Annotated in this window: 49 protein-coding genes and 1 tRNA gene (2 of these 50 running past the window's edge); 30 read left to right on the plus strand and 20 right to left on the minus strand. The window is 70.6% G+C overall.

Features of this window, described 5'->3' with window-relative positions:
- The 5 genes from pepN to ACWD5F_RS26080 all read left to right on the plus strand — a co-directional run.
- Window positions 1-1,991, plus strand: partial view of an aminopeptidase N gene (gene pepN / locus ACWD5F_RS26060; protein WP_451257805.1) — the 3' portion only. It extends 496 nt beyond the left edge of the window; 1,991 of the gene's 2,487 nt are visible here — the last part of the coding sequence; the start codon falls outside the window, past its left edge; the stop codon is at window positions 1,989-1,991.
- Between the two features lie 180 nt (window positions 1,992-2,171).
- Window positions 2,172-3,554 carry a pyridoxal phosphate-dependent decarboxylase family protein gene (locus ACWD5F_RS26065; protein WP_451257807.1) on the plus strand — a complete coding sequence of 461 codons (1,383 nt, stop codon included), beginning with the start codon at window positions 2,172-2,174 and terminating at the stop codon, window positions 3,552-3,554.
- Window positions 3,551-4,972 (plus strand): lysine N(6)-hydroxylase/L-ornithine N(5)-oxygenase family protein, encoded by a 1,422-nt coding sequence (locus ACWD5F_RS26070; RefSeq protein WP_451257809.1) that lies wholly within the window; start codon window positions 3,551-3,553, stop codon window positions 4,970-4,972. The genes ACWD5F_RS26065 and ACWD5F_RS26070 overlap by 4 nt, the downstream gene beginning before the upstream one ends.
- Window positions 4,973-5,092: 120 nt before the next feature.
- The gene (locus ACWD5F_RS26075) at window positions 5,093-6,241 is read left to right on the plus strand and encodes a GDSL-type esterase/lipase family protein (protein WP_451257812.1); all 1,149 of its coding nucleotides are present in this window, start codon (window positions 5,093-5,095) and stop codon (window positions 6,239-6,241) included.
- 213 nt (window positions 6,242-6,454) lie between these two features.
- Window positions 6,455-7,459 (plus strand): chitinase, encoded by a 1,005-nt coding sequence (locus ACWD5F_RS26080; protein WP_451257814.1) that lies wholly within the window; start codon window positions 6,455-6,457, stop codon window positions 7,457-7,459.
- Window positions 7,460-7,519: 60 nt separating this feature from the next.
- Here ACWD5F_RS26080 and ACWD5F_RS26085 read toward each other — a convergent pair whose 3' ends face one another.
- Complete coding sequence (locus tag ACWD5F_RS26085) at window positions 7,520-9,328, minus strand: bifunctional metallophosphatase/5'-nucleotidase (protein ID WP_451257816.1); 1,809 nt, start codon at window positions 9,326-9,328, stop codon at window positions 7,520-7,522.
- Between the two features lie 149 nt (window positions 9,329-9,477).
- Between ACWD5F_RS26085 and ACWD5F_RS26090 the strand changes: the two genes are divergently transcribed.
- A complete protein-coding gene (locus ACWD5F_RS26090; protein ID WP_451257818.1) occupies window positions 9,478-10,206 on the plus strand; it encodes an SIMPL domain-containing protein in 729 nt (242 codons plus the stop codon).
- A gap of 141 nt (window positions 10,207-10,347) precedes the next feature.
- Window positions 10,348-11,784: a pyruvate kinase gene (gene pyk / locus ACWD5F_RS26095; RefSeq protein WP_451257820.1), complete on the plus strand. Its 1,437-nt coding sequence runs from the start codon at window positions 10,348-10,350 to the stop codon at window positions 11,782-11,784.
- A 113-nt stretch (window positions 11,785-11,897) separates the two neighbouring features.
- Here pyk and ACWD5F_RS26100 read toward each other — a convergent pair.
- Window positions 11,898-11,980: transfer RNA gene (locus tag ACWD5F_RS26100), tRNA-Leu, on the minus strand.
- A 94-nt stretch (window positions 11,981-12,074) separates the two neighbouring features.
- Here ACWD5F_RS26100 and ACWD5F_RS26105 point away from each other — a divergent pair.
- On the plus strand, window positions 12,075-12,728 hold the full coding sequence (locus ACWD5F_RS26105) for an ANTAR domain-containing response regulator (protein WP_451257822.1): 654 nt from the start codon (window positions 12,075-12,077) through the stop codon (window positions 12,726-12,728).
- 86 nt (window positions 12,729-12,814) lie between these two features.
- On the opposite strand, the gene ACWD5F_RS26110 is transcribed toward ACWD5F_RS26105, so the two are convergent.
- From ACWD5F_RS26110 to ACWD5F_RS26145, 8 genes are all read right to left on the minus strand, one after another.
- Complete coding sequence (locus ACWD5F_RS26110) at window positions 12,815-13,531, minus strand: ABC transporter ATP-binding protein (RefSeq protein WP_401727280.1); 717 nt, start codon at window positions 13,529-13,531, stop codon at window positions 12,815-12,817.
- Window positions 13,528-14,391, minus strand: coding sequence for an ABC transporter ATP-binding protein (locus tag ACWD5F_RS26115; protein ID WP_401727279.1), 864 nt, complete (start codon window positions 14,389-14,391; stop codon window positions 13,528-13,530). Before ACWD5F_RS26115 ends, ACWD5F_RS26110 begins: the two co-directional genes overlap by 4 nt.
- 5 nt (window positions 14,392-14,396) lie before the next feature.
- Entirely contained in the window at window positions 14,397-16,196 is a 1,800-nt protein-coding gene (locus ACWD5F_RS26120; protein ID WP_451257825.1) for a branched-chain amino acid ABC transporter permease, read from the minus strand.
- Entirely contained in the window at window positions 16,193-17,122 is a 930-nt protein-coding gene (locus ACWD5F_RS26125; RefSeq protein WP_451257827.1) for a branched-chain amino acid ABC transporter permease, read from the minus strand. Before ACWD5F_RS26125 ends, ACWD5F_RS26120 begins: the two co-directional genes overlap by 4 nt.
- A gap of 147 nt (window positions 17,123-17,269) precedes the next feature.
- Entirely contained in the window at window positions 17,270-18,487 is a 1,218-nt protein-coding gene (locus ACWD5F_RS26130) for a branched-chain amino acid ABC transporter substrate-binding protein (protein WP_451258278.1), read from the minus strand.
- Window positions 18,488-18,711: 224 nt separating this feature from the next.
- Complete coding sequence (locus ACWD5F_RS26135; protein WP_451257829.1) at window positions 18,712-19,434, minus strand: hypothetical protein; 723 nt, start codon at window positions 19,432-19,434, stop codon at window positions 18,712-18,714.
- A 75-nt stretch (window positions 19,435-19,509) separates the two neighbouring features.
- Window positions 19,510-19,998: a PaaI family thioesterase gene (locus tag ACWD5F_RS26140; RefSeq protein WP_401727275.1), complete on the minus strand. Its 489-nt coding sequence runs from the start codon at window positions 19,996-19,998 to the stop codon at window positions 19,510-19,512.
- A 59-nt stretch (window positions 19,999-20,057) separates the two neighbouring features.
- Window positions 20,058-22,337 carry an FdhF/YdeP family oxidoreductase gene (locus ACWD5F_RS26145; protein ID WP_451257832.1) on the minus strand — a complete coding sequence of 760 codons (2,280 nt, stop codon included), beginning with the start codon at window positions 22,335-22,337 and terminating at the stop codon, window positions 20,058-20,060.
- Window positions 22,338-22,525: 188 nt separating this feature from the next.
- Between ACWD5F_RS26145 and polA the strand changes: the two genes are divergently transcribed.
- Both polA and ACWD5F_RS26155 read left to right on the plus strand, forming a co-directional pair.
- Entirely contained in the window at window positions 22,526-25,252 is a 2,727-nt protein-coding gene (polA, locus tag ACWD5F_RS26150; RefSeq protein ID WP_451257834.1) for a DNA polymerase I, read from the plus strand.
- A gap of 311 nt (window positions 25,253-25,563) precedes the next feature.
- Entirely contained in the window at window positions 25,564-25,845 is a 282-nt protein-coding gene (locus ACWD5F_RS26155; protein ID WP_451257836.1) for a hypothetical protein, read from the plus strand.
- On the opposite strand, the gene ACWD5F_RS26160 is transcribed toward ACWD5F_RS26155, so the two are convergent.
- On the minus strand, window positions 25,802-26,671 hold the full coding sequence (locus ACWD5F_RS26160) for a DUF4184 family protein (RefSeq protein ID WP_451257838.1): 870 nt from the start codon (window positions 26,669-26,671) through the stop codon (window positions 25,802-25,804). The genes ACWD5F_RS26155 and ACWD5F_RS26160 overlap by 44 nt on opposite strands.
- A 316-nt stretch (window positions 26,672-26,987) precedes the next feature.
- On the opposite strand from ACWD5F_RS26160, the gene ACWD5F_RS26165 reads away from it, so the two are divergent.
- The 3 genes from ACWD5F_RS26165 (at window position 26,988) to ACWD5F_RS26175 (ending at window position 30,028) form a co-directional block, all read left to right on the plus strand.
- Entirely contained in the window at window positions 26,988-28,715 is a 1,728-nt protein-coding gene (locus tag ACWD5F_RS26165) for a lytic transglycosylase domain-containing protein (RefSeq protein WP_451257840.1), read from the plus strand.
- Between the two features lie 164 nt (window positions 28,716-28,879).
- A complete protein-coding gene (locus ACWD5F_RS26170) occupies window positions 28,880-29,014 on the plus strand; it encodes an SPW_0924 family protein (RefSeq protein WP_124004370.1) in 135 nt (44 codons plus the stop codon).
- A gap of 21 nt (window positions 29,015-29,035) precedes the next feature.
- Complete coding sequence (locus ACWD5F_RS26175) at window positions 29,036-30,028, plus strand: DUF3068 domain-containing protein (protein ID WP_451257842.1); 993 nt, start codon at window positions 29,036-29,038, stop codon at window positions 30,026-30,028.
- On the opposite strand, the gene hrpB is transcribed toward ACWD5F_RS26175, so the two are convergent.
- Window positions 30,018-32,531 carry an ATP-dependent helicase HrpB gene (gene hrpB / locus ACWD5F_RS26180; protein WP_451257844.1) on the minus strand — a complete coding sequence of 838 codons (2,514 nt, stop codon included), beginning with the start codon at window positions 32,529-32,531 and terminating at the stop codon, window positions 30,018-30,020. The two genes, ACWD5F_RS26175 and hrpB, sit on opposite strands and share 11 nt — an antisense overlap.
- Before the next feature lie 4 nt (window positions 32,532-32,535).
- Window positions 32,536-33,528 (minus strand): class I SAM-dependent methyltransferase, encoded by a 993-nt coding sequence (locus ACWD5F_RS26185; RefSeq protein ID WP_451257846.1) that lies wholly within the window; start codon window positions 33,526-33,528, stop codon window positions 32,536-32,538.
- A gap of 242 nt (window positions 33,529-33,770) precedes the next feature.
- Here ACWD5F_RS26185 and rpsA point away from each other — a divergent pair, with 242 nt between their 5' ends.
- The 5 genes from rpsA (at window position 33,771) to ACWD5F_RS26210 (ending at window position 39,344) form a co-directional block, all read left to right on the plus strand.
- A complete protein-coding gene (gene rpsA / locus ACWD5F_RS26190; protein ID WP_451257848.1) occupies window positions 33,771-35,282 on the plus strand; it encodes a 30S ribosomal protein S1 in 1,512 nt (503 codons plus the stop codon).
- 321 nt (window positions 35,283-35,603) lie between these two features.
- Window positions 35,604-37,130 carry a flavin monoamine oxidase family protein gene (locus tag ACWD5F_RS26195; RefSeq protein WP_451257850.1) on the plus strand — a complete coding sequence of 509 codons (1,527 nt, stop codon included), beginning with the start codon at window positions 35,604-35,606 and terminating at the stop codon, window positions 37,128-37,130.
- Between the two features lie 138 nt (window positions 37,131-37,268).
- Window positions 37,269-38,207 (plus strand): PAC2 family protein, encoded by a 939-nt coding sequence (locus ACWD5F_RS26200; RefSeq protein WP_401727263.1) that lies wholly within the window; start codon window positions 37,269-37,271, stop codon window positions 38,205-38,207.
- 76 nt (window positions 38,208-38,283) lie between these two features.
- Window positions 38,284-38,913, plus strand: coding sequence for a dephospho-CoA kinase (gene coaE / locus ACWD5F_RS26205; RefSeq protein ID WP_451257852.1), 630 nt, complete (start codon window positions 38,284-38,286; stop codon window positions 38,911-38,913).
- Between the two features lie 50 nt (window positions 38,914-38,963).
- Window positions 38,964-39,344: a tetratricopeptide repeat protein gene (locus ACWD5F_RS26210; protein WP_124004377.1), complete on the plus strand. Its 381-nt coding sequence runs from the start codon at window positions 38,964-38,966 to the stop codon at window positions 39,342-39,344.
- A gap of 40 nt (window positions 39,345-39,384) precedes the next feature.
- On the opposite strand, the gene ACWD5F_RS26215 is transcribed toward ACWD5F_RS26210, so the two are convergent.
- A complete protein-coding gene (locus ACWD5F_RS26215) occupies window positions 39,385-39,651 on the minus strand; it encodes a DUF6343 family protein (RefSeq protein WP_401727261.1) in 267 nt (88 codons plus the stop codon).
- 125 nt (window positions 39,652-39,776) lie between these two features.
- Between ACWD5F_RS26215 and ACWD5F_RS26220 the strand changes: the two genes are divergently transcribed.
- Both ACWD5F_RS26220 and ACWD5F_RS26225 read left to right on the plus strand, forming a co-directional pair.
- Window positions 39,777-40,676: an acyltransferase domain-containing protein gene (locus ACWD5F_RS26220; protein WP_451257855.1), complete on the plus strand. Its 900-nt coding sequence runs from the start codon at window positions 39,777-39,779 to the stop codon at window positions 40,674-40,676.
- Between the two features lie 124 nt (window positions 40,677-40,800).
- Window positions 40,801-41,262 (plus strand): DoxX family protein, encoded by a 462-nt coding sequence (locus ACWD5F_RS26225; RefSeq protein WP_451257857.1) that lies wholly within the window; start codon window positions 40,801-40,803, stop codon window positions 41,260-41,262.
- An 81-nt stretch (window positions 41,263-41,343) separates the two neighbouring features.
- Here ACWD5F_RS26225 and ACWD5F_RS26230 read toward each other — a convergent pair whose 3' ends face one another.
- Window positions 41,344-41,988 carry an RNA-binding S4 domain-containing protein gene (locus ACWD5F_RS26230; RefSeq protein ID WP_451257859.1) on the minus strand — a complete coding sequence of 215 codons (645 nt, stop codon included), beginning with the start codon at window positions 41,986-41,988 and terminating at the stop codon, window positions 41,344-41,346.
- Window positions 41,989-42,224: 236 nt separating this feature from the next.
- Here ACWD5F_RS26230 and ACWD5F_RS26235 point away from each other — a divergent pair, with 236 nt between their 5' ends.
- From ACWD5F_RS26235 to ACWD5F_RS26245, 3 genes are read left to right on the plus strand one after another with little or no spacing between them, the layout of a single operon-like run.
- Window positions 42,225-43,571: a M20/M25/M40 family metallo-hydrolase gene (locus tag ACWD5F_RS26235; protein ID WP_451257861.1), complete on the plus strand. Its 1,347-nt coding sequence runs from the start codon at window positions 42,225-42,227 to the stop codon at window positions 43,569-43,571.
- On the plus strand, window positions 43,568-45,085 hold the full coding sequence (locus tag ACWD5F_RS26240) for a YfcC family protein (protein WP_451257863.1): 1,518 nt from the start codon (window positions 43,568-43,570) through the stop codon (window positions 45,083-45,085). Before ACWD5F_RS26235 ends, ACWD5F_RS26240 begins: the two co-directional genes overlap by 4 nt.
- A 24-nt stretch (window positions 45,086-45,109) precedes the next feature.
- Window positions 45,110-45,814, plus strand: coding sequence for a uracil-DNA glycosylase (locus ACWD5F_RS26245; protein WP_451257865.1), 705 nt, complete (start codon window positions 45,110-45,112; stop codon window positions 45,812-45,814).
- Here the strand turns inward: ACWD5F_RS26245 and ACWD5F_RS26250 are convergent.
- Complete coding sequence (locus ACWD5F_RS26250) at window positions 45,811-46,521, minus strand: hypothetical protein (protein ID WP_451257867.1); 711 nt, start codon at window positions 46,519-46,521, stop codon at window positions 45,811-45,813. The genes ACWD5F_RS26245 and ACWD5F_RS26250 overlap by 4 nt on opposite strands.
- Before the next feature lie 45 nt (window positions 46,522-46,566).
- Window positions 46,567-47,226, minus strand: a complete 660-nt coding sequence (locus ACWD5F_RS26255) for a GntR family transcriptional regulator (RefSeq protein ID WP_451257869.1) — start codon at window positions 47,224-47,226, stop codon at window positions 46,567-46,569.
- A gap of 194 nt (window positions 47,227-47,420) precedes the next feature.
- Between ACWD5F_RS26255 and ACWD5F_RS26260 the strand changes: the two genes are divergently transcribed.
- The 4 genes from ACWD5F_RS26260 (at window position 47,421) to ACWD5F_RS26275 (ending at window position 51,803) form a co-directional block, all read left to right on the plus strand.
- A complete protein-coding gene (locus tag ACWD5F_RS26260) occupies window positions 47,421-48,896 on the plus strand; it encodes an NCS1 family nucleobase:cation symporter-1 (protein ID WP_451257871.1) in 1,476 nt (491 codons plus the stop codon).
- 5 nt (window positions 48,897-48,901) lie between these two features.
- Complete coding sequence (locus tag ACWD5F_RS26265; RefSeq protein ID WP_451257873.1) at window positions 48,902-49,621, plus strand: aspartate/glutamate racemase family protein; 720 nt, start codon at window positions 48,902-48,904, stop codon at window positions 49,619-49,621.
- A 31-nt stretch (window positions 49,622-49,652) separates the two neighbouring features.
- Complete coding sequence (locus ACWD5F_RS26270) at window positions 49,653-50,666, plus strand: MBL fold metallo-hydrolase (RefSeq protein WP_451257875.1); 1,014 nt, start codon at window positions 49,653-49,655, stop codon at window positions 50,664-50,666.
- A 180-nt stretch (window positions 50,667-50,846) separates the two neighbouring features.
- Window positions 50,847-51,803, plus strand: a complete 957-nt coding sequence (locus ACWD5F_RS26275) for a glycoside hydrolase family 6 protein (protein WP_451258280.1) — start codon at window positions 50,847-50,849, stop codon at window positions 51,801-51,803.
- Between the two features lie 18 nt (window positions 51,804-51,821).
- On the opposite strand, the gene ACWD5F_RS26280 is transcribed toward ACWD5F_RS26275, so the two are convergent.
- The gene (locus ACWD5F_RS26280; protein WP_451257877.1) at window positions 51,822-52,286 is read right to left on the minus strand and encodes a GNAT family N-acetyltransferase; all 465 of its coding nucleotides are present in this window, start codon (window positions 52,284-52,286) and stop codon (window positions 51,822-51,824) included.
- Window positions 52,287-52,405: 119 nt separating this feature from the next.
- On the opposite strand from ACWD5F_RS26280, the gene ACWD5F_RS26285 reads away from it, so the two are divergent.
- From ACWD5F_RS26285 to ACWD5F_RS26295, 3 genes are all read left to right on the plus strand, one after another.
- Window positions 52,406-53,218, plus strand: a complete 813-nt coding sequence (locus ACWD5F_RS26285) for a nucleotidyltransferase domain-containing protein (protein ID WP_451257879.1) — start codon at window positions 52,406-52,408, stop codon at window positions 53,216-53,218.
- A gap of 48 nt (window positions 53,219-53,266) precedes the next feature.
- Entirely contained in the window at window positions 53,267-53,998 is a 732-nt protein-coding gene (locus ACWD5F_RS26290) for a DUF7873 family protein (RefSeq protein WP_451257881.1), read from the plus strand.
- 487 nt (window positions 53,999-54,485) lie between these two features.
- A complete protein-coding gene (locus ACWD5F_RS26295) occupies window positions 54,486-56,345 on the plus strand; it encodes an FUSC family protein (protein WP_451257883.1) in 1,860 nt (619 codons plus the stop codon).
- A 51-nt stretch (window positions 56,346-56,396) separates the two neighbouring features.
- Here the strand turns inward: ACWD5F_RS26295 and ACWD5F_RS26300 are convergent, their stop codons facing one another.
- Together ACWD5F_RS26300 and ACWD5F_RS26305 are read right to left on the minus strand one after the other, a co-directional pair.
- Entirely contained in the window at window positions 56,397-57,059 is a 663-nt protein-coding gene (locus tag ACWD5F_RS26300) for a response regulator (protein ID WP_451257885.1), read from the minus strand.
- A protein-coding gene (locus ACWD5F_RS26305) for a sensor histidine kinase (RefSeq protein ID WP_451257887.1) crosses the window boundary here: on the minus strand, window positions 57,056-57,671 show its end. Its footprint extends 620 nt past the window's final position; only the last 616 of its 1,236 coding nucleotides appear in the window; the start codon falls outside the window, past its right edge; its stop codon occupies window positions 57,056-57,058. The genes ACWD5F_RS26300 and ACWD5F_RS26305 overlap by 4 nt, the downstream gene beginning before the upstream one ends.

The following is a 57,671-nucleotide window of genomic DNA, read 5'->3' on the forward strand; positions in this document are numbered from 1 at the left end:
GCGAGGGCCGCTGGCAGGCCGCCCCCACCCCGCCGATCTCCACCTACCTCGTCGCCGTCGCGGCCGGCCCCTGGCACTCCGTGCGCACCGAACACCGCGGCCTGCCCTTCGGCATCCACTGCCGCCGCTCGCTCGCGCCCTACCTCGACGTGGACGCCGACGAACTGTTCGAGATCACCCGGCAGTGCTACGACCGCTACCACGAGAAGTTCGAGGAGCCCTACCCCTTCGACTCCTACGACCAGGCGTTCGTCCCCGAGTTCAACGCCGGCGCCATGGAGAACCCCGGACTGGTCACCTTCCGGGACGAGTTCGTCTACCGCTCCGCGGTCACCGACACCGAGCGGCAGACCCGCGCCATGGTCATCGCGCACGAGATGGCCCACATGTGGTTCGGCGACCTCGTCACGCTGCGCTGGTGGGACGACATCTGGCTGAACGAGTCCTTCGCCGAGTACATGGGCTACCAGACCCTCACCGAGGCGACCCGTTTCTCCGACACCTGGACCGACTTCGGGGTCGCCCGCAAGTCCTGGGGCTACGACGCCGACCAGCGCCCGTCCACCCACCCCGTCGCCCCCGAGGCAGTCGACGACACGGCCGCCGCCCTCCTCAACTTCGACGGCATCTCCTACGCCAAGGGCGCCTCCGCACTGCGCCAACTCGTCGCCTGGCTCGGCGAGAAGGACTTCCTGGCCGGCATCAACACCCACTTCGCCCGCCACCGGTTCGGCAACGCCACCCTCGCCGACTTCATCGACTCCCTCGCCTCCGCGACCGAACGTGACGTGCACGCCTGGGCCGACGCCTGGCTGCGCACCACCGGCGTCGACACCCTCACCCCGGTCGTGGCCCCCGGCGACGACGGCACCTGCGCCCTCACCGTCGAGCACGCCGGCAGCCGCCCGCACCGCATCGCCGTCGGCCTCTACGACCAGGACCCCGCCGACGAGGCCCGTCGGCTCGTGCTGCGCGAGCGCCTCGACCTCGACATCCCGCAGTCCGCCCCGCTGCCCCTGGGCAAGCGGCCCGCGCTGCTCCTGCTCAACGACAGCGACCTGACCTACGCCAAGGTCCGCTTCGACCCCGAGTCCTTCCAGGCCGTCCGCTCGGGCCTGTCCGGACTGCCCGACCCGCTCACCCGCGCGGTCGTGTGGAACGCCCTGCGGGACGCGGTCCGGGACGGCCAACTCCCCGCCACCGCCTACCTGGACGCCGCCCGCGCCCACCTTCCGCGCGAGACCGACCTCGCCCTCGTGCAGGGCGTCCTCGCCTTCGCCTCCGCCCAGGTCACCGACCGCTACATCACCGCGGAGGCCCGCCCGGTCGCCCTCGCCACCCTCACCGACCTGTGCCGCGACCTGATCCGCCGCACCGAGGACGGCGACAACGCCGGCCTGCGGCTGATCGCGGTCCGCCACTTCATCGACGTAGCGGCCCAACCCGAGACCATCGCCGCCTGGTTGGCCGAGGGCACGGTGCCCGGCGGCCCGGACCTGGACCCCGAGCTGCGCTGGCGGGTCCTGGGCCGGCTCGCCGTCCTCGGTGCCACCGACGAGGCCGCCATCGCCGCCGAACTCGACCGGGACCCCTCCGCCACCGGCCAGGAGGGCGCCGCCCGCTGCCGCGCGGCCCTGCCCGACCCCGAGGCCAAGCGCCGCGCCTGGGACGCGATGTTCGCGGGCGACGACCTCTCCAACTACCTCTTCACGGCCACCGCCCAGGGCTTCTGGCAGCCCGAACAGGCGGACCTCGTACGGGAGTACGTCCCGCGCTACTACGAGGACGCCGTCGCCGTCGCCGCCCGCCGGGGCCCCGCGATCGCCGTCGCCGTCGGCCGCTGGGCCTTCCCCGGGTACGCCGTCGACACGGAGAACCTCCGGCTGGGCGAGGAGTGCCTGCGCGACGCCGACCTGACCCCGGCCCTGCGCCGCCGGCTGGTCGACGAACTCGACGACCTGGCACGGGCGTTGCGGGTGCGGGAGGTCTAGCCGCCGGTACACGAGAAATGGGCAGTGGGGTGGGCCGGAGCAGGAATCGGCCCACCCCGACACGTTTTCCCCGTACGGAAGTACCTTCTTTCGGGTTTGAATCGTTGAACTTTTCGGGCGCGCCATCGCATCCGCGTACAAGCTGGAACTCCCTCTGTCCGGCGCCCCGGAGGTCACCTCATGAGCACGCCGCCTCTCGCCTCAGGTCCCGAAGGCCCGCGCGCCCTGCGGCCCCTGCTGGACACCGTGCTCGACGCGCTGCGGGAGGGCACGCGCGCGAGGGGCGGGCCGCTGCCCTCGGGCGGCCCGGACGCGGTCGCCGCGCGGGTGCGGGAGGTGGTGGGGGACGTACTGCCGGACGACGGCGATCCGGACGCCCTGCACGCGCTCGTGCGGTTGCTCGCCGAAGGGGCCGCCGACCCGGCCGACCCGCTGTGCGCGGGGCATCTGCACTGCCCGCCGCTGGCCGTCGCCACCGCCGCCGACCTGGCCGCGAGCATCCTCAACCCGTCCCTCGACTCCTGGGACCAGGCCCCGGCCGCCGCCGAGTTGGAGGCCCAGGTCGCCCGGGAGCTGGCCCTGGAGGCCGGCGCCGCCGACGCCCTCGTCACGACCGGCGGCACCGAGTCCAACCAACTCGCCCTGCTGCTCGCCCGCGAGACCCAGGGCGCCGACGTCCGGCTGGTGTGCGGTGCCAACGCCCATCACTCGCTGGCCCGCGCCGCCTGGCTGCTCGGGCTGCCCGAACCGGTGATCGTGCCCACCCCCGCCGGCACCCTCGACCCCGCCGCCCTCGACGCGGCCCTCACCGCCCTGCCGGGCCCCTGCCTGGTCGCCGCCACCGCCGGCACCACCGACGCCGGGCTCATCGACCCGCTGCCCGAGATCTCCGGCCTCTGCTCGGCCCACCGCGCCCGCCTGCACATCGACGCCGCCTACGGTGGCGGCCTGCTCTTCAGCGACCGCCACCGTGACAAGCTCGCCGGTCTGGAGCGCGCCCACACCATCACCCTCGACCTGCACAAACTCGGCTGGCAGCCGGTCGCCGCGGGGCTCCTCGCGGTACGCCACCCCCGCGACCTCGCCGCCCTGAACCAGCGTGCCGACTACCTCAACGCCGACGACGACACCGAGGCGGGCCTGCCCGACCTCCTCGGACGTTCCCTGCGGACCACCCGCCGCCCCGACATCCTCAAGATCGCCGTCACCCTCAAGACCCTCGGCCGCAGCGGCCTCGGCGCGCTCGTCGACCAAGTGTGCGACCGCGCGCGCGAGTTCGCCGCCCTCGTCCGCGACCACCCCGGCTTCCAGCTCCACGACCGGCCCACCATCAGCACGGTCCTGTTCCGGCCGGCCGGGGCCACCGACGACGCCGTGGCCGCCGTACGCAGGCGCCTCCTCACCGACGGCCGCGCGGTCCTCGGCCGCGCCCGCACGGCCGACCGCCTCTGGCTCAAGGCGACCTTCCTCAACCCGGTCACCCGGTCCGCCGACCTGGCCGCGCTCCTCAAGGTCGTCGAAGAACTCGTAGAGACACCCGCGGAAGGAAACACCCCCCGATGAGCACCACCCCCAACCCCCCGCACCCCGAACCCGACGCGCCCCGTGACCTCGTCGGTATCGGCATCGGACCCTTCAACCTCTCCCTCGCCGCGCTCGCCCATCCGCTCACCGAGCTCGACATCGCCTTCTACGAGCAGCGGCCCGCCTTCGGGTGGCACTCCGGGCTGCTCATCGACGGGGCCCGGATCCAAGTCCCGTTCCTCGCAGACCTGGTGAGCCTCGCCGACCCCGCCAGCCCCTGGTCGTTCCTCAACCACCTCAAGAGCCGCGACCGGCTCTTCCCGTTCTACTTCTCCGAGCGCTTCCACATCCAGCGCGCCGAGTACGACGCCTACTGCCGCTGGGTCGCCGAGAACCTGCCCGGACTCCACTTCGGCCACCAGGTCGACGCCGTCCGCTGGAACCCCGAACGCGACGTGTTCGAGGTCGACTTCACCCAGCTCGACGCCGACGGCGAGGCCGAGGCGCTCGGGCGGACGTACGCGAAGAACATCGTGCTCGGCGTGGGCACCGAGCCCTACGTCCCCGAGCCGCTGAAGCCGCTCGTCGAGGCGCCCGCCGTGCCCGTCGTGCATGCCGCCGACTATCTCGCCCACCGCGAGACGGTGCTGGCCGCCGAACACGTCACCGTCATCGGCTCGGGACAGTCCGGCGCCGAGGTCTTCCTCGACCTGCTGCGCGCCCGCCCGGCCGGCCGCGAGGGACTGCACTGGGTCGGCCGCACCGAGGCCTTCGCGCCCATGGAGTACTCCAAGCTCGGCCTGGAACACTTCACCCCCGACTACACCCGCTACTTCCAGGCCCTGCCCGAGGGCGTCCGCGACCGGCTCGGCACCACCCAGTGGCAGCTCCACAGGGGCATCGACAACGACACCATCGCCGCCATCCACGAGGAGCTCTACCGCCGTACCCTGCACGGCGGTTGGCCCGACGCCGTGCTCACTCCGGGCGTCCGCGTCCGCACCGCGGGCCGGATCGGCGCCACCAAGGTCGAACTCCACCTGGAACACATCCAGCAGAACACCCGCTCCCGCCTCACCACCGACGCCGTGGTCCTCGCCACCGGCTACCGGGAGCGCCCCCTGGACCGGATCCTCGCCGGCATCGACCCCTATCTGCGCCGCGACAGCCGCGAACGCCCGCGCGTCGACGAGCAGTTCAGGCTGGTGACCGATCCCGCCGTCACCGGCTCGGTGTACGTCCAGAACGCCGAGCGCCACACCCACGGCGTCGGCACCCCCGACCTCGGCCTCGCCGCCTGGCGCAGTGCGACGATCCTCAACTCCCTGACCGGGAAGGAGACCTACTCGCTGCCGACCCGTACGGCCTTCACCACCTTCGGTCTCGACCAGCGCCAACCGCACATCCCGCAGGCCCGCCAGGCCCAGGTCCTCACCCCGCTCGTCGAGGGGACGTGACACCGACGGCGCGGTGACGCCCACGCGAAGCGGCGCCGACGAAAGGCCGCATGGCACCGACGAAAGACCGCAAAAGGGCAACAGGGGAAGAATCCGTCCGGCGGGGGCGTTGGGCCCGCCATGACCTCGACCTGGATCGCCGCGCACCGCTCCGCCGTCATCGACCCGTACGAGGCCTTCGCCCTCTTCGAGATCCGCGGCTTCACCGGCCAAACCGTCCGCCAGTCCCTGCGCCTGGCCGGCGGCGGCGAGGCGCTGCGCGTCCGGTTCAGCAACCGCTACGGCAAGGAGCCCCTGCGCGTCGGCGGCGCCCATCTCGCCGTCCGCACCCGTGGCAGCCGGATCGACCCCACCAGCGACACACCCCTGCGCTTCGCGGGCGCCGAGGACACCACGATCCCGGTCGGCGAGGAACTCGTCAGCGATCCGGTCGAGTTGCCCGTCAGCGCGGGGGAGGAGCTCACCGTCAGCCTCTACCTGCCCGGTGACACAGGTCCGAGCACGTACTCTGCGATCCCGTACGACATCGGCCACGCCGTCCCCGGTGACCGGCTCTCCGCCGAAGTCCTGGAGGGCGCCGAGGAGTTGTCCACCGGCCACTACCTGACCGGCGTGGACGTCCTGGCCCCCGTGGGCACCCGGATCGCCGTCGCGTTCGGCGACTCCTGGATCGAGGGCGCGGCCATCACCCCCGGCACCGACAACAGCTTCCCCGCCCAGCTCGGACGCCGGCTCACCCGCGGCTGGATCGTCAACCAGGGCATCTCCGCCAACCGTCTGCTCACCGACGGGGTCGGCGACCACCTGCTGTCCCGCGTCGACCGTGACGTCCTCGCCGTGCCCGGTGTCAGCCACGTCCTGATCCACATCGGCCTCAACGACCTGGGCCTGCCTGGCACCCTCGCCTACCCCGAACCCGCCGCCCGGCCCACCTCGGCCGACCTGATCGCGGGCCTGCGCATGCTCGCCGCCCGGCTGCACACCGCCGGACTCACCGTCGTCGGCAGCACGTTGGGCCCGTACGCGGGCACCACCTATCCCGGCTACGACAGCGAGAACGGCCAGGTCGCACGCCGTGAGGTCAACGCCTGGCTGCTCGGCGACGACCATCCCTTCGACGGTGTCGTGGACGTGGCCGCCGCCGTCGCCGACCCGGCCCAACAGGACCGTATCCGCGAGGAGTTCGACTCCGGTGACGGCGTGCACGTCAACGATGCGGGCGCGAAGGCCATCGCGGACGCCGTCGACATCACGCTGCTGGACCTCTAGAAGGCCGCTGAGCCGCTGGACGGCCGCCGGCCCTCGGGAGGACCGGCGCCGACGTCAACCGTCCTTTTCCTGCGCATGGGTTGACGGGGGTATTGGTCTAGGCCTTAATGGCTCACAGTCCGTTCACATGAACAGAGGTTGTTCAGACTCGTGAACTGGGCGTGACTTCCTCTACCCCCACCGGCGCCGCGTGCGCCGCATCTTGGAGGACTCATGCGTCGAAACAGCCGATACGCGCTGGCCGTTGCCGCCGCCACAGGTGCGACGGTGGCCGGCCTGCTCGCCCCCTCGGCGTCCGCCGCCACGACGGCGGCGAACCCCGGCCCCGGCTTCCCCGCCCGGTACTCCGCGCCCTACGCGGAGACCTGGAACTCGCCTTCCGCCCTGGCCAACGCGCGCAACGCCACCGGGCAGAAGTACTTCACCCTCGCCTTCGTCATCGCCGGCAGCGGCTGTAACGCGACGTTCAACGGCGACACGGCCATCAACAACGCCTCCTGGACCTCCGCCATCAACTCGCTGCGCGCGGCGGGCGGGGACGTCATCGCGTCCTTCGGCGGCGCCTCCGGCACGGAACTGGGTCTCGCCTGCACCTCCGTCTCGACCCTCAAGGCCCAGTACAAGAAGGTCATCGACACGCTCAACCTCACCCGTGTCGACCTCGACATCGAGGGCTCGACCCTCAACAACACGGCCGCCAACGATCGGCGCAACAAGGCCCTGGCGCAGTTGCAGACGGAGTACGCGGCGGCGGGGCGCAAGCTCGACGTCCAGTACACCCTGCCGGTCAACCCGACCGGCCTGGAGCAGAACTCGATCAACCTGCTCAACAACGCCAAGAGCAACGCCCTGACCGTCAACCTGGTCAACATCATGACCATGGACTACGGGCCGGCCATGGACATGGGCAAGGCGGCCACCGACGCGGCGACCGCCCTGCACGACCAGCTGGGCCGGATCTGGACGACCAAGACCTCCGCGCAGCTGTGGGCCATGGAGGGCAACACCCCCATGATCGGGGTCAACGACACCCAGGCCGAGGTGTTCACCACGGCCAACGCCACGACCCTCGCCAACTTCGCGGCCAGCAAGGGCATCCAGGAGCTGTCCTTCTGGTCGCTCGGCCGCGACAAGGCCTGCGCCACCAACGGTCAGCTCTCCGACACGTGCAGCGGCACCTCGCAGAGCGCGTACCAGTTCACCCGCACCCTGCGCTGACCCGACGGCGGTGCTTCGGACACTCCAGGTCCGAAGCACCGCCCAGCAGTTGACCGACCGTCAGAAGACCGGCGTGCCGTTCCGTGTGAGCTTCCAGTCCACCGACGCGAAGTCCGCCGGGTCCAGCTCGCCCTTCGCGGTCACCCACTCCGCGATCCGGGTGCGGATCTCCGTCGACTCCGACCACACCTCGGTCGCCGAGGCCACGTGCGGGAACGCGCCGCCGCCGTTGGCACGGTAGTTGTTCACCGCGAGCACGAACTGCTGGGTGTCGTCCAGCGCCGCGCCGTTGTACGTCAGGTTCTTGATCCGCGCACCGGCCGCCTGCGCGATGTCGATGTCGTACGTGAAGCCCGACACGTAGTCGTAGTTGTAGTCCGGCCGGTTGTTGGCGTTGGTCAGCTTCGCCGGGTCGATCACCGCGTCCGCGGCCGTCTGCACGAAGTACTCCGCCGAGTACTCCAGGTACGCCCGCACCTGCGCGCCCGTCAGCACCTTCGCGACCAGCGTGTTGTCGTACACGTACAGACCCGACAGGTCCCGGATGGTCACCTCGCCCGCCGGGATCTCCGAGGTCCGCGAGAACGGCGAGGCCTGCGCGACCACCGGCAGCGAGGCGTACGCGGTGCCCACCAGGGCCGCCTTGACGACGTCCTCCTGGACCTTGGTGATCAGGTCGATGATCGGGGCGTCCTTGTAGCGCGCCTCGACCGTCGTCAGCGTCTGCGTGGCCGTGCCGACCACCTGGTTGACGTACTGGACGACCTTCGCGTGCTCGTCCGAGAGCAGCCGGGTGATCTTCGGGTCGTCGGCGACCGTGTTGGTGTTGAGGACCTTGGAGGCGACCGACTCGACGCTCCAGCGCCCCTTGGCGAAGACCAGCTCGACGTCGAACTGCGAAAGCCGCTCCGCGTACGCCAGCGGCTCCGAAAGCACCACCGTCTTCCCGGTCTTGGCGTTGGTGACCTTCAACTCCGGGATCTCCACGTGCGCGTGGCCCACCAGGATCGCGTCGATGCCGGGCACCTGCTGTGCGACCAGCGCCGCCGAGTTCTCCACGTACGGCAGCTGGTCACCGTAGGACGAGGTGCCGGACGAACCGGAGTGCGCCGACACGATGACGACGTCCGCGCCCATCGACCGCAGCTTCGGCACCCACTTCGCGGCCTGCTCCTCAAGGCCCGGGAACGTCAACTTGCCCTGCACGTACGCCTTGTCCCAGATCGCGATGCCCGGGTTGGTCAGACCGAGCACGGCCACCTTCACCGGCGGCGCGCCCCGCACGCAGAACTTCTTGATGAAGTACGGCGGGAAGGCGGGCTTCAGCGTCTTCGCGTCCAGCGCGTTCGCCCCGAGGAGCGGGAAGCGGCACTGCTCCTCGAACTTGCGCAGCGTCTCGATGCCGTAGTTGAACTCGTGGTTGCCCAGCGCCACCGCGTCGTACCCGATCGCGTTCATCGCCTGCGCCATCGGGTGCACCGGCCCGCCCTTGGCGGTGATCGGGTCGACCTTCGCGTAGTAGTACGTCAGCGGGGTGCCCTGGATCGTGTCGCCCGCGTCCAGCAGCAGCGTGTTCTCGCGGCCCCGCTCCTTGCGGATCGCATTCACCAGCGTCGAGATCCGGGCCAGGCCCTGTGCGTTGCCGGCCGCGTCCGTGTAGTCCGCGTCCTTGAAGTAGTCCCAGTTGAAGACATGCCCGTGCAGGTCGGTGGTGCCCAGGACGGTGAGGGAGTACCGCTTCGCCTTCGACGGCTTCTTCATCGCGCTCTCCGCTGCCTCGGCCGACGGTGTCGCCGCCGCGCCGGCCAGCGCGACCCCGGCACCTGTCACGGCGGACTTCTTCAGGAACTTCCGGCGGTTCAAGGGCATCTCTGGCTCTCCTCGGGGAATGGTCAACAACGCGCGTAGATTCTGACGCGTCCACGACCGACGGCAACAGGTCCCTGAGGTTGCGATCTGATGACCTAACCTGTGCGCTCCCGGGCCGTAACCGGCTGAGAAGTGACAGAGTTGGGCGTATGGCCACCGCTTCGAGCACCCCGTCGCCGGACACCTCCCAGCCCGCCGTCCCGTACGGCACCCCCGACGCCCCGCGTATCGCCGTCCGCGGCGAGGCCCGCCTCGAAGTCGACCCCGAGATCGCCCGCATCGGCATCGCGGTCGCCTCCCGCGGCAAGGACCGCCGAGCCGCCCTGGAGGACCTCACGCGCCGCAACGCCACCGCGCTGGAGCTGGTGAAGACGTACGGGGACGCCGTCGAGCGGCTGGAGACCGGGCACTTCTCCATCACCCCCGAGCTCACGCAGCGTGGTCGCGGCGAGCGCGTGCGCACCTATCACGGCAGCGTCCACATCACCGCCGAGCTGACCGACTTCACCGCGCTCGGCGAACTCACCACCCGCCTCGCCGATCTCGACCTCACCCGCGTCGACGGCCCCTGGTGGGCCCTGCGGCCCGACTCGCCCGTCCACCGCAAGGCCCGGCAGCAGGCGGTGCGCGAAGCCGTCCAGCGTGCCCGTGAATACGCCGAGGCCCTGGGCGCCGGCCTCGCCGCGCTCGTCGAGCTGGCCGATATCGGCGCCGAGAACGCCCAGCCGTATCCGCAGTCGCCCGGCCGGATGCGCTCCATGGCCTACGCGTCCGCCGCCGAGGACGCCGGTGCTCCCGCCCTCGACCTGGAACCCCAGCGCCAGCAGGTCTTCGCCCAGGTCAACGCCCGCTTCACCATGACACCGCCCCGGCTGTAGAAAGGCGCGGCAAGCAGAAAAATGCTCATCGGAGCGCCCCTCCGCACAATTCAATACTTGTCAATAGCCCTTCACTCAAAGGTTGTTGAGTGGTCATACGCGACCAATTCTCTACTGGCCGGTAAGGCCTAGGCTCGAATCATGCGCCGAGCAAAAATCGTCTGTACTCTGGGGCCCGCCACCGACTCGTACGACCAGATCAAGGCACTGGTCGAAGCCGGAATGGACGTCGCCCGATTCAACCTCAGCCACGGCAGCTACGCCGAGCACGAGGAGCGCTACCAGCGCGTGCGAAAGGCCTCGGACGAGACCGGCCGCAGCGTCGGGATCCTCGCCGACCTTCAAGGCCCGAAGATCCGACTCGGCCGCTTCACCGAGGGCCCGGTACTCCTTGAACGCGGAGACACCTTCACCATCACCGTCGAGGACGGCGCCGAGGGCGACCGCCACTCCTGCGGCACCACCTACGCAGGGCTCGCCGACGACGTCACTCCCGGTGAGCGCGTCCTGGTCGACGACGGCAAGGTCTGCCTCGAAGTCACCACCGTCGACGGCCCCCGCGTCCACACCACGGTCGTCGAGGGCGGCATGGTCTCCGACCACAAGGGCCTCAACCTCCCCGGCGTCGCAGTCTCCGTCCCCGCCCTCTCCGACAAGGACGAGGCCGACCTCCGCTGGGCCCTGCGCATCGGCTGCGACGTCATCGCCCTCTCCTTCGTCCGCAGCGGCAAGGACATCGAGGACGTCCACCGCATCATGGACGAGGAGGGCCGCCGCCTCCCGGTGATCGCCAAGGTCGAGAAGCCGCAGGCCGTCGAGGCGATCGACGACATCGTCGCCTCCTTCGACGGCATCATGGTCGCCCGGGGCGACCTCGGCGTCGAGATGCCCCTGGAGCAGGTCCCGATCGTCCAGAAGCGCGCGATCAAGCTGGCGAAGCGCAACGCCAAGCCGGTCATCGTGGCCACCCAGATGCTCGACTCGATGATCGAGAACTCCCGCCCCACCAGGGCCGAGGCGAGCGACGTGGCGAACGCGGTGATCGACGGCGCGGACGCGGTGATGCTGTCCGGCGAGACCAGCGTCGGCAAGTACCCCGTGGCGACCGTCAGCACCATGTCCCGGATCGTCGAGGCGGCCGAGGAGGACATCCTCGCCAAGGGCCTCCCGCCGCTGACCGAGCGGAACAAGCCCCGCACCCAGGGCGGCGCGGTGGCCCGTGCGGCGGCGGAGATGGGCGACTTCCTCGGCGCCAAGTTCCTGGTCGCCTTCACCCAGTCCGGCGACACGGCCCGCCGCCTGTCCCGCTACCGCTCCCCGATCCCGATGCTGGCCTTCACCCCGGAGCCGGCCACCCGCTCCCAGCTCAACCTCACGTGGGGCATCGAGACCTTCATCGGCCCGCACGTCGACTCCACCGACGCCATGGTCGACCAGGTCGACGAACTGCTCCTGAAGTTCGGCCGCTGCGAGAAGGGCGACATCGTCGTCATCACGGCGGGCTCCCCGCCCGGCGTCTCCGGCGCGACGAACCTGGTCCGGGTGCACCACATCGGCGAGGACGACAGCCCCAAGTAGCCGACAGCCTCAAGTAGCCGACAGTCCCAAGTGACCGTCTGACGCGAGCAGTCGGGGGTACGAGAAAGCGGATGTCCACATCGATGTGGGCATCCGCTTACTGGTGTGTCGGGTGCCGGGTGCGGGATTCGAACCCGCACGCCCTTTCGGACAGATGTGTTTGAGACATCAGCGTCTGCCATTCCGCCAACCCGGCCGGGCAACCCCACAGGACTATACCGGGTGACCTCACTGCGTCGCAGCTAGGTAGGCTCTTGTCAGCAGCACCCCGCCCGGAACGAGGAGCCCCCGTGACCGCCCCCGAGTCGCCCCAGCCCGTGGACGCGCCCGACGACGACAAGTCGCACGTGCCTCCGCTGACGACCCGTGTCGTCATCGCGGAGGACGAGGCGCTGATCCGCCTCGACCTCAAGGAGATGCTGGAGGAAGAGGGCTACAGCGTCGTCGGCGAGGCCGGTGACGGCGAGCAGGCGATCGAGCTGGCCCGCGAGCACCAGCCCGACCTGGTCATCCTCGATGTGAAGATGCCCAAGCTGGACGGCATCTCCGCCGCCGAGAAGATCGCCGAGGAGCGCATCGCCCCGGTGCTGATGCTCACCGCGTTCTCGCAGCGCGACCTCGTCGAGCGGGCCCGGGACGCCGGCGCGATGGCGTACCTGGTCAAGCCGTTCAGCAAGAGCGACGTCGTACCGGCCATCGAGATGGCCGTCTCCCGCTTCACCGAGCTGAAGGAGCTGGAGAAGGAGGTCGCCGACCTCAGCCAGCGCCTGGAGACGCGGAAGCTGGTCGACCGGGCGAAGTCCATCCTCCAGACCGCGTACGGGCTGACCGAGCCCGCCGCGTTCCGCTGGATCCAGAAGACCTCCATGGACCGCCGGATGTCGATGCAGCAGGTCGCCGAGGCGGTCATCCTGGACGCGGACGAGAAGAAGAACAAGGGCTGAAGCCCGCGCGGTACGTGACGGAGGCCCGCACCCCCTGACAGGGTGCGGGCCTCCGGCGTATCGCGGTGTCGCGAAAGGGCGGGCGGCTAGTCCTCGCCCAGGTACGCCTTGCGCACCGACTCGTCGTGCAGCAGGTCCTGGCCGGTGCCGGACAGGACGATGTTGCCGACCTCCATGACGTGGCCCTGGTCGGCCAGCGACAGGGCGGCCTGGGCGTTCTGCTCGACCAGCAGGATCGTCGTGCCCTGGGACTTCAGCTCGACGATCGTCGACATGATCTTCTGCATCATGATCGGCGACAGACCCATGGAGGGCTCGTCCAGCATGAGCAGCTTGGGCTGGGACATGAGCGCGCGGCCCATCGCCAGCATCTGCTGCTCACCGCCCGAGAGGGTGCCCGCGGCCTGCTTGCGCCGCTCCCCGAGGATCGAGAAGAGGTCGTAGGCACGCTGGATGTCCTTCTCGATGCCTTCCTTGTCCTTGCGGAGGAAGGCGCCGAGCCGGAGGTTGTCCTCGATGGTCAGGCGCGGAAAGATGTGCCGGCCTTCGGGGGAGTGGGCCAGACCCAGCGCCACGATCTTGTGCGCGGCGACGCCGTTGAGCGGCTGCCCCTCGAACATGATCTTGCCGCCGCTGGGCTTCAGCAGCCCGGAGAGGGTGCGCAGGGTCGTCGTCTTGCCGGCGCCGTTGGTGCCGATGAGGGTGACGACCTGGCCGGCCTCGACCTTGAAGGAGATGCCCTTCACGGCCTCGATCTTGCCGTAGGCGACGCGGAGGTCCTCGACCTCGAGCAGCGTGGTCACTGGACGTCTCCCTTGGTGGTGCCGGGGGTGCTGTCCGCGACGGCGCCGGCCTCCCCGGCCGGGCTCTCGGGGGCCTCGGTCGCCCCGGGGTCGCCCTCGAAGGGCTCGCCCAGGTAGGCCGCGATGACCCGCTCGTCGGCCTGGACGACCTCGGAGGTGCCCTCGACCAGCTTCTCGCCCTGGACGAGGACGGCGACGCGGTCGCAGAGGTTGAAGATGAAGCGCATGTCGTGCTCGATGACGAGCACGGCGACGCCCTTGTCGCGGATGGCGAAGACGAGTTCCTCCGTCGCCCGCGTCTCCTGCGGGTTCATGCCGGCCGTCGGCTCGTCCAGGAGCAGCAGGCCGGGCTCGGACGCCAGCGCCCGGGCGATCTCCAGCTTGCGCTGCTCGCCGTAGGGGAGGTTGCGGGCGAGGTGGTCGCGCTTATGGGCGAGACCGATGAACTCCAGGAGTTCCATGGCCCGTTCCTCGCTGGCGCGCTCGGCCCGCTTGAAGCCGGGGCCGCGCAGCAGCGCCGACCAGAGGCCTTCCTTCGTCCGCGTGTGCCGGCCGACCAGGACGTTCTCCAGGACGGTCATGTTGGCGAACAGCCGGATGTTCTGGAACGTACGGGCGATGCCCGCCTTCGTCACCAGGTGCGGCTTCGGCGGCAGGACGGTCCCCTGGTAGGAGACCGTGCCCTCCGTCGGGATGTACAGGCCGGTCAGGCAGTTGAAGAACGTTGTCTTGCCGGCGCCGTTGGGGCCGATCAGACCCACGATCTCACCGGAGTTGACGGTGAAGTCGACCGAACGCACGGCGGTCAGGCCGCCGAAGCGCATCGTGACGTCGCGGGCTTCGAGTACAGGTGTCGTCATGGCTCCTACGCCCCTGCCTTCGTGACGGCCGGCTCGTCGCTGAGCGTTTCGGTGTCTGGTACGTCGAGTTGGCCGGTCTCGTGGAACTCGAGCTGTCGGCGGCGGTTGGCGATGATGCCCTCGGGGCGGAAGCGCATCAGGAGGATGAGCGCGATACCGAAGGCGAGCAGCGACTTGTCCTGGAGGAAGACGAGCTTCTCCGGGAGCAGGTAGAGCAGCGCCGCGCCGAGCAGCGGACCGGCGACCGTGCCCATGCCGCCGAGGACGACGGCGGCGAGCAGGAACGCCGAGTTCGGAGGCGTGGCGCCGGCGAACTGGTACGGGTTCGGGACCACGCTGTACGTCACGTGGGCGCTGACCGTGCCGGCGAGGCCGGCCAGGGAGGCGCCGAGCGCGAAGGCGATGAGCTTGACCCGGAAGCCGTTGATGCCCATGGCGGTGGCGGCGGTCTCGTCCTCGCGGATGGCGATCCAGGAACGGCCGATACGGGAGTCGGCGGCCCGCGTGTAGACCAGGATCACCAGGGCCATGATCAGGACCATCAGCAGGTAGTAGTTGGCGAAGCGGCCGAGGGTGAAGCCGGCGACGTCGTGTGCGTTGCCGAAGTCGAAGCCGAAGAAGTCCAGGTCCGGGATGGCCGGGATGCCGTTGGGACCGTTGGTGATGTCCGGGCCGGACTCGCCGTCCATGTTGTTGACGGCGATACGGAAGATCTCTCCGAAGCCGAGGGTGACGATGGCGAGGTAGTCGCCGCGCAGTCGCAGGGTGGGTGCGCCGATGAGGACACCGAAGATCAGCGAGGCGGCGGCGCCGGAGAGGGCGGCGGCCCAGAAGGGGAACTGGACGCCGGAGAACTTGGAGAACTCCGAGCCGGAGACCAGGGCCGCGGTGTACGCGCCGACGCCGAGGAAGGCGACGTATCCGAGGTCCAGGAGGCCGGCGAGGCCGACGACGATGTTCAGGCCCAGGGCGACCGTCCCGAAGATCAGGATGTTCACGCCGATGTTGGCGTAGTGGTCGTCGGTCTGGGTGAACGGGAAGCCGATGGCCGCGAGGAAGCCCATGGCGAGGGCGAAGCTGCGGTTCCCGGCGACGAGGTGGGAGAACCGGTCCAGCAGACCGGCGGTGTGCATCGCCCAGACCGTGAAGACCACGACGATCAGGAAGCCGATGAAGAGCTCGCCGTACTCGGTGTCGATGCCGTAGGCGAAGACGAAGAGGCCGATGGCCGCCACGACCGTGATCACGGCCCGCTGGATCCAGGGGGACGTGGGCGCGGGCGCGGGGATGCGCTCGGACTTGGCGATGTATGCCTTGAGCGTGTCCTTGGTGGACTCGCCGGCCTGCTCCGGGAGGGCGAGGGCGCCGAGCACGGGCAGCAGGGAGGCGACGGCGGCGACCCAGCCGCCGGCCTCCAGGTTGGCGAGGCCGTCGAGCTTGGTGGCGATCGCGATGACCGTGTACCAGGTGGTGCCGAAGCCGCCCAGGGCCAGCAGCACCAGGGGGGCGTTGTTACGGGCGGGCAGCAGCCAGCCCAGGCCGCGGACACCGTACGTGGCGAGCGCGAAGAGGGCCGTGAGGACACCGGCGGTGAAGGTGAGCCACTGAAGGCCCCCCGGGTAGCCGGTGACGGTGAGGTCGCCGGGGAACTTGGAGGTCCACGTCCACTTCAGGAACGCGGAGGCCGCCGTGGCGATTCCGCCGACCAGCAGAAGCGCCCGCGCGGCGGACAGCGGCAGGGGGATCAGGCCGCGCGGGGCGGTGTCCGCGGACGGGGTCTTGGTCGTCTCGGTCACGCTGATCACGCCCTGTCCGCGACGCGCTCACCGAGCAGCCCCTGAGGCCTGAACAGGAGCACGAGGATGAGAAGAACGAAGGCCCAGACGTTGGCCCAGCTCTGACCGCCGAGCTTGTCCATGCCGGGGATGCCGTCGATGTAGGCGGAGGCGAGGGTCTCGGCGACGCCGAGGACGATGCCGCCGAGCATGGCGCCGTAGATGTTGCCGATGCCACCGAGGACGGCCGCGGTGAAGGCCTTGAGGCCCATCAGGAAGCCCATGCGGTAGTCGATGCTGCCGTACTTGAGGCCGTAGGCGACCGCGGCGACGGCGGCGAAGAGACCGCCGATGGCGAAGGCGATGACGATGATGCGGTTGGTGTCGATGCCCATGAGCTGCGCGGTGTCCGGGTCCTGCGCGGTGGCCTGCATGGCACGGCCGGTGCGGCTCTTGCGTACGAACCAGGCGAGGCCGGACATGCAGATGATCGCGGCGGCGACGAGGAAGATGTCGGCGTCCTTGATGGTGACGGAGCCGATCTCGTGCGTGGCGTCGAGGCCCGGGAAGGCGCGGGGACGGTCGGCGCCGGGGTAGAAGTTGCGGACCAGTTCCTGGAGGGCCAGGGAGAGACCGATGGCGGTGATGAGCGGTGCCAGGCGTGGTGCTCCGCGCAGTGGTCGGTAGGCGAACCGTTCCGCTCCGACCGCGATGAGGACGGCGACGATCGCACCGCCTATCAACATCAGGGGGACGGCGACGGCCAGGTTGGTGCCGTCGGGGAGGATGTAGAGGTAGACCGTGAGGGCGCCGAAGGCCCCGGTCATGAAGATCTCGCCGTGCGCGAAGTTGATGAGCTGGACGATGCCGTACACCATCGTGTAGCCGATGGCGATCAGCCCGTACATCGAGCCTAGAAGCAGCCCGTTGGCCAGCTGCTGCGGCAGGGTGTTCACCGCATGGCCTCCATGTCGCTGGGTCGTGTGCACAGATTCGGTGGTGGTGTGCACGGGGCGTGTACAAGGTCTGGGTGTGGAAACGGGCCGCGCGGTCGGGGTCCTCCTTCCGCGCGGCCCGTGGTGCTACGTGCTGGGGCTGTCAGATCAGCCCGCGGTGCCCGTCTTGACAGCCTTCCACGCACCGTTCGTGACCTGGTAGACCGTGAGCTGCTTGTTGCCGGTGTCGCCGTACTCGTCGAAGGAGACCTTGCCGGTGATGCCCTCGAAGTCGGACTTCTGGACCTCGTCGACGACCTTGGAGCGCAGGTCGTTGATGTCGCTGGGCAGCTTGTCGCTGTTGGCGTCCTTGACGGCCTTCACGGCCTTGATGATCGCCGAGGCGGCGTCGTAGGAGTAACCGCCGTAGGCGCCGTAGTCACCCTTGTAGCCCTTGGCCTTGTAGGTCTCCACGAACTGCTTGGCGGCCGGCAGGGTGTCGACCGGGACACCGACGGAGGTGGCGAGGTCGCCCTCGGAGGCCTTGCCCGCGGTCTCGATGTAGGTCGAGGCGAACATGCCGTCACCGCCGAACAGCGGGATCTTCACGCCGGCGTCCTTGAGCTGCTTGGTGATCAGCGAGGACTCGTCGTACTGGCCGCCGTAGTAGAGCAGGTCGGCGCCGGAGTTCTTGATCTTGGTGACGAGCGAACCGAAGTCCTTGTCACCGGTGTTGACGTGGTCGGTCTGGACGACCGTGCCGCCGAGCCCCTTGAACTTCTCGCCGAAGATCTTGGCGAGGCCGGCGCCGTAGGTCTGCTTGTCGTCGACGACGAAGGCCTTCTTCTTCTTGAGGCCGTTGTACGCGTAGTCGGCGGCGAAGCTGCCCTGCAGCTCGTCGGTGGTGGCGGTGCGGAAGTACGTCTTGTACGGCCGCTTCTTGTCCGTCTGCCAGTTCTTGCCCTGGGTCAGCTCGGGGTTGGTGTTCGAGGGGGAGATCTCGACCATGTTGGCGGAGGCGAAGACCTGCTGCATCGACTGGGCGACGCCGGAGTTCAGCGGGCCGACGGTGCCGATGACGGTCTTGTCGCCGACCAGGGCCGTGGCGTTCTGCTGGCCGCTGGCGGGCTGGGCCTTGTCGTCCAGGGCCTTGACCTTGAACTTCACGCCCGGGACCCAGTTGTTCTTGTTGGCGTCGTCGACGGCGACCTGAACGCCGTACTGGATGCCGAGGCCGGTGGTGGAGTTCTCACCGGAGAGCGGGGCGTCCACGCCGATGGTGTAGGTCGTGGTGCTGCTGTCGCTCTTGTCACCGCTGTCGTCTCGGGACCCGCAGGCGGTGAGGGTCAGAGCTCCACTCGCAAGAACGGAGGTAAGTATCACCAAGGAACGCTGTCGCACAATCAGTCCTTTCGCAGCCCGCTCGCCTGGGTTGGGGCGGCAGATGCCTCTGGTACCGAACTCCCGGTGGAGCGGTGACTGGCCGTGACTCTAAGCCCGTCTGCAGGTGGCGGCATCGCCGTAGCCGCGCTTGTGACTTTCTTGTTATGCCGTGATGCGGGACGAGCCCGGCGAAAGTGGGCTCTCAGCCGTTTTGGCGGATTTTCCGCTCAGTCCGCATTCTGAGAACCCGCACTTCCGGTTGGCCGCGGGCCTGGTCGCAAGGTTGCCGGTCCACAGGCCCCGTGGAGCAGCTCGGAAAGGTCCCGGGCGTACCCGCCGTCGAAGATGAAGCTGTGGCGTTGTATTGCGCGTGTGTTACGCAGCGTTACGTCAAGAAAAGGTAGGTCCGCGTTACGGGGCAGTCCCGAACAGTCGGATACGGATATTTCGACGGCGATCCGCCGGGGCGTCCCGGCCCGCACGGTGAAAATCCGCTCGGGTGCGACATGTGCGGTCAGACCGGGAAAGGCGGCGCCGTCGACCCGCACGGTGACCGGGGGCCCGTGGTCGACGGACACGGCGAACCGGAACAGCCCGCTGGTGGCACGGGAGTTGGGGGTGGCCGGGGCGGCAGGAGGCGCGGCGCGTCCCAGGTACTCCCAGACGGTGACGTTGGCGGGATACGGCAGGGGCTCGGGCGGCTCGGCCCGGTCGGGCGTGCCGGCGGTCGGCAGCAGCACGACTGCGGCCACCGCCACGACGATCACGCCGACGGCGAGGAGCGCCCTGCGGGTCCTGGGCGGCAGCGCGCCCCACTGTCCGGCGAGGCCGCTCGCGGGACGACGGTTCCGGAACCGGTCGGTGAGGCGCGGCGCGTCGGTGCCGATGACGTCGTAACTCTCGTCCGCCTCGGGCCCGTTGACAGGTTCGACGGGCCCGATGCCGCTCATGACCGCAGCCCCATGGGGAAACGGTAGGTCAGGGCGCCGGAGCTGGAAAGACGCCGTACCGCCGGGCGGTGGCGGTCAGCCGGCGACGCCCACGTGCTCCCCGTCCCCGGGGCGCACGTCCCGCAGCAGACAGGTCAGCCGCGCGGTGCACACCCGCCGCCCCTCCTCGTCACTGATCACGATCTCGTACGTCGCCGTCGAGCGCCCCCGGTGCACGGGCGTGGCCACGCCGGTCACCAGGCCGGAGCGGGCGCCGCGGTGGTGGGTGCAGTTCAGGTCGACGCCGACCGCGATCTTGGAGCTGCCGCCGTGCAGCATGGACCCGACCGAGCCGAGGGTCTCGGCCAGCACCGCGGAGGCGCCCCCGTGCAGGAGCCCGTACGGCTGGGTGTTGCCCTCCACCGGCATGGTCCCCACGACCCGGTCCACGGAGGCCTCCAGGATCTGGACGCCCATCCGGTTGCCCAGGTGCCCTGCGGAGAACAGAGCCGGCAGGTCGACGCCGAGCTCCGCGTACTCGTCGATGACTTCCTGCGGGAACTTCACGTGCTGCTGCTCGCCCATGGGGCCGGCTCCGTTCTCGTACGCCTGACGGTGGACCTGACTCGCCGCTGAGCAAACGCTCAGTCGGTGGTCGATTGTTCCAGACGGACGACGACGGACTTGCTGGCCGGGGTGTTGCTGGTGTCCGCGGTGGCGTCCAGCGGCACCAGGACGTTGGTCTCCGGGTAGTACGCGGCCGCGCACCCCCGTGCCGTCGGGTAGTGCACGACCCGGAAGCCCGGCGCGCGCCGCTCGACGCCGTCCTTCCACTCGCCGACCAGGTCGACGTACGACCCGTCGGCGACGCCCAGCACGCGCGCGTCCTCGGCGTTCACGAGCACCACCCGGCGGCCGTTCTTGATGCCCCGGTAGCGGTCGTCCAGGCCGTAGATCGTGGTGTTGTACTGGTCGTGCGAGCGCAGGGTCTGCAACAGCAGCCTGCCCTCGGGCAGTTGGGGGAACTCGACGGGCGCCGCGGTGAAGTTGGCCTTGCCGGTGGCCGTCGGGAAGCGGCGCTCGTCGCGCGGGGCGTGCGGGAGGGCGAAGCCGCCCGGGTGGGCCACGCGCGCGTTGAAGTCGGTGAAGCCGGGGATCACACGCGCGATGCGGTCGCGGACCGTCGCGTAGTCCTTCTCGAACTCCTCCCAGGGCGTGCGGGATTCCTCGCCCAGGACGCGCCGGGCCAGTCGGCACACGATGGCCGGCTCGGACAGCAGATGGGTGCTCGCGGGCTCCAGACGGCCCCGGGAGGCGTGCACCATGCCCATGGAGTCCTCGACGGTCACGAACTGCTCGCCGCCGCCCTGGAGATCACGCTCGGTGCGGCCCAGGGTGGGCAGGATCAGCGCTTGCGCGCCCGTGACGGCGTGCGAGCGGTTGAGCTTGGTCGACACGTGCACGGTGAGCCGGGCGCGCCGCATGGCCGCCTCGGTCACGTCCGTGTCGGGGGACGCCGAGACGAAGTTGCCGCCCATCGCGAAGAAGACCTTCGCCACGCCGTCGCGCAGGGCGCCGATGGCCCGGACGACGTCGTAGCCGTGCTCGCGCGGCGGGGCGAAGCCGAACTCCTTCTCCAGGGCGTCCAGGAAGGCCGGCGCGGGGCGCTCGAAGATGCCCATCGTGCGGTCGCCCTGGACGTTGCTGTGGCCGCGCACCGGGCACACGCCCGCGCCCGGACGGCCGATGTTGCCGCGCAGCAGAAGGAAGTTGACGACCTCTCGGATCGTCGGCACCGAGTGCTTGTGCTGGGTCAGGCCCATCGCCCAGCACACGATGGTGCGCTCGGAGGCGAGCACCATGCCGAGCGCCTGCTCGATCTCCGCGCGCGTGAGGCCCGTCGCGGCGAGCGTCTGCTCCCAGTCCGCGGCGCGGGCGGCCTCGGCGAACTCCTCGTAGCCGTGGGTGTGTTCGTCGACGAAGGTCTGGTCGACGGCACCTTCCGTCTCCAGGATCAGCTTGTTGAGGAGCCGGAACAGGGCCTGGTCGCCGCCGATGCGGATCTGCAGGAACAGGTCGGTGAGCGCGGCGCCCTTGAGCATGCCCTGCGGGGTCTGCGGGTTCTTGAAGCGCTCCAGGCCCGCCTCGGGCAGCGGGTTGACGCTGATGATCTTCGCGCCGTTGGCCTTGGCCTTCTCCAGGGCGGAGAGCATGCGCGGGTGGTTGGTGCCCGGGTTCTGGCCGGCGACGACGATCAGGTCGGCCTTGTAGAGGTCCTCCAGGAGGACGCTGCCCTTGCCGATCCCGATGGTCTCGTTGAGTGCCGAACCGGACGACTCGTGGCACATGTTGGAGCAGTCCGGCAGGTTGTTCGTGCCGAACTCGCGGGCGAAAAGCTGGTAGAGGAACGCGGCCTCGTTGCTGGTGCGGCCGGACGTGTAGAAGAGCGCCTCGTCGGGAGAGGCGAGGGCGTGCAGTTCCTCGGCGACGATGTCGAAGGCGCGCTCCCAGGACACCGGTTCGTAGTGCGTGCCGCCCTCGGGGACGTACATGGGATGCGTGAGGCGGCCCTGCTGGCCGAGCCAGTAACCGCTGCGGGTCGCGAGGTCGGCGACCGGGTGGGCGGCGAAGAACTCCGGGGTGACCCGGCGCAGGGTGGCCTCCTCGGCGACCGCCTTCGCGCCGTTCTCACAGAACTCCGCCGCGTGCCGGTGGTCCGGCTCCGGCCAGGCGCAGCCCGGGCAGTCGAAGCCGTCCTTCTGGTTGACCCGCAGCAGCGTCAACGCGGTGCGCTTCACGCCCATCTGCTGCTGCGCGATGCGCAAGGTGTGCCCGATCGCCGGCAGCCCCGCCGCCGCGTGCTTGGGCTCGACGACCTTCGGGGCGTCCTGGACCGGATCGCCCTGGGGCGGCTTGGTGGCCATCGCCCACTCTCCTCACACGCGCACATGTCGGGTACCTCTTCGATCCTCTCACCTGCCTGCGACAGCGACGGAGCCCGGTCGTTGTAGAGGGCACCAGCAATGCGTGCGGACGGCCGGGGTCGTCCGTCCGTGCCGTCGTCGGCGGTGGGCGGGGCCGACTGTCAGTGCGGCGTGGCAGGATCGGGGGCGTGGCAGAGACAGCAGCGAAGAAGACCGAGAAAACCGCCGGCGGCAACCGGCCCCGGCTGATGCTCATGGACGGGCATTCGCTGGCGTACCGCGCGTTCTTCGCGCTGCCCGCGGAGAATTTCACGACGGCGACGGGCCAGCCGACCAACGCGATCTACGGCTTCGCGTCGATGCTCGCCAACACCCTGCGTGACGAGGAGCCCACGCACTTCGCGGTGGCCTTCGACGTCTCCCGCAAGACCTGGCGCTCCGAGGAGTTCACGGAGTACAAGGCGAACCGCTCCAAGACCCCGGACGAGTTCAAGGGCCAGGTCGAGCTGATCGGCGAGGTGCTCGACACGATGCACGTGTCGCGGTTCGCGGTCGACGGCTTCGAGGCGGACGACGTCATCGCCACGCTCGCCACCCAGGCCGAGGCCGAGGGCTTCGAGGTGCTGATCGTCACCGGCGACCGCGACTCCTTCCAGCTGGTCACCGAGCACACGACCGTGCTGTACCCGACCAAGGGCGTCTCCGAGCTGACCCGGTTCACCCCGGCGAAGGTCGAGGAGAAGTACGGCCTCACCCCCGCGCAGTACCCCGACTTCGCGGCCCTGCGCGGCGACCCGTCCGACAACCTCCCGGGCATCCCCGGGGTCGGTGAGAAGACGGCGGCGAAGTGGATCAACCAGTTCGGTTCCTTCGCCGAGTTGGTCGAGCGCGTCGACGAGGTCAAGGGCAAGGCCGGGCAGAACCTGCGCGACCACCTGGACGCGGTCAAGCTCAACCGCCGTCTGACGGAGATGGTGCGCACGGTCGAACTGCCCAAGACGGTCGCCGACCTGGCGCGCGAGCCCTACGACCGCAAGGCGCTCGCGCTGGTCCTGGACACCCTGGAGATCAGGAACCCCTCGCTGCGCGAGCGGCTGCTGGCCGTGGACCCGGGCGCCGAGGAGGCCGAGGGCACCCCGGTCGTCGCGGACGGCGTGGAGGTCGACGGCACGGTCCTGTCCACCGGCGAGCTGCCCGGCTGGCTCACCGAGCACGGCACCGCGACCCTCGGTGTCGCCACGGTCGACACCTGGGCGCTGGGCACCGGCTCGGTCGCCGAGATCGCGCTCGCCGCGTCCGACGGCGCGGCCGCCTGGTTCGACCCGACCCAGCTGGACGAGGCCGACGAGAAGGCGTTCGCCGGCTGGCTGTCCGACGCGGCGAAGCCCAAGGTCTTCCACAACGTCAAGGGCGCGATGCGGGTCTTCGCCGAGCACGGCTGGAGCGTCGCCGGCGTCGACATGGACACCGCGCTCGCCGCGTACCTGGTCAAGCCGGGCCGCCGCTCCTTCGACCTGGACGCGCTGTCCCTGGAGTACCTGGGCCGCGAGCTGACTCCCGCGGCCTCGGCCGACGGCCAGCTGGCCTTCGGTACCGACGAGGGCGCCGAGGCCGACGCCCTGATGATCCAGGCCCGTGCCGTCCTCGACCTGGGGGAGGCCTTCGAGGGCCGGCTCCAGGAGGTCGGCGCCGCGGACCTGCTGCGTGACGTGGAGCTGCCCACCTCGGCCCTGCTGGCCCGCCTGGAGCGGCACGGCATCGCGGCCGACCGGGCGCACCTGGAGGCCATGGAGCAGATGTTCGCGGGCGCCGTCCAGCAGGCGGTGAAGGAGGCGCACGCGGCGGCCGGGCACGAGTTCAACCTGGGCTCGCCCAAGCAGCTCCAAGAGGTCCTCTTCGGTGAACTGGGCCTGCCCAAGACGAAGAAGACGAAGACCGGTTACACCACGGACGCCGACGCGCTGGCCTGGCTCGCGGGCCAGACGGACAACGAGCTGCCGGTGATCATGCTCCGTCACCGCGAGCAGGCCAAGCTCCGTGTCACCGTCGAGGGCCTGATCAAGACGGTCGCGACGGACGGCCGCATCCACACCACCTTCAACCAGACGGTCGCGGCCACCGGGCGCCTCTCCTCGACCGACCCGAACCTCCAGAACATCCCGGTCCGCACCGACGAGGGCCGCGCGATCCGCCGGGGCTTCGTGGTCGGCGAGGGCTACGAGTCGCTGATGACCGCCGACTACAGCCAGATCGAACTGCGCGTGATGGCCCACCTCTCCGAGGACGAGGGCCTCCTGGAGGCGTTCACCTCCGGCGAGGACCTGCACAACACGGTGGCGGCGCAGGTCTTCTCGGTCGACAAGGACCACGTCGACGCGGAGATGCGCCGCAAGATCAAGGCGATGTCGTACGGCCTGGCGTACGGCCTGTCGGCCTTCGGTCTCTCGCAGCAGCTGAACATCGACGCGGGCGAGGCCAGGGTCCTGATGGACACCTACTTCGAGCGGTTCGGCGGGGTCCGCGACTACCTGCGCCGGGCGGTCGACGAGGCGCGGGCGACCGGCTACACGGCCACGCTCTTCGGCCGTCGCCGCTATCTCCCCGACCTCAACAGCGACAACCGCCAGCGCCGCGAGGCAGCCGAGCGGATGGCCCTGAACGCGCCGATCCAGGGCACCGCGGCCGACATCGTCAAGATCGCCATGCTGAACGTCGACAAGGCCCTGCGCGCGGCGGACCTCACCTCCCGCATGCTCCTCCAGGTCCACGACGAAATCGTCCTGGAGATCGCCCCCGGCGAGCGCACGGCGGTGGAGGAGATCGTCCGCCACGAGATGGCCGACGCCGTCCACCTGAGGGCCCCGCTGGACGTGTCGGTGGGCGTGGGGCCCGACTGGGAGTCGGCGGCGCACTAGCCTCCGGCGGTTCGGCAGGTGGGGGCTGCGGGTGTCCGGGCCGTGCTGCTGGGCCGGGGCCGGGGCCGGGGCCGGGGTCGGGTGCGGGGTGCGGGTGGCGTGTGCGGTCGCCATCCGTGCCGAGCGGCCGAGCCGGTTCCCGGGGCGAGGCCTCGGCGGCGGGCTCGGGGCGGGGCTTCGGCGGCGTCCCCACGGGCCGTGCGGACGCGGCCCCGCGGGCGTCTTCACTCACGCAGCCCCCGGCAGGGCCCGTCACTCACGTGGCCCCCGCAAAAGCGCCCCCCTCCCCGACCTCCCGCAAGGATGCGGGCATGGGTATACGCACGCTCCATCGCCGGACGGCGTCAGCGCAGGCGAGCACCGATCCGCGCCCCCGCCCGACATTCACCTCGGTCCCGGTCTTCGCGGCCGACGCGAGCACCGCCCGCATCCCTGCCGAACCCGGCCTGGTCCTGGGGCGCGGGCTGCCCCGAGCGGGCCTCGACGCCCGTACCGGCTCGGGCGAACCGTCCGCCTGGCGGCTCTGGGCCGGCCTGCTGGGCGATCACCTCATCCGGCTCGCCGGTCCCCGCCCCGACGACTCGACCCCGTGAGCACACCCGCCGAGCCTTCCGCGTCCGGCGCCGGCCGCCACACCCGTACCCCCACGGCGTAGACGAGCAACCCCAGCACGAGCCCCGCGCCCGCGCCGAAGCAGACCGTGGGGATCAGTTCCCAGGGCTTGGCGGTCGAGCCCCAGTACGCCCACCACCGTGTCGCCCGCTGCACCGCCGCGACCAGCGCGCAGCCGCCGATCACGGCGCCGGCCCACCATCGGTCGCGTGCCGACAGGGCGGGGACGCCCATCGGTCCGGCCGCGGCGGGCGTCCGGCGCAGCGCGTGGAGCAGGAACGCGCCGATGATGATCGCGGCGACCAGTGAGCCGCCGTACTGGACGTACCAGAACAGCGGCGAGCCCCCGAACTCCCGGTCCAGCAGCGGCAGCAGCCGGACGCCCCAGCGGTCGTGGTGCGTGAACGCGTCCCACACGACATGCGTCAGCGCGCCGAGCGCGGCGGAGACGTACCACCGGGCCACCAGGGCGGGTCGCACGCGCGCGTGGGGCGCGCCGCACCGGAGGAGAGCGGCGGGACGGGACTGGCGGGACCGGGGGAGGAGGGCGACGAGCGGTTCGCGCAGGAGCAGCCACAGGGCGACCAGCGTCCAGGAGACCAGGACGTCGAAAGTCAGGACGCCCGTGAAGGAATGCGTGAACTCGCCGAATTCCATTGCCCCGGGAAGGGCACTCGCCGCGTAGTAGGTCATGTCGGGTGCGAAGGAACCGGCCACGAGCACGGCCGGAACCAGTCGGCCCCGGCCCGTTCCGTCGGCGCGCACGGCGGGCAGTACGGCGGCCGCGTGGCTCAAGGTGAACGGCAAGAGAACTCCTGGTCGGCCGGGGTGGTCGCTGCGGTCCAGTATGCGGGCCGCAACAAGGCGCCAACCGCATATGGCCAACCGGTGAAAACCGGGCACGAACGGGTGCCGGTGCAAAAGAAGTTGTCGTAGGGTCGCCTGGGTCGGCGTGCCGATGGAACTCGGGGGAGCGCGGTCGAACAGGTGAGAAAAGCACCGAAATCCGTGACGAGGGCAACCGACGCACCGGGTTGATCGTCACAACAGGGTGGGCCCAACAGGCCCGCGGCAGACAGCGACGGACGCACGGGCGCGTCCACCGGAGGGGCTGGTTCACTCTATGGCGGCGCAATTCGGTATGAGGCTGCGCAAGGGAGCGGCGACCACCGCGGTGGCCGCGGTCGTGGTCGCGGCGCTGTCCGCGTCCCAGGCACCGGGTGTCACGGCCGACGACCACGGCAGAACCAGCGCCGCCGACGCCCAGTCCGCGCCCGAAGCCACCGGTTCCGACGAGGGCGGCGCGACCGGCAACTCGCCGTACTACACGGACCTGCCGCCGCTCAACAGCCCCAACCCCGCGCCGAGTCCGACCGTGGGCACCCCGGTCGTGCAGGGCGACGGCGAGGCCGGCATACCCGCGACCGTCCTGGACGCCTACAAGAAGGCCGCCGACGAGCTGGCCCGGTCCAAGGCCGGCTGCAACCTGCCCTGGCAACTGCTCGCCGCCATCGGCAAGGTGGAGTCGGGCCAGGCCCGCGGCGGCCAGGTCACCGCCGACGGCACCACCATCACCCCGATCCTCGGACCGCAGCTCGACGGCAACGGCTTCGCACTCATCCAGGACACCGACAACGGTCAGTACGACGGCAACAGCACGTACGACCAGGCCGTCGGGCCGATGCAGTTCATCCCGTCCACCTGGGAGTGGGCGGGCCGCGACGGCAACGACGACGGGGTCAAGGACCCGAACAACGTCTACGACGCCGCCCTCGCCGCCGGCCACTACCTGTGCCGCTACAGCTGGGACCTGTCGGTACCGGCGGACCTGAACCGCGCGATCCTCAGCTACAACAACTCGCAGGACTACCTCAACACGGTCCTGTCGTGGCTGGAGTACTACCGCAAGGGCACGCACGAGATCCCGGACGGCACCGGCTCCGTCCCCTCGAACCGCAGCGACGACGACCAGCCCGACCCGAAGCCGTCGACACCTTCCACGCCCTCGACGCCGTCGACGCCCTCGACCCCGGGCAAGCCGTCCGACCCCGGCACACCGCCGACGACCGACCCGAGCACCCCGCCCACGACGCCTCCGCAGACGCCCACCGACACGGTGGACCACCTGGAGGACGGGGGCACCGCCAAGCTCACCGCGACGGCGGGCGGGGCGTTCGCCCAGAAGATCAGCACCAAGGCGGAGACCAAGGCCGGCAAGACGGTCGCCAAGGTCCGGGTCCGGTTCACCGTCGTCGGCACCACCGACGCCACCTTCACCGGCGGCGAGAGCGTCGCCACGGTCGTCACCAACGCCTCCGGCGTGGCCGTCGCGCCCGCGCTCCAGGCGGGCGAGAAGACCGGCGACTTCACCGTCCGCGCCACGGTCGTCGGCCGCTCGGTCACCGCCCTCGACTACAAGGCCACGGTCACCGAGCGCGTCGCCGACACCCTCGCCCGCACCAGCGACACCGCGCTGACCTGCGTCCCGGGCGGCGAGTTCGCCGACCAGGTCGAGGTGAAGGCGACCTACAAGGACGCCGTCGCGGGCAAGGTCGCGGCCACCGCCACTCTCATCAAGTCGGCGGACGACGCCACCGAGAACGACAAGGGCCCCTACTTCAAGGACGCGGACGGCAAGACCGTACGCACCCTCACGGGTCTGACGACGGACGCGAACGGCCTGATCAAGCTGCCCAAGCTCTACGCGGACGACACCGCCGGCACCTACCTGCTCCGCATCACCACGGCGGGCGGTGCCACCCTCACCGTCGAACTGACGGTGGCGGCACCGGCCGAGACGTCTCCCTCACCCAGCCCGTCGCCCAGCGCGTCGGAGAGCGCCGCTTCCTAGCGGCCCGCTGTACGACCACGACGGCGCCCTTTCGCCGAAGGGGCGCCGTCGTTGTTGTATGCGTAGAACCTGTTCTCATCTCGCCCACCCGTTGCTACGGTGCCGGACCTGACGATGTATCAGTTCCCGTCCGTCCATTGGTTCCAGTCCGTCGGGAGGCAGGCATGCGCGCCCTGATCGCCGCCGCGACCGGTCTCGCCCTGGCGTTCGCGCTCGTCCTCACGATGACCGCGATGGGCTCGCCGGCCGGCAAGACGTCCCCGAAACCGCTGCTGACGACGGTCCCCGCACACCCGTAGCCGTCCGCCCGGGAGGCCGAGATGCGCCGCAAGGCCAGTCTGGTCCTGCTCGCCCTCGCCGTGTTCTGCACGGCGCTGTCCCCGCTGCTGCGCTGGTACGCCTTCCCGCGCCTGGCCAAGATCCCGGCGAACCAGTACCAGGACATGGTCCTGGAGGCGAAGAACGCGACTCTCCTCGACTACGGCACGATGACCGCGAAGAAGGTCCCGAAGGTCACCGTCGTGCAGACCCTCAAGGGCAACGTGGAGGCCGCCGACAAGGTCGAGAAGTCGTACGGCAAGGACGTCGTCGTCTGGGACAGCCTCTCCTATGTCCAGGGCCCCGACGGCAAGATGGTCTCCAAGCTCCCCGAGCGCTACATCTTCGACGCCCACTCCCAGGAACCCGTCCACGCCGCCGGTGAGATGGTCGACAACGACCCGGTGAAACGGCAGGGCATCGAGTTCAAGTGGCCCTTCCTGACCGAGAAACGGGACTACGTCTACTTCGACGCGCAGACCCGCACCAGCGCGCCCATCCACTACAAGGGCACCCAGAACTTCCGTGGCCTGAAGGTCTATTACTTCGAGCAGACCATCCCCTGGACCAAGGTCCCCTTCCCCAAGATCCTTCCCGTCGAGGGCATCACGCCGGATTCGATCGCCAAGACGGGCACGACCCGCTGGTACACCACGGTCCGCAAGTTCTGGGTCGAACCCGTCACCGGCGCCCCCGTCAACGGCGAGGAGGTCCACAAGGAGGAACTGCGCGGCGGCACGCTGCTCGGCGACAAGGACAAGGTGACGGCGTTCGCCGGTGACGTGAAGATGCGCGAGGACTACATCGAGCACACCGTCGACCTGGTCAAGTCCAACCGCACCCTGGTCCTGCTCCTGACCTCGTACCTCCCCTGGGGCTTCCTGGGCCTCGGCGTCCTCCTCCTGTCGCTCTCCCTCTACCTGGAGGCCCGCAGCCGCCGCCCGGCCGACCCGGAACCGGCGGAGTCGTCGACACCGGAACCGGTCACCGCCTGAGCCGCGCGTTCGTGTACCGCGTCGGCTCCGCCGTCGCCGGGTCCTCCGGCCACGGATGCTTCGGATACCGGCCGCGCAGCTCGGCACGCACGCCCTTGTAGCCGTCCCGCCAGAACGACGCCAGATCGGCGGTGACCGCGGCGGGCCGGCCGGCGGGGGAGAGCAGGTGCACGAGCAGCGGCACCCCGGCGACGGCGGGGGACTCCTGGAGCCCGAACATCTCCTGGAGCTTCACTGCGAGCACGGGCCGCTCGGGATCGCCGTAGTCGATCCGGATCCTGGACCCGCTCGGTACGGCCATCCGCTCGGGTGCCAGTTCGTCCAGCCGCCCGGCCTCGCCCGTGGCCCACGGCAGCAGCCGGCCGAGCGCCTGCCCGGCCTCGATCCGCCCGAGGTCGGCCCGCCGCCGGGCGCGCCCCAGTTCCGGCTCCAACCACTCGTCCACGCGCGCGTGGAGGGCGTCGTCGCTCACATCGGGCCACGGCTCCCCGAGCCGCAGCCGCAGGAACGCGAGCCGCTGACGCAGGACGAGGGCATCGGCCGTCCACCGCAACAGCCCGAACCCCTCCTGCCGCAGCCCTTCCAGAAGCGCCTCGCGTACGAGGACGGGGTCCGCCTTCTTCAGCGGCCGCACCGCCAGCTCGATCGCCCCCAGCCGCTCCACGCGCCGGGCGACGACGTCCCCGTCGGCCCAGTGCACCTCCTCGCGCTCCGTCAGCAGCGCGCCCGCCGCGGATCGGGCGACCCCTTCGTCGACGGTCGCCGCGAGCTGCACGCGCGCGTGTCCCCGTCCGACGGGCCGGTCGGCGACGGCCACGGCGATCCAGGGGGCGCCGCGCAGCCCGGTGCTCTCGCCGAGCTCCGCGCGCGTGCCGGAGACCATGAGGTACGAGCCGCCCTCGGCCTTGGCGACGCGCTCGGGGAAGGCGAGGGCGGCGACGAGACCCACGAGGTGGTCGTCGCCCGGGCTTGGGGTGGCCTTCGCGTGGGCGTTCCGGGTGCGAGGCTCGGCGGTGTCCGTCGCGGCGGCCCGCAGCCGGCGTACCTCCTGGCGCCACCGTCCCGCGTAGGCGTCTCCGCCGCGCCGGGCCGCCCGCAGCGCGGCGGCGAGATCGTCCCCGTACGCCCGTGGTGGCTCTTCGCTGAGCAAGGCCACGACCTCGGCGCCCGCACCCGAGGTGTCGAGCAGCGCCCGGCCCAGTCGCGGGTGCAACCCCAGCCGGGCCAGCCGCACTCCCCGGTCCGTGGCCCGTCCGGCGGAGTCCACCGCACCGATCGCCGTGAGCACGGCCCGCGCCGCCGCCATCGCGCCGGCGGGCGGTGCGTCGAGGAGGGCCAGGCCGGAGGCGTCCGGATCGCCCCAGCACGCCGTCTGGAGGGCGAACGCGGTCAGGTCGGCCACCTTGATCTCCGGAGCCGGGAAACGCGGCAGACGCGCGTCCTCCGCCTCCGCCCAGCACCGGTACACCGCCCCCGGCGCCTCCCGTCCGGCCCGCCCCGCCCGCTGCCGTCCCGCCGCCTGCGAGGCCCGTACGGTCGCCAGGGCGCTCAGCCCGCGCGCGTGATCGACCCGCGGCTCCCGCGCAAGACCGGAGTCGACGACCGACCGCACCCCGGGAACCGTCAGCGAGGACTCCGCGACCGAGGTCGCCAGCACCACCCGGCGCCGCGCACCCGCCACCAGCACCGCGTCCTGCACGGCCGCCGGCGCCCGCCCGTGCACCTGGAGCACGTCGACGTCTCCGAGGTCCCCCAACTGACCTGCCACACGCGCGATCTCACCCACGCCGGGCAGGAAGCACAGCACGTCCCCGTCCCGCTCGGACAGCGCCCGCCGCACCACCGTCGCCACATGCGTGAGCAGCGCCGGGTCCACGCGCATGCCGTGCGGCGGCCGTACGGGCCGTGCCGGCGGCGCCCAGACCACCTCCACCGGGTACGAGGTGCCCTCGGCCTCGACCACCGGCGCATCGCCCAGCAGCCGTGCCCAGCCCGCCGCGTCCGTCGTCGCCGACGCGGCCACCAGGCGCAGTTCAGGCCGCAGCGTCTCGCGCACGTCCCAGAGGAACGCCGCCGTGGTGTCCGCGTCCAGATGACGCTCGTGGCACTCGTCGAGCACCACCACGTCGACGCCCGCCAACTCCTGGTCGCGCTGGAGCCGTTGCAGCAGCACACCCGTCGTGACGACCTCCACGCGTGCGTGCCGCCCGACGACGCGCTCGCCGCGCACGGTGTACCCGACGCTCTCGCCGACCCGCTCGCCGAGCAGCCACGCCATCCGCCGGGCGGCGGCCCGGGCGGCGATACGGCGCGGCTCGGCGACGACGACACGGCGCGCGGGCCCGTCGCCCAGCAGGCCCGCCAAGGCGAGCGGGACGAGGGTCGTCTTGCCGGTGCCGGGCGGCGCGACGAGGACCGCTGTGCCGTGTCCCTCCAGAGCGTCGCCCAGCGCGGGCAGCGCACCACGGACCGGAAGGGCGTCCAGCGCGTCGTGACGGATCACGCGGTCAGTCTCTTACGCACACGAAGACGGCCGTGCCCGGGATCAGGTTCCCGCGCAGCGGGGACCAGCCGCCCCACTCCGAGGTGTTCCAGGACGGCCACTCCGGCTCGACCAGGTCCACCAGCCGGAAGCCGCCCGCCACGACGTCCCGGACCCGGTCGCCGATCGTGCGGTGGTGCTCGACGTAGACCGCGCGGCCCTCGTCGTCCTGCTCGACGTAGGGCGTGCGGTCGAAGTAGGAGGCGGAGACCGACAGGCCCTCGGGGCCCGGCTCGTCCGGGAACGCCCAGCGGATCGGATGCGTCACCGAGAAGACGAACCGGCCGCCCGGGCGCAGCACCCGCCGCACCTCCTTCAGCACCAGCACCGGCTCCGCGACGAAGGGCAGCGCCCCGTACGCCGAGCACGCCAGGTCGAAGGAGCCGTCCGCGAAGGGGAGCGCGCCCGCGTCGGCGCACACCAGGGGGAACGCCGAGCCGATGCGCAGCGCGTGCTGGAGCTGGCGGTGGGAGATGTCCAGGGCGACCGGACGGGCCCCCTGGGCGGTCAGCCAGCGCGAGCACTGGGCCGCGCCGGCGCCGATCTCCAGGACGTCCTTCCCCTTCAGCTCCTCCGGCGGACCGAGCAGCTCCGCCTCCACCTCGTCGAGCCCCTCGGGACTCCAGACGAAACGGTCGTCACCGAGGAAGGTGCCGTGCTCGACCTGGTACTCGTCGGCGTTGCGGTCCCACCAGCCCCGGTTGGCCCGCGAACTCTCCGTGATGTCGGCCTGACGCCGCGTCGCTTCCGGCTCGTGCGTCCCGGATGCCTCGAACGCTTCGGCCGCTTCGGACTCTTGGATGATCGGCTCCCTCGTCGTACTCTTCCCTCCGATCCGGGGCGCCCGAGGGCGTCCACGGGTGTCACGGAAGAGGTGTCCCAAGGCCCGCGTGGCCTCCAGAGACAGTTCTTGTGCCGGGTATGCGGCGATCCGCCCCGGGTGTGCGCCTTCGCGCATTGACCCTGTCCGGCTGCCCCCGTATGCTACAAGTTGCGCTGCGGGCCTGCGCTCCTCAGACGTAGCAGGCTGCGCTCGCATCTGTTGTATGTCCCCTCGGTTGTCGAGGCGCCATCTCCAGTACCTGGTTCGCCAGTTGCTGTTGGGGCGCTTCCTAGGCTGTCCGGCTTCTTCAGAGCGATACGGGCTCCCGGCGTAGCAGTACCTACGACTTCAATGTCCGTACCGGAGCCCTTTCCCACATGACGAGCAGCACCGAGACCACCGCCACCACCCCGCAGGTTGCGGTCAACGACATCGGTAACGAGGAAGCATTCCTCGCCGCCATCGACGAGACGATCAAGTACTTCAACGATGGTGACATCGTCGACGGCGTCATCGTCAAGGTTGACCGGGACGAGGTTCTCCTCGACATCGGTTACAAGACCGAAGGTGTCATTCCGAGCCGCGAGCTCTCGATCAAGCACGACGTCGACCCCAATGAGGTCGTCGCCGTCGGTGACGAGATCGAAGCCCTTGTTCTCCAGAAGGAGGACAAGGAAGGCCGCCTGATCCTCTCGAAGAAGCGCGCCCAGTACGAACGGGCGTGGGGCACGATCGAGAAGATCAAGGAAGAGGACGGCATCGTCACCGGTACCGTCATCGAGGTCGTCAAGGGTGGTCTCATCCTCGACATCGGCCTCCGTGGCTTCCTCCCGGCCTCCCTGGTCGAGATGCGCCGCGTTCGCGACCTCCAGCCCTACGTGGGCAAGGAGCTCGAGGCCAAGATCATCGAGCTGGACAAGAACCGCAACAACGTGGTCCTGTCCCGCCGTGCCTGGCTGGAGCAGACGCAGTCCGAGGTCCGCCAGACCTTCCTCACGACCCTCCAGAAGGGTCAGGTCCGCTCCGGCGTGGTCTCCTCGATCGTCAACTTCGGTGCCTTCGTGGACCTGGGTGGCGTCGACGGACTGGTCCACGTCTCCGAGCTCTCCTGGAAGCACATCGACCACCCCTCCGAGGTTGTCGAGGTCGGCCAGGAAGTCACCGTCGAGGTTCTCGACGTCGACATGGACCGCGAGCGTGTCTCCCTGTCGCTGAAGGCGACCCAGGAAGACCCGTGGCAGCAGTTCGCCCGGACCCACCAGATCGGCCAGGTCGTGCCCGGCAAGGTCACGAAGCTGGTTCCGTTCGGTGCGTTCGTCCGCGTGGACGAGGGCATCGAGGGTCTGGTCCACATCTCCGAGCTGGCCGAGCGCCACGTGGAGATCCCGGAGCAGGTCGTCCAGGTCAACGACGAGATCTTCGTCAAGGTCATCGACATCGACCTCGAGCGTCGCCGGATCTCGCTGTCCCTGAAGCAGGCCAACGAGTCCTTCGGTGCCGACCCGGCCTCGGTCGAGTTCGACCCGACGCTCTACGGCATGGCCGCGTCGTACGACGACCAGGGCAACTACATCTACCCCGAGGGCTTCGACCCCGAGACCAACGACTGGCTCGAGGGTTACGAGTCCCAGCGTGAGGTGTGGGAGAACCAGTACGCCGAGGCGCAGACCCGCTTCGAGCAGCACCAGCAGCAGGTCATCAAGTCCCGTGAGGCGGACGCCGCGGCGGCCGCCGAGGGTGGCGACGCGGCGGCGCCGGCCGCCGCGGGTGTGGGTGGCGGCGGCGGTGGCGGTTCGTACTCCTCCGAGGGTGCGGACACCTCCGGTGCGCTTGCTTCTGACGAGGCGCTTGCCGCGCTGCGTGAGAAGCTCGCCGGTGGACAGAGCTGACGCTCACTGAGCAGTAGTTCTTGAACTGAAGGGCCGTACCTTTCGAGGTGCGGTCCTTCAGTGCTTTTGGGCTGTATTTCGGGTGCGCGTAGTTCGTGGCTGGTCGCGCAGTTCCCCGCGCCCCTGAGTCGGACCCCCTCGGTCTTGCAGAAACGTGCGGGATACACCAGTAGCCGTTGGGGCGTAACTCGGTGTTGGGAGGCTCCACCCGGTCGTCGTGATCGGGAAAAGGAGCCGAAAATGGTGGACGCTCAGTACACGCCCGGGACCAGTCGTCGGGCGTTTCTTCGTAAGGTCGGGGGCACCGGTGGGGCTGGGGCCATGTTCGCCACGATGGGGGCCATCGGCCTTGCTCCCACTGCGGAGGCGGCCCGGCGGGAGGAGCCGTTTCGGGGGCTCAGGGCCGGGGACTTCACGGTCACCGGGCGTGGGGCCGCGAAGGTGGTGATCGTCGGGGGTGGCATCGCCGGGCTGACCACCGCCTACGAGCTGGGCAAGGCCGGCTACGACTGTACGATCCTGGAGGCCAGGGACCGGACCGGTGGGCGTAACTTCACCGTGCGCGGTGGGGACAGGACGACCGACCTCTACGGGAACACGCAGACCGCCCGCTTTCACGACGGGCAGTACATGAACTGTGGGCCCGCCCGGATCCCGCAGTGGATGGTCACCCTCGACTACTGTCGTGAACTCGGCGTTCCCATCGAGGTGTTCACGAACGTCAACGCGGACGCGTACCTCTACAACGAGTCCGCCGGGATGACGAAGCCGGTGCGGTACCGCACGGCGAAGGCCGATGTGTACGGCTACGTCTCGGAGTTGCTCGCCAAGGCCACCGACAAGGGTGCGCTCGACAAGGAGTTGACCGCGACCGACCAGGAGCGGCTGGTCGAATTCCTCAAGGACTGGGGGGAGTTGGGCGACACCCTGGCGTACGAGGGCGGTGAACGGCGCGGGTACACGACCGTTCCGGCCGCCGCGGGCACCCCCGGTGTACTGCTCGGGGACGTGCCGAGCGCCTCCGAGGTCTTCGCCAGCGGGGTCGGGCGGTACTTCTCCTTCGAATTCGGCTTCGACCAGGCCATGTTGATGTTCCAGCCGGTCGGTGGCATGGACCAGATCCCCAAGGCGCTCAGCAAGGCGGTCGGCGCCCATCGGATACGTACCGGCGCGGTCGTGAGGAAGATCAGCGACACCGGGCGCGGGGTGTCGGTGACGTATGCGCAGGGCGGTCGTACGAAGGTCGTCGAGGCCGACTACTGCGTCGCCGCGCTGCCGCCCAACATCCTCGCCAAGGTGCCGCACAACCTCGGCTCCGGGGTGCAGTCCGCGCTGGAGGCGATCACGCCGTCCTCGGCCGCGAAGATCGGGCTGGAGTACCGGTCCCGCTGGTGGGAGCTCGACCACGGCATCTACGGCGGCATCACCGAGACCGACCAGGACGTCACCCACATCTGGCATCCCTCGTACGGCTTCCACGGCGAACGCGGGGTCCTCGTGGGGTACTACAACTACGGCGACGACGCCGACAGCTACGCGAAGCTCACGCCGAAGGCGCGCGAGGCGCGGGCGGTGGCCGCGGGCGTGAAGATCTACGGGGAGAAGTACCGCAGCGAACTCGCGTCCTCCTTCTCGCACCACTGGCGGCAGACGCCCCACCTGGAAGCCGCCTGGCACAGCACCCCCGGCGGACCCGACGACCCCCGCTACAAGCCGCTGAACGAGCCGACCGGGCGCGTGTACTTCGCCGGCGACTGGCTCAGCTACACGGACGCCTGGCAGCACGGGGCGTTCACCTCGGCGCGGAAGGCGGTGACCGCCCTGCACACGCGCGTGCTCTCCTCCTGAGCCGGCCCGGCAGGCATGGAGCAGGGCATGAAGAAGGGCATGAAAAGGCAGTAAGAGAGGCCTGATCAGGGGCGCGGGTGGGAATGCCCGTGTCCCTGGGCGTGTTGTGCAGTACGAACACGAGGAGGAGCGGTCACTGTGCTTGATCCGCAGGGTTTGTACGCATGGGAGCCGAAAGGCCTGGCTGTCGTCGACATGGCGCTCGCGCAGGAGTCGGCCGGTCTTGTCATGCTCTACCACTTCGACGGATACATCGACGCGGGCGAGACCGGCGATCAGATCGTCGATCGGGTCCTCGACTCGCTGCCCCATCAGGTCGTGGCCAGATTCGACCACGACAGGCTCGTGGACTACCGCGCCCGCCGCCCGCTGCTGACGTTCAAGCGCGACCAGTGGACCGACTACGACGAGCCCACCATCGACGTGCGGCTGGTCCAGGACACCACCGGAGCGCCCTTCCTGCTGCTGTCGGGCCCGGAGCCGGACGTGGAGTGGGAGCGCTTCGCCAAGGCCGTCGAGCAGATCGTGGAGCGGCTGGGAGTCCGCCTGGCGGTGAACTTCCACGGCATCCCCATGGGCGTACCGCACACCCGCCCCGTGGGCCTGACCCCGCACGGCAACCGCACGGACCTCGTCCCGGGCCACCGCAGCCCCTTCGACGAGGCGCAGGTCCCCGGCAGCGCCGAGTCCCTCGTCGAGTACCGCCTCATGGAGGCCGGACACGACGTCCTGGGCGTCGCCGCGCACGTGCCGCACTACATCGCCCGCTCCCCGTACCCGGACGCGGCCCTGACCGCCCTGGAGGCCATCACGGCCGCCACCGGGCTGGTCCTGCCCACGCTCGCCCACGGTCTGCGCACGGACGCGCACCGTACGCAGACGGAGATCGACCGGCAGATCCAGGAGGGCGACGAGGAGCTCACCGCCCTCGTCACGGGCCTGGAGAACCAGTACGACGCGGTCGCGGGCGCCGAGAGCCGCGGCAACATGCTCGCCGAGCCGGTGGACATCCCGTCCGCCGACGAGATCGGGCTCGAGTTCGAACGCTTCCTGGCGGAGCGCGAGGGCGACAACTAGCGGGGCGGGCAGTCGGCCGGTCGGCGGCTCAGGCCTGGCATCGCCTCTGTCGGTGCCAGGCTCTAAGCTGCCGCTCATGCTGACGGTGGGTCTGACCGGTGGTATCGGCGCCGGCAAGAGTGAGGTGTCACGGCTGCTCGTCGCGTGCGGGGCCGTGCTGATCGACGCGGACCGCATCGCGCGCGAGGTCGTGGCGCCGGGTACGCCCGGTCTCGCGGCGGTCGTGGACGCGTTCGGCGCGGACGTGCTCGCCGCGGACGGCAGTCTCGATCGCCCCAAGCTGGGCTCGATCGTCTTTGCCGACCCGGCGAAGCTCGCCGTCCTCAACTCGATCGTGCACCCCCTCGTGGGCGCTCGCTCCCATGAACTCGAAGCGGCCGCCGCCGACGACGCGGTCGTCGTGCACGACGTGCCCCTCCTCGCCGAGAACGGCCTCGCCCCCCGCTACGACGTCGTGATCGTCGTCGACGCCAGTCCCGAGACCCAACTGGACCGGCTGGTGCGGCTGCGCGGCATGACCGAGGAGGACGCACGCGCGCGTATGGCCGCCCAGGCGACGCGCGAGCAGCGCCGGGCCATCGCGGACGTCGTCATCGACAACGACGTACCTCTGGCGGACCTGGAGCGCCGGGTGAAGGACGTGTGGGCGGAACTGACGGGTGGGGCGTACGGGACGGGGCGGGCGGCGGGGGCGTCGGAGGAATAGCGGCCCGCTGTCGGGGCGTTGAACTGCTTGAGACAGGGAAGGACTTTGCCGTGCCCGAGATCAGCGGTTCGACCGGACGTACTCCGGAGACGCATGTCATCGACTTCCGTGCCGCCGAGCAACTGCTCAACGCACGGGACCCGCGGGGCGCGGTGAAGCTGCTCGACGGAGTGATCGCCGCACACCCCGAGAACACCGCCGCCCGGCTGCTGCGCGCGCGTGCCTTCTTCGCCGCCGCGCAACTGCGGCCCGCCGAGCTGGAGTTCACGATCGTCCTGGAGCGCGAGCCGGACAACGCGTACGCGCACTTCGCGCTCGCCCGCACCTACGAGCGGCGGGGCCTGCCCGACCAGGCCAAGCGGCACTTCCGGCTGGCCGCCGCGCTGGACCCCAACCCGCAGTACCTGCGGCACGCCGACTTCGAGTCCTGACCGGGGCCGTCGCGGGAGCTCTTCCGGGAGTCCTTCCGGGCTAGCGCCGGCGGCTCTCCGGTGGTCGGTACGGGGGGATGTCCTTGCCCGGCTGATAGTGCGGACCCTGCCGGATGTGCCGGAGGACGAACGCCAGGTCGACGGTGATCACCAGCCACAGCACCCCGCAGGCGAGCGCCCACCCGGGACGGCCGGCGAGGGCGAAGGCGACCGTGCCGAAGACCGTCCAGACCAGCCCCCACACGGTCAGCCAGAAGCGGGCCCGCAGGGCACTGCGCGCGGTCGTCGGTTCACTGCCGGTACGCATCGCTGATCACCGTTCCTCTCTGCAACGTACTCTTCGGTGCGGAGGTCCACCACAAGGGGTCCATACGGATCCATACGGGCCCATACGGGTCTGTGCGGGTCCATGACGTGCAGGGGGTTCATCACGTGCTTCCGGTAGCCGAGGAACTGGCCGAGACACTCTTCGACCTGGCGGTACCCCACGAGGACATCAACGAACTCGTCCAGATCGGCCGACGGGTGACCGAGGACCCGGAACTGCTGCGGTTCCTGGAGGCGTCGGTCGATGAGTTGGTCCGGGGGATGGGCGAGGTCGGCACCGCGGTCGACCTGCCCGAGCTCGACTGGCCGTCGGGGGACCTGCAACGCTGCTTCCCCGTGTTCGTGTTCGTCGCGGCGCTGCCGTACACGCGGGCGTACCACCGGGCGCGGGGCGTGCCGGACGAGGTGTCCCGGCGCACTCTCGCCGACCTCGGGCGGAACATGGTGGTGCACCGCAGGCGGTACGGGAAGCTGGGCGTGCAGGCCCCCTGGTGGCTGACCCACCACTTCCGGGGCGAGCTGTACCAGCTGGGCCGGCTCCAGTTCGAGCGGGCCCGCCTCGGGGAGCGCACGGCGCGGGCGGTCACGGCGGCCGGGCTGGACGCGACCGCCGGCACGGCCTGTCTCAACCTCCACATCCCCGACTTCTTCGGCCCGCTGTCACCGGCCGCCTGCGACCGTTCGCTGGCGCTGGCGCGGGAGTTCTTCGCGCGGCACTATCCCGAGGAGAAGTACCGGGCCGGACTCTGCCATTCCTGGCTGCTTGACCCGCAGTTGAGGGACTACCTGCCCGAGTACTCCAACATCGTCCGCTTCCAGGAACGCTTCCGGCTCGCCCGCGCGGACGCCGAGCCGTCCGACGCCGAACCGGTCCAGTTCGTGTTCGGGGACCCGGAGTTGGCGGTCGAGAAGCTGCCCCGGCGGACGGCCGTGGAACGGGCCGTCGGCGACCATCTGCGGGCGGGCGGCCACTGGTACATCGGGCACGGGTGGTTCCCGCTCTAGCCCGCTCCGGTGCGCAACGGTCCGATCCAGTCCGACAACGTTGCGGGATCCGCGATGAGTTATGGGGCGAGGCCCGGTCTACCTCTGTGAAAGCGACAGGAACCGCTCATCACAGGAGACCACGATGTCCCAGACCACCACCCCCGTCACCGTCACCGCCGCCGCCCGCCGTCCCGTCGTCGCCGAGTCCGAGACCACGCGCGGCCGTCGGGCCCGGATCGCCCTGCGCACCCTCCAGGTGGTGCTCGCCCTCTTCTACGTCGTCGCCAGCGCCCTGCCGAAGCTGATCGCGAACTCCGTGGCCGTCGACTCCTTCGACAAGATCGGCTGGGGCAGCACGGGCATGTACGTCATCGGCGCGCTCGAACTGGCCGGTGGCATCGCGCTGTTGGTCCCGGTGCTGCAATCGGTGGCCGCCGTCGCGCTGAGCGCTCTGATGGTCGGTGCGTTCGTCGTCCAGCTCACCGTCTTCAACGGCGAGAACGCGGCGACACCGCTCATCCTGATCGTCCCCCTGGCCCTCATCGCCTGGGCCCGCCGCGGGCACAACGCCGATCTGCTGCGACGGGTGGGACTGCGGGCGTGACCCGACGAAGACGGTGGCGTCCGGCCCGAGCCTTCCGGCTCGCCGGACGCCACTGACCCATGTCACGGCATGGCCGTCACGTCACCGCTCCTGAGGTCCCTGCTCCCGTGGTCCGTCGCCCTCCGAGCGGGTGGTCCGGGCCGCCGTGGCCGAGTCCATGAGACCGCGCAGACGTTCCATATCGCGGCGGTCCCGCTTGGTGGGGCGGCCTGTGCCGCGGTCGCGGATGCCGGCCGGTGCGCCGATGAACTGGCGCGGCGGCGGGGGCGGGGAGTTGTCGACGTAGCACTGGGCCGCGACCGGGGCGCCCACCCGCTTGCGGATCAGGCGCTTGACGATCACGACCCGCTCCCAGCCCTCCTGCCGCACCCGCACCTCGTCGCCGACCCGGAGGGTGTGCGACGGCTTCACGTTCTGGCCGTTGACCTTCACATGCCCGCCCTTGCAGGCACTGGCGCCGAGCGAGCGGGTCTTGGCCAGACGGACGGCCCAGATCCAGCTGTCGACGCGCACGGAGACGCCGTCCGCGGGCCCGGCCGCCTCGGCGGCGGCGATCGCGGCGGTCACCTTCGGGTCGACGGCGGCCTGCTCCGCGCCCGCGGCCTTCGGGTCCGTACTCGACCCGTCCGCGCCGGCGGCCGTCGAGGTCCTACCCGACCCGGCCGCGGCGGACGACCCGGCCGCGCTGGGCCGCCCGGTCTTCTCCTCGTCTGCTTCGGAAGCCATGCCGTCGACCTTAGTACGCGGGTGTGACGTCGTGATCTGTCTCCGGGAACGCCGTTCAGGTCACCGGTGGGAGGGTCGGGCCGGTGGTGCCGAGCTGTTCCGCGGCCACCACCTGCGGCACGGGCCAGGTCTCGTGCCCGCACCCCCTTGGCCCACCCCGGATGCACCCCACCCCCGCCCCGCCGAGGCTGGAGCCGGAGAGCGCTCAGGCCGGAACGAGGGGATCCAACGTGGACATGGCAGCCAAGGTCGACGGGCTGATGGACGGGCTGCGGGCCGATCTGGAGCGGCTGGCCGCCATCCCCTCCGTCGCGTTCCCGGGCTTCCCTGCCGAGCCCGTGCGGGCGGCGCACGACCTGCTGGTCACGCTGTTGCGGCAGGTCGGCGTGGACCGGATCGAGCGCATCGACCTGCCCGACACCGCCCCGGTCCTCTACGCCGAGATCCCGCCGCCGACCCCCGACGCCCCGACCGTCCTCCTCTACTCCCACTACGACGTCCAGCCGCCCGGCGACGAGAAGCTCTGGCTCTCCCCGCCCTTCGAACCCACCCCCGTCGAGGGCGGCCTGCGGGCGCGCGGCATCGCCGACGACAAGTCGAACGTCATCGCGCACCTCGGGATGCTGCGCGCGTACGAGGGCCGGCCGCCGGTCGGCGTGAAGATCGTGTTCGAGGGCCAGGAGGAGTACGGCAGCGCCTTCGACGCCTACCCGCCGAGCGACCCGGAGCGGTTCGCCTGCGACGCCATGGTGATTGCGGATCTCGGCAATCTCCGGCCCGGCACACCCACCCTGACCACCGGACTGCGCGGCGCCGCCGAGGTGACCGTCGAGGTCCGCACGCTCCAGGAGCCGCGCCACAGCGGGGAGTTCGGCGGCGCGGCCCCCGACGCGCTGCTCGCCCTGCTCAAGGCACTCGGCACCCTGCACGACCTGCACGGCGACGTGGCCGTGGCGGGGCTGCGGCGCGAGGAGTGGACCGGGGCGACGTACACGGAGGAGGAGTTCCGCGAGCTCGCCGGGGTCCGCGACGGCGTCCCCCTCCTCGGCAGCGGAACCCTCGGCGAGCGGCTGTGGAGCGGCCCCGCGATCACGGTCATCGGCCTGGACGCGCCGAGCGTCGACCACGCCGCCTCGGCCGTGGTGCCGTACGCGCGCGCCAAACTCAACCTCCGCTTCCACCCCCGGCAGGACCCGCGCGAGGCCCAGGCCCGCCTGGTCGACCATCTGCGCTCGCTGCGCCCCTTCGGCATCCCGCTCACCGTCACGCCGGGCGACACCGGCCCCGGCTACGAGGCGTCGACCGGCGGTCCCGCCTACCGTGCCGCGCTCGCCGCGATGGAGGAGGCCTGGGGCGCGGACGCCTCGTACGTGGCCACCGGCGGTTCGATCCCGCTGGTCAACGGGCTCGCGCAGGCCGCCCCGGACGCCGAGGTACTGCTCTTCGGCGCGCAGGACAGCATGTGCAATCTGCACGCCCCGAACGAACGGGTGCTGTTCTCGGAACTGCGCAACACCGTCGTGGCGATGTGCGGATTCGTCGAACGGTACGCGGCGGACTTCCGGCGGGAGACGGCCGTATGACCGTCGACACGGACACCCAACAGCCCGGCCAGAAGCGGAAGTTGACGTTTCCCTCCGCGCTCACCGTCCTGGCGATCGTCACGGTCGCCGTCTGGCTGCTCGCCTTCCTGATCCCCTCCGGGCAGTACGAGCGCAACGACTCCGGCGCGCCGGTCCAGGGCACGTACCACCGCGTCGACTCCGGCCAGAGCTTCGTCGACCGCCTCAACGACCTGTTCCTGTCGCCGGTCAACGGCCTCTACGGCATCCAGGACGAGAAGTCGGGCCAGGTCGGCCCCGATCTGGCCGGCGAACTCTACGGCAGCGCGGGCGTGTTCCTGTTCGTGCTCGCCATCGGGGCGTTCATCACGGTGGTGTTCGCGACCGGCGCCCTCGACCGGGGCATCGCCCGCCTGGCCCACCGACTGCGCGAGCGCGGGGCGTTGCTGATCGCCGGGATCATGGTCGTCTTCTCGGTCCTCGGCACCATCGAGGGCTTCGCGGAGGAGACGCTCGGCTTCTACGGGCTGATCGTGCCGCTGATGCTCGCCCTCGGCTACGACCGGATGGTGGCCGTCGGCACGATCATCCTCGGCGCCGGGATCGGGGTGCTGTGCTCGACGGTGAACCCCTTCGCGACCGGTGTGGCCTCCTCGGCGGCCGACATCTCGCTCGGCGACGGCATCGTCCTGCGGTTCGTGATGTGGGTGGTGCTGACGGCGGTGACGGTCGCGTACGTGATCCGGTACGCGCGGCGGGTGCAGAAGGACCCGGCGCGGTCGGTGTCCGGATTCCTGCCCGGGGACCGGGACCAGAACGAGGAGGCTGTGGGGGAGGCCCCCGAGCTGACCGGGCTGCACAAGGCGGTCCTGGTCACCATGGGCCTGGTCTTCGCCTTCATGATCTTCTCGGTGGTGCCCTGGGCGAGCGCGCTCACCGGCGACGCGGACGCGACCCCGTACGGCTGGGAACTGGACTGGTCCTTCCCGCAGTTGGCCGCCCTCTTCCTGTGCGCGGCGGTCCTGATCGGACTCGTGGCGCGGATGCGCGAGCAGAAGCTCAGCTCGACGATCATCCAGGGCGCGGCGGACTTCATCTCCCCCGCGCTCGTCATCGTGCTGGCCCGGGGCGTGACCGTCATCATGAACAACTCGAAGATCACGGATACGGTCCTGCACTCCATCGAGGGCGTGGTCAAAGGCACGTCGGCCGGTGTCTTCGCGATCCTCGTCTTCGTCGTCAACCTCCCGCTGGCCTTCCTGATCCCCTCCACCTCCGGCCACGCCACCCTCGCGATGCCGATCCTCGCCCCGCTCGCCGACTTCGCGGGAGTCTCCCGCGCACTCGTCGTGACGGCCTGGCAGGCGGCCAGCGGCTGGATGAACCTGTGGGTGCCGACGACGGCGGTGACGATCGGTGGCGTGGCACTCGCCAAGATCGGCTACGACAAGTACCTGCGGTTCGTCTGGCCGTTGCTGGCGATCCTGTTCCTCCTGATCTGCGGGTTCGTGGCGCTCGGGGCGGCGTGGACGTAGTGGAGACGGTCGTACGGTGGTGACGTGGACGCCCTCTCCGAACTCGACCTGCGGATCGCTGACTGCCGGGCCTGCCCCCGGCTGGTCGACTGGCGTGAGGAGGTGGCCCGGGTCAAGCGCGCCGCCTTCGCCGACTGGACGTACTGGGGCCGGCCGGTACCGGGGTTCGGCCCGCCGGACGCCCGGCTGCTGATCATCGGCCTCGCCCCGGCCGCGCACGGCGGCAACCGCACGGGCCGCATGTTCACCGGCGACCGGTCGGGGGACGTGCTCTACCAGGCCCTGTACGACGTGGGGTTGGCGAATCAGCCGACGGCCACGACGGTGGACGACGGCCTCGCACTGCACGGTGTCCGCATCACGTCCCCCGTGCACTGCGCGCCGCCCGAGAACAAGCCCACGCCGGTGGAGCGGGACACCTGCCGCCCCTGGCTGGTCGACGAACTCCGGCTGCTGCGGCCGACGTTGCGTGCGGTGGTCGTGCTCGGCGCCTTCGGCTGGCAGGCGTCCCTGCCGGCGTTCGCGGCGGCGGGCTGGACGGTACCGCGACCTCGGCCGGTCTTCGGTCACGGCGTGCGGGTCCCGTTGGACGGGATCGATCTGTTCGGCTGCTTCCACGTCAGCCAACGCAACACGTTCACGGGGAAGTTGACGCCGGAGATGCTGCGGGACGTGCTGCGCACGGCGGGGGAGACGGCGGGGTTGGCGGTGCGAGGGGAAACGGGCTAGAGGGCGATCTTCCTCAGCTGGGCCTCGATGACCGTCTCCGGTACGACGGCCGCCTTCTTGCCGCCTGGGCGCGAGGGGTTGTTGAACGTACGGAACATGGCGACCGTCGCCCCCTGCCGGACGGCGACCACCGCGTAGGGGACCCGGATGTCGTCGCCCGACACCAGCTGTGTCATGCCCAGGGACACCGACTCGTCGCCGAGACCGGCGTCCGGGCGCACCTCGACGTCCTCGTAGGCGAGGTCCGCGGTGACGTCCTTGAAGCCCTCGCACCGCTCGGCGGCCGTCCGCAACGCCTCCATCACCCGCACGGCGTCCGCGGCGCTGTGGGACGAGAGGATCACCTGCGCGCCGCTGCCCTGCTTCTTCGGGAAGACGGTCCGGCCGACGCGTGCCGTGGCCGCGTAGCCGCTGCTGCCGCCGACCGCCTGCATGAGGGGAGCGCACGCGTCGGGATCGGCCTTCTTGCGGGACGCGTACGTGGCGGTCAGCGTCGTCTGGACCTCGTAGCCGGCGAGATCGCCGGCCGTGACCGCGGCTTGTTCCAGCTCCGCCTTGCTCAGGGTTCTGGCTTTCGGGCCCGATGTGTTCTTCGCCTGTTGACGCGGGGGCTCGTCGTCCGCTCCGGAGCCGCACGCGGCGAGTGTCGGGACCATCATGAGCATGGCAATGGATGTGGAGAGGCTGAGCCGGGATCGGCGCGCCATGGTGTCCCCCAGTCGGTGATGTCCGTACGGCAGTCGGTCGGCGGATCAGTCCTGCGTTTCGGCGTCCCCGAACAGATGCCGCACCGTGGAGCGGTAGTTGGCCTGCACGTGGTCCAGGGCGTGGGCGCGGGCCCGGTCAGGATCGCCGGACGCGATCGCCTCGTACAACTCCTCGTGTTCCGTGAGGAGTTGGGGCCACTCCTCGTTCTGGCGGGTGAGCCAGCGCAGGCGGCCGTCGACCGGTTCCATGACCGAGATCAGGAGGCTGTTGCCGGCGAGGGCGAGGATGCGGTCGTGGAAGCGGGTGTTGACGTCCGTGATGGTCTCGCCGTCGCCCGCCTCCGTCGCCGTGGCCGCCTGGGCGAGCAGCTCGCGCAGCTCCGTCAGCGCCTCAGGGGTGGCCCGCTGTGCGGCCAGGCCCGCCGCGTAGACCTCCAACGCCTCGCGCAGCTCGAAGAGTTCCTTGACGTCGGTCGGTGTCAGACGGCGTACGACGGTTCGGCGAGCGGACTCGAAGAGGACGAAGCCCTCGGCGACCAGGGCCCGGATCGCCTCCCGGACCGGCACCCGGGAGACCCCGAACCGCTCGGCCAGCTCCCGCTCGACCAGCCGGTCCCCGGCCCGCAGCCGGCCCGCGATGATGTCCTGCCGCAGCGTGGCCAGGACCCGCTCGCGCACCGCACCGAGGGGTTCGATCTTCGTCATGGCGCCCATGGCCCCATCTTCGCCGACGCGGGGGCGTTCCCGCGGAGGCGGGTGAGGGTGGGTTTACGGAGAAGTAACGGGGCGGACATCGGTCGGAACGCTTGACGGCGGGACCATGTCGGCAGTTTGGTATACCAAACGACCCGGCAAGCAGTCCTCCTCCGTCCCTCAGCCCCGTCGCTCATGGAGGCCCCGTGTCCCTCGCCGACCGCGCCGAAGCCACCGGCGCCCCAGCGTTCGTCCCCGACCCCCGGCTCACCAACGAAGACCTCGCCCCCGCCGGCAAGCGGAACTGGAAGGTCTTCGACCTCTTCGCCATGTGGATGTCCGACGTCCACAACCTCGGCAACTACACCTTCGCCGCCGGCCTGCTGGTCCTCGGCATGAACGTCTGGCAGGTCTTCACCTCCCTGCTCGTCGGCTTCGTGCTCATCTACGTCGGCATGAACTGGATGGGGAAGATCGGGCAGGCGCACGGCGTCCCGTTCCCGGTCGTCAGCCGCATCAGCTTCGGCGTCTGGGGCGCCAACATCCCAGCCCTCATCCGGGCCGTGATCGCCATCATGTGGTACGGCATCCAGACCTACCTGGCCTCCGTCGCCGTCAACGTGATGCTGCTGGCCGCCTGGCCGGGTCTGGAGTCCTGGACTCATCACTCCTTCCTGGGACTTGATGCCCTGGGCTGGATCTCCTTCGTGTCGCTGTGGCTGATCCAGGCGGTGATCATCAGTCAGGGCATGGAGTCCGTGAGGAAGTTCCAGGACTTCTGCGGTCCCGCGATCTGGCTGGTGATGATCGCGCTGGCGGTGTGGGTGCTGTCGAAGGCCGGCTGGAGCCTCTCGCTCACCTCCACCCCGCACCCGGTCCCGGTCGGCGAGCAGTGGCGCCAGTGGTTCGGCGCGATCGGCCTGATCCTCGCGACCTACGGCACGCTGATGCTCAACTTCTGCGACTTCTCCCGCTTCGCGCCGGACTACAAGACCGTCCGCCGCGGCAACTTCTGGGGCCTGCCCATCAACTCCACGGCCTTCGTGGTCGTTTCGGTGATCGTCACGGCGGGCTCGCTGGAGGTCTGGGGTCAAGCCATCACCGACCCGGCCGAGTTGGTCGCCAAGGTCGGCAACACCTGGGTGATGGTGCTGGGCGCGCTGACCTTCGCGGTCGCCACCATGGGCGTCAACATCGTCGCCAACTTCGTCTCACCGGCGTACGACCTCGCCAACGTCTGGCCGCAGAAGATCACCTTCAGGATCGGCGGCATGATCAGCACGGTGGCCGCGCTGGTGGTGACCCCGTGGAACCTCTTCTCCAACCCCACGGTCGTCAACTACTTCCTCGGCGGCCTCGGCGCCTTCCTGGGCCCGCTGTTCGGCGTGATCATGGTCGACTACTACTGGGTCAAGCGCGGTCGGGTGAACGTCGACGAACTCTTCGACGCCCGCCCCGGCTCCCGCTACTACTACCGGAACGGCGTCAACCCCAAGGCCCTCGCCGCGTTCCTGCCGTCGGCGGCGGTCGCGGCGGTGCTCGCGCTGGTGAAGACCTTCAGCGATGTCGCCCCGTACTCCTGGTTCATCGGCACGGCGCTGGGCGCGGGCCTGTACCTGCTGATCTGCCGCAGCGAGCGCGCGGAGCGCAGTGCCGAACCGTCCGTCGAGGTGGAGGTCTGAGCGGAGTGCGGATCGTCGTCACCAACTGCAACACCACGCAGGAGATGACCGAGGAGATCGTACGAGGTGCCCGGGCCGCCGCAGGCCCGGGCACCTCCGTGACCGGTCTGACCCCCGCCTGGGGCCCCGAGTCGGCGGAGGGCTGGCTCGACAGCTACCTCTCGGCGGCGGCCGTCATGGACCTGCTGCGCACCTACGAGGGCCCCGCCTACGACGCCGTCGTGCTGGCCGGCTTCGGGGAGCACGGGCGGGAAGGCGTACGGGAGTTGGTCGACGTACCCGTGGTCGACATCACGGAGGCGGCGGCCCATCTGGCGTGTCTGCTGGGCCGGCGCTACGGCGTCGTCACCACCCTTGAGCGCTCCTGCGGCCAGATCGAGGACAGCCTGGAACTGGCCGGCGTGGGCCGCAACTGCGCCGCCGTCGTCGGCACGGGGCTCGGTGTCCTCGACCTGGGCGACCCCGACCGCACGCAGGAGGCGTTCGTGGCGGCGGCGGAGCGGGCGCGGGCGGCGGGGGCGGAGGTCCTGGTGCTCGGGTGCGCCGGAATGACGGGGCTGCAGAAGGCGGTTGGGGAGAAGCTTGGCCTGCCGGTCGTCGACGGCGTCGGGGCCGCGGTCAAACTCGCCGAGTCCTTGGTCGAGTTGGGGTTGTCGACGAGTCGGGCGGGGGGTTATGCGCGGCCGTTGGTGAAGCGGCGGGTCTGGGGCGGGGGTGACCCGTGAGGGCGTGAAGTCGTGCGGTCAGAATGAGGGCATGAACCTTCCTGACGGACTCGTTCCGGTTGCCGAGGGGCTCCACCTGTGGGCGCCGCAGCACATCGGCACCTGGGGCTTCGCGAACTGTCTGCTGATCACGTCCGGCGAGCAGGCGGCGCTGGTCGACACCCCCTACGACCGGCCGATGACGGAGGCGCTGATCGCGGCGGCCGGCCGGGCCCTGGGTGCCGACATCACCGTGAGGACGATCGTCAACACGCACGTCAACGGCGACCACACCTTCGGCAACGGCTGCTTCCCCGGCGCCGAGATCATCGCCACCCGGGCCAGCGTCGAGCACCTGTGCCGCGAACCGTCACCCCAGCAGATGCACTTCCTCACGCACGGGACACCGCCCGACGAACCCCTCGGCTGGTACGCCCGCGAGCACTTCGGCCGCTACCGGTACGAGGACCTGGAGACCGTCCCGCCCACCACCACCTTCTCCGGCCGGCACGACCTCCAAGTGGGCGGCATCGAGGCCGAGTTGATCGAGGTGGGACCGGCACACTCGGCCGGTGACCTGATCGTCCACTTCCCCGCTCAGCGGGTCGTCTGCGCCGGGGACGTACTGTTCGCCGACGACCATCCCGTGCACTGGGACGGCCCGTTGTCCGCGATCGTGGCCGCCTGCGAGACGGTCCTCGCCCTCGACCCCGAGGTCGTCGTCCCCGGCCACGGCCCGCTGATGACCCCGCAGGACGTCCGGGCGTACGTCGCCTATCTCCGCGAACTCGAAGCGCTCGTCCACGCCCACCATACGGCGGGCGTCCCGGCCGTCGAGGCCGCCGCCGACATCCTCGCGACCGGTTTCCACGACCACCTCGGCCTGCCCGAACGCGTCGTCATCCTCACCGCCGTCGAATACCGCCACCTCGGCGGCGACACCTCCGAGCCGAACCTCGTCCAGTTGTCGGCGCAGGCTGCGGCTTGGGCGTACGAGCACCGGGGGCCAGGGAGCGGACGCACTGGGCAGACCGTGGGGGCCGGGCAGGCCGACGGCAGAGACTAGGTGGCGACGACCGCCGTCGGGGTGATTTTCCGACGACCTGCCCGGTGATGCGCCGGGCTGTGCGGAGCCGTACCCGCAGACTCCCGTCAGGACGAGCGAGTCGTGCCGGGGACGGAGAAGCCAGTGTTCAGGAACCTGCCCGCTCGACCGACCGGGTCGGGGTCCGGGTCCGCGCCGCGGATGCTGCTGGCGGCTTTGCTGGCCGGCCTGTGCTGCACGGGCGCCTCCCGCAGTGCCGCGGAGCCGTCGCCGGACCTGTGGACGGACCCCGACTCGCGCGCCGCCAGGCAGTCCGCCGAGTGGCGAGGGCAGGGCCGGACGGCCGACGCCGCTCTCATGGACCGTATCGCCGACCGCCCTCAGGCCGAGTGGCTGAACGGCCCGGACCCCGGTCCGGTGGTCCGCGCCCGCACGACCGCGGCCGAGCGGGCGGGCCGACTCGCCGTGCTGGTGGCGTACTACATCCCGAACCGCGACTGCGGCCAGTACTCGGTGGGCGGTGCCCCCACGGCGGCCGACTACCGTGCCTGGGCGGACCAGTTCGCGACGGCGCTGGGTGACCGGGGCGCGTACGTGATCGTCGAACCGGACGCGGTGGCGCAGGTGGTGGCGGGCTGCACGCGGGTGGCGGCGACCGAGCGGTACGCGTTGCTCGCCTACGCGGTCGACCGTTTCAAGCGGCAACCGCACACCCACGTCTACCTCGACGCGGGCAACTCCGCCTGGATCCCGGAGGCTTGGCGCCTGGTCGCCGCGCTGAAGTCGGCGGGCGTGGCCCGGGCCGACGGCGTGGCGCTGAACGTCTCCAACTTCCAGACCAGCGCGGCGAGTTCGACGTACGGGGACTGGCTGTCGAAGGACCTCGGCGGCAAGCACTACGTCATCGACACCAGCCGCAACGGCAACGGCCCGAACACCGCCGCCACCGGCACGGACGCCTGGTGCAACCCCCCGGGCCGCGCCCTGGGCACCCCACCCACGACCCGCACGGGCAACGCCCTCCTGGACGCCTACCTGTGGATCAAACGCCCGGGCGAGTCCGACGGCACGTGCCGGGGTGGTCCGGCGGCGGGTCAGTGGTGGCCGACGTACGCGTTGGAACTGGCGCGCAACGCGGCGACGGGGAAGGTGAGTTGACCAAGACGACTGCCGGCCCTACGGCTGCCACACGTACCGCACATCCGGCTCCCGCTCCTCGTTCCCGCTCCCGTCCGTGTACTCGACCGCGACGAAGCCGTGCCGCTCGTAGAAGCGGTGGGCGGGCTTGTTGACCTGGAAGGTCCACAGCGTCAGCCCGCGCGGACTGCGCTCCTTGGCCAGCCCGACGAACAGGTCACCGATCCCGCGCCCACGCCAGTCGGGTTCGAGGTACAGCTGGGAGAGCTCGTCCCCCTTGACGACCATCACCCCGACGACCGTCCCCCCGGCATCCGCGACCCATGTCTCCCGGAACGGCACCACCACGTCCCGGAAATGTCCCCGCACGTCATCGGCGGACCGTGGACTGACGACGGTCGGCAGCGCGGCGGCGAAGGAACGGAGCCAGACGTCGGCGGCGGGGCGGGCGTCGGGGGCGGTGGCTCGACGGAGCGCCACTTCGGGATCCGGGTCGCTGTGCATGCGGGCACCCTAGGGGGCCGGTGCGCGCACTTCACCCCATTTTCAGGACGACCACGCCGCCAAAGGCGTGCACTGATAACGCGTGGCACGGACGGGCCGGCGAGGGGCAGGCTGCTGTCATGGCTGACATGAGCGGTGACGGTGACACGACCAGAGACGACCGGGCCTTCCTCGACGCCGTCGCCGATCGCCTCGCCGACCTCCCCACCGTCCGTGCCGTGGCCCTCGGTGGTTCTCGCGCGCAGGGCACGCACCGCCCCGACAGTGACTGGGACATGGCCGTCTACTACCGCGGCTCCTTCGATCCGGCGGATCTTCGGGCTGTGGGGTGGGAGGGCGAGGTCTCCGAGGTCGGTGGGTGGGGTGGTGGGGTGTTCAACGGGGGTGCGTGGCTGACCGTCGACGGGCGACGCGTCGACGTGCACTATCGCGATCTCGACGCCGTAGAGCACGAGGTGGCGGAGGCGGAGAAGGGGCGGTTCCGGGTGGAGCCGTTGTTGTTTCATCTCGCGGGGATTCCCACCTACCTGATCGTCGCCGAGTTGGCGATCAATCGAGTGTTGCGGGGAGAGGGGGAAGTGCCGCGGCCCGACCGGTATCCGGAGGCGCTGCGTGTCTCCGCCGCCGAGCGCTGGTTCGGGACCGCACGCGTCACCCTCTCCTATACGAAGGCCAATCACGTCCCGCACGGTCGGCTCACCGAGGTCGCCGGGGCCGTTGCCACGGCTGCTGTTCAGACCGGGCACGGCGTGTTGGCCGCGCGGGGGGAGTGGGTGACGAACGAGAAGCGGTTGTTGGAACGGGCCGGGCTGCGGGGTATCGACGGGGTGCTCGGCGGATTGGGAGCGGAACCGGAGCCGGAGATGTTGGCCCGGGCCGTCGACAATGCCGAGGCGCTCTTCCGGGCCGTCGCCGATGCATTCGGCGGGTGACGGAAAACCTTTCGCATTAAGGGAGTTGCCGCTGCTAGCTTCATTCTCGTGGCGAAACTCAATCAGATCATCGCGGTGGAGAAGGGCATCAAGTCCAAGGCCCACCAGGACCTCACGGCTGCTCAGCACGGGCTCCAGAAGCCCGCGCTTCTGGCCGGTATCTCGCGGACCTATCAGCCGAAGGACGAGGAGGGCGAGCAGTTGCCGCCCGAGTCGACCCGGGTGCAGGTGCAGGCCGAAGGGGTGTTGCGGGAGACCGCGGCGACGCTTACGCGGCTGTTCGACGTGACCGCCACCAAGGACTGGGCCAACTGCGAGGCGCGGGCGGATGTGACGGTGGACGGGCGGGTGGTCGTCGCCGGTGTGCCGGTGTCGTATCTGCTCTTTCTGGAGAAGCAGCTCGTCGAACTCAACGCCTTTGTGCGGAGGTTGCCCGTTCTCGACGCCTCCGAGTTCTGGGTGCAGGACCCGTCCACCGACGCGTGGAAGACGGAGGCCGTACGGACTCTGCGGACCAAGAAGGTGCCTCGCAACCACGTGAAGGCCGAGGCCACCGAGAAGCATCCCGCGCAGGTCGAGGTCTACTACGAGGACATACCCGTCGGGTACTGGACGACCGTGAAGTTCTCCGGCGCGCTGCCCGCCCGCCGCGTCAACGAACTCCTCGACCGGGTCGAGAAGTTGCAGCAGGCGGTGAAGTTCGCGCGGGAGGAGGCGAACGGGGTCGAGGTCGTCGATCAGCGGGTCGGGGACGCCGTGTTCGGCTTTCTCTTCCAGTAGCCAGTGGGCCAGTATCATTCAGGCCTTTGATACTTGCCTCTGAAATATGAGACTCCCCGGTCCTTGTGACCGGGGTGCGCGAAGAGCGCAAAGCTGATGCTGAAGCTTGTCGTGATGAATCAATCTCAGACTCTCGCTCCAGACTCAGTATTCGCCGTCCATCGCCGGATCCATCGGGCCCAGGCCCCCACGTCGTCGAAATACTGGTTCAAGTCCAGTCCGCGCAGCTCGATGTGCGGTGGTCCAAAGGCAGGACGCGACGACATGATGACTGACCTGGACCCCAAAGCGGACCGGCGTGTGAATGTGGGCGGCCTCACAGGGCCCGGGGGCAGGCTACGCCCCCGGGTCCACCTTCTTTTGCCGCTAGGCGCGGTGAGGTGCTTCAGGGTTTCGTACATAAAGAACTCGCCCTTCCCGCCGATCGTCACATTCCTGAAATGCCGACGTCCCGTTCTCTCCCCTCACGCGTCCTACGGTGAGGAGCGTGTCCCGCACCGCGCCCGTCCCCCCATGGCTCGCCCACGCCCTGCGCACCCAACGCGGCCCCGTCCCCTGGAGTGCCGTCACCCGCGGGGCGTTGTCCGCAGGCCCTCTCCTCCTCGCCGCCGTCCTCCTCGACCGCACCTCCCTCGGTGTCGTCGCCGCCATCGCCGCCATGCTCGCCGGGATCAACGACCGGCCAGGCAGCCGGCGGGCGTCCGTGCGCCGGATCGGGGTACCGGCGCTCGCGGGAGCGGGCGGGATGCTGGTGGGGACGTACGCGGGGGAACATGTGGGGGCCGTGGTGCTCACCCTTCTGTTCACCGGGATCGGTCTGATAGCCGGTGGTGTCAGCGCAGTTGGGCCTGTCGCCTCCGGTGCCGGTACACAGTTGCTCGTCGCCTCCGCCATCGGTGCCGGGATGCCCCTGCCCGAGGAGGGCTGGCAGCGCGCCCTCGCCTTCCTCGCCGGTGCCGGCTGGCTGGTGGCGTTGCGGCTGGTGCTGCCGACCCCCGGCGCCATCGCCGACGACTTCCGCTTCGACGGTGAACGCGCCGCCGTCGCCGCCGTGTACGACGCCGTCGCCGAACTCCTCGACGCCGTCGGCACAGACGAGGCCATCGCCCGAAGGGCGGCGCTGACCGCCGCCCTCGATCACGCGCAGGACGCCCTCGCCGGGCCCCGGCTCCGGCGGTACGCCAGTTCCTCGTCCGAGCGGCGGCTGCACGCGCAGTACGCGGCCGCGCTCCCGTTGGCCGAGGCGGCGACCGCCCTCGCCTGGGGCGGGGAGGCCGTGGCCGGACGGGCCTCCGAAGGACCGCGCCGGCTCGCCACCGCCGTACGGGAAAGCACGCACACCGGGCCGTTGCCCGCGCCGCACCGCTCCGCGCCCGCGCTACGGGCCCTGGACGACGCGCTGTTGCACGCCGCCGAGGCCTTCGACCGGGGGAAGGGGACCGACCTGCACACCCGGCGGCGGTCCGTCCGGGGGCTGTTCAAGGTCGCTTTCGGGGCCGGCGGGCGGGAGTACGGGCTGCGGGTCGCCCTCTGCTTCGGAGCCGCCGTCGCCGTCGCGCAGGCCCTGCACCACGCCCGCTGGTACGGGCAGCACGAGCACTGGTACTGGCTGCCCGCCACCGCCGTCTTCCTCGTCAAGCCCGACCTCGGACCGCTGGTCTCCCGGGTGTTGTGCCGGGCGGCCGGGACCGTCCTGGGCGCCCTCCTGTTCGCCGGGTTCGCCCTCGTGCTGCCCCGGCCCGAGGGGCTCATCGCACTGGTCGCCGTCAGCGGTGCCCTCATCCCCGTCGCCACCCGCCACTTCGCCGCCCAGACCGCCGTCGTCACCGTCCTCGTGCTCGCCCTGGTGATGGTCGGCGGGGAACCGCAGGCCTCCGCGGGACGGATCGGCGAGACGCTGCTGGCCTGCGCCATCGTGCTCGTCGTCGGACATCTGCCGATGCCGGGGCAGCGGGGCGGGACGGTACGGGCCCGGCTCACCCGGGCCGGCATCGCCGCGCACGCCTACCTCGACCACGTACTGAGCGGCAGCGACGACCGTGCCGCCCGCTGGACCCTGCGCCGCGAGGCCTACCGCGCGCTCGCCGAGGCCCGCACCGCCATCGCCCTCTCCGCCGCCGAACTCCCCTCCCTCGCCCGGCACTCGGCCGGCGCCGACCAGGTCGTCGCCACCCTCGAACGGCTCGTGGACACCACGACCGCCTGCGCCGTCCACCTCGACGACTCCGGCCACCTGTCGGCCCGGCACAGCGAGCAACTCGCCGAACTCCTCGACGAGTTGGAGCGGGAGCGGGAACGGACGGGGCTACGGGGGCTACGGCCGTCCGCGTTGCCCCTCGCCGGGTGACTCCGTGACGTGGTGTCCCGGTGGCCGGCCTTCGCCCCCGCCCCACCCCCGTCACCGCAACAACCGCCGCTCCTTCGCCACCGCGACCGCGCCCGCCCGCGTCTCCACCCCCAACTTGCCGTAGATCCGCCCGAGATGGGTCTTCACCGTGGCCTCGCTGATGAACAGCGCCCGGGCGATCTCGCGGTTGCCGAGGCCGCGGGCGAGCTGGCCGAGGATGTCGTGCTCGCGTTCGGAGAGGGTGGGGCGCGGGCTGCGCATGCGGGCCAGGAGGCGGTCGGCGACCGGCGCGGACAGGGCCGTACGGCCTGACGCGGCGCTGTGGATCGCCGCGAAGAGTTCCTCCGGGCGCTCCGCCTTCAGCAGATAGCCCGTGGCGCCCGCCTCGATGGCCCGGGTGATGTCCGCGTCCGTGTCGAACATCGTCAACACCAGTACGCGCGGGGCCGGTTCGGCCGACGTCAGCTCTCTTGTCGCCGTCACGCCGTCCATGCCCTCGCCCAGTTGCAGGTCCATCAGCACCACGTCCGGGCGCAGCCGCGCGGCCAGCGCCAGCGCCTCCTCCCCGCTGCCCGCCTCGCCGACCACCTCGATGCCCTCGGCGCTGGACAGCAGGGCGCGCAGTCCGGCCCGTACGACCGCGTGGTCGTCGCACAGGAGGAGGCGCACGGGCGTGCTCGTCGGACCGGCCCCGGCGGCATCCGTGGTGCTCAAGAGACCTGCTCCTCAAGGACGTTGGAGGACACGGGGATCGCCGCCGAGACGACCGTGCCCTCGCCCGGCGTCGACTCCACGGTCAGCGTTCCGCCCGACTGGCGTGCCCGGATCCGCATCGCCGGCAGGCCGTGGCCGCGCGACCGGTCGGACACACCGGTCGGTGGCGCGGCGGTCGGGTCGAAGCCCCGGCCGTTGTCGGCGACGTCCAGGGAGACCTGGTCGTCCAGCCAGGTCAGGGTCAGCGCGGCCCGGGTCGCCGCCGCGTGCTCGCGGACGTTCGCCAACGCGCCCTGGGCGATGCGGAGAAGGGCGGCCTCGGACCGTTCCGGGAGGGGGCCAGGGGTGCCGTCCAGCCGGAACTCCCGGAACTCCTTGAACTCCACCGTCAGGCCCGGCCCGCTCTCCCGTTCCGCCAGCGCGGCGAGCGCCCCCGGCAGGGAGTGCTCGGCGAGGTCGGCCGGCGCCAAGTCGTGGACGAGACGGCGGACTTCGGTGAGGCCCCGCGAGGTGATGCCGGCCGCCTTGCCGAGATGCGCGCGGGCCGCCTCCGGGTCCGACTCCCACACCCGCTCGGCGGCCTGGAGCAACATCCGCTGGCTGGACAGGCCC

It is taken from the genome of Streptomyces sp. NPDC002499 (assembly GCF_053595415.1).

Bases quoted from the DNA above. Each gene is read 5' to 3' on its own strand.
- ACWD5F_RS26065 (WP_451257807.1), top strand. From the start codon at position 2,172: ATGAGCACGCCGCCTCTCGCCTCAGGTCCCGAAGGCCCGCGCGCCCTG.
- ACWD5F_RS26070 (WP_451257809.1), top strand. From the start codon at position 3,551: ATGAGCACCACCCCCAACCCCCCGCACCCCGAACCCGACGCGCCCCGT.
- ACWD5F_RS26075 (WP_451257812.1), top strand. From the start codon at position 5,093: ATGACCTCGACCTGGATCGCCGCGCACCGCTCCGCCGTCATCGACCCG.
- ACWD5F_RS26080 (WP_451257814.1), top strand. From the start codon at position 6,455: ATGCGTCGAAACAGCCGATACGCGCTGGCCGTTGCCGCCGCCACAGGT.
- ACWD5F_RS26085 (WP_451257816.1), bottom strand. From the start codon at position 9,328: ATGCCCTTGAACCGCCGGAAGTTCCTGAAGAAGTCCGCCGTGACAGGT.
- ACWD5F_RS26090 (WP_451257818.1), top strand. From the start codon at position 9,478: ATGGCCACCGCTTCGAGCACCCCGTCGCCGGACACCTCCCAGCCCGCC.
- pyk (WP_451257820.1), top strand. From the start codon at position 10,348: ATGCGCCGAGCAAAAATCGTCTGTACTCTGGGGCCCGCCACCGACTCG.
- ACWD5F_RS26115 (WP_401727279.1), bottom strand. From the start codon at position 14,391: ATGACGACACCTGTACTCGAAGCCCGCGACGTCACGATGCGCTTCGGC.
- ACWD5F_RS26135 (WP_451257829.1), bottom strand. From the start codon at position 19,434: ATGAGCGGCATCGGGCCCGTCGAACCTGTCAACGGGCCCGAGGCGGAC.
- ACWD5F_RS26140 (WP_401727275.1), bottom strand. From the start codon at position 19,998: ATGGGCGAGCAGCAGCACGTGAAGTTCCCGCAGGAAGTCATCGACGAG.
- ACWD5F_RS26145 (WP_451257832.1), bottom strand. From the start codon at position 22,337: ATGGCCACCAAGCCGCCCCAGGGCGATCCGGTCCAGGACGCCCCGAAG.
- ACWD5F_RS26155 (WP_451257836.1), top strand. From the start codon at position 25,564: ATGGGTATACGCACGCTCCATCGCCGGACGGCGTCAGCGCAGGCGAGC.
- ACWD5F_RS26165 (WP_451257840.1), top strand. From the start codon at position 26,988: ATGGCGGCGCAATTCGGTATGAGGCTGCGCAAGGGAGCGGCGACCACC.
- ACWD5F_RS26170 (WP_124004370.1), top strand. From the start codon at position 28,880: ATGCGCGCCCTGATCGCCGCCGCGACCGGTCTCGCCCTGGCGTTCGCG.
- ACWD5F_RS26175 (WP_451257842.1), top strand. From the start codon at position 29,036: ATGCGCCGCAAGGCCAGTCTGGTCCTGCTCGCCCTCGCCGTGTTCTGC.
- ACWD5F_RS26185 (WP_451257846.1), bottom strand. From the start codon at position 33,528: ATGCGCGAAGGCGCACACCCGGGGCGGATCGCCGCATACCCGGCACAA.
- rpsA (WP_451257848.1), top strand. From the start codon at position 33,771: ATGACGAGCAGCACCGAGACCACCGCCACCACCCCGCAGGTTGCGGTC.
- ACWD5F_RS26195 (WP_451257850.1), top strand. From the start codon at position 35,604: ATGTTCGCCACGATGGGGGCCATCGGCCTTGCTCCCACTGCGGAGGCG.
- coaE (WP_451257852.1), top strand. From the start codon at position 38,284: ATGCTGACGGTGGGTCTGACCGGTGGTATCGGCGCCGGCAAGAGTGAG.
- ACWD5F_RS26215 (WP_401727261.1), bottom strand. From the start codon at position 39,651: ATGCGTACCGGCAGTGAACCGACGACCGCGCGCAGTGCCCTGCGGGCC.
- ACWD5F_RS26225 (WP_451257857.1), top strand. From the start codon at position 40,801: ATGTCCCAGACCACCACCCCCGTCACCGTCACCGCCGCCGCCCGCCGT.
- ACWD5F_RS26230 (WP_451257859.1), bottom strand. From the start codon at position 41,988: ATGGCTTCCGAAGCAGACGAGGAGAAGACCGGGCGGCCCAGCGCGGCC.
- ACWD5F_RS26235 (WP_451257861.1), top strand. From the start codon at position 42,225: ATGGCAGCCAAGGTCGACGGGCTGATGGACGGGCTGCGGGCCGATCTG.
- ACWD5F_RS26240 (WP_451257863.1), top strand. From the start codon at position 43,568: ATGACCGTCGACACGGACACCCAACAGCCCGGCCAGAAGCGGAAGTTG.
- ACWD5F_RS26250 (WP_451257867.1), bottom strand. From the start codon at position 46,521: ATGGCGCGCCGATCCCGGCTCAGCCTCTCCACATCCATTGCCATGCTC.
- ACWD5F_RS26255 (WP_451257869.1), bottom strand. From the start codon at position 47,226: ATGACGAAGATCGAACCCCTCGGTGCGGTGCGCGAGCGGGTCCTGGCC.
- ACWD5F_RS26270 (WP_451257875.1), top strand. From the start codon at position 49,653: ATGAACCTTCCTGACGGACTCGTTCCGGTTGCCGAGGGGCTCCACCTG.
- ACWD5F_RS26275 (WP_451258280.1), top strand. From the start codon at position 50,847: ATGCTGCTGGCGGCTTTGCTGGCCGGCCTGTGCTGCACGGGCGCCTCC.
- ACWD5F_RS26280 (WP_451257877.1), bottom strand. From the start codon at position 52,286: ATGCACAGCGACCCGGATCCCGAAGTGGCGCTCCGTCGAGCCACCGCC.
- ACWD5F_RS26285 (WP_451257879.1), top strand. From the start codon at position 52,406: ATGGCTGACATGAGCGGTGACGGTGACACGACCAGAGACGACCGGGCC.